This is a genomic window from Rhizobium hidalgonense, assembly GCF_005862185.2.
Taxonomy (GTDB): Bacteria; Pseudomonadota; Alphaproteobacteria; order Rhizobiales; family Rhizobiaceae; genus Rhizobium; species Rhizobium hidalgonense.
This window is the reverse complement of record NZ_CP054027.1, coordinates 737566-793682: the sequence shown is the minus strand read 5'-3', so window position 1 is coordinate 793682 and position 56117 is coordinate 737566. Positions and strand designations below refer to the sequence as shown.

At 61.4% G+C, this 56117-nt stretch carries 53 protein-coding genes, 1 tRNA gene, 1 other RNA gene and 1 pseudogene (2 of these 56 only partly in view); 30 read left to right on the top strand and 26 right to left on the bottom strand.

Annotated features, from left to right (window positions below):
• On the top strand, positions 1-222 hold the 3' end of the coding sequence (locus FFM81_RS03725) for a VCBS domain-containing protein (protein ID WP_003566271.1). The gene continues 612 nt to the left of window position 1, outside the view; only the last 222 of its 834 coding nucleotides appear in the window; the start codon falls outside the window, past its left edge; it ends in the stop codon at positions 220-222.
• A 550-nt stretch (positions 223-772) separates the two neighbouring features.
• On the opposite strand, the gene FFM81_RS03720 is transcribed toward FFM81_RS03725, so the two are convergent.
• Together FFM81_RS03720 and mnmA are read right to left on the bottom strand one after the other, a co-directional pair.
• Positions 773-849 (bottom strand) — tRNA-Met (locus tag FFM81_RS03720).
• Between the two features lie 135 nt (positions 850-984).
• A complete protein-coding gene (mnmA, locus tag FFM81_RS03715) occupies positions 985-2184 on the bottom strand; it encodes a tRNA 2-thiouridine(34) synthase MnmA (RefSeq protein ID WP_003566308.1) in 1200 nt (399 codons plus the stop codon).
• A 508-nt stretch (positions 2185-2692) separates the two neighbouring features.
• Between mnmA and FFM81_RS03710 the strand changes: the two genes are divergently transcribed.
• Entirely contained in the window at positions 2693-2956 is a 264-nt protein-coding gene (locus FFM81_RS03710) for a hypothetical protein (protein WP_003566311.1), read from the top strand.
• Between the two features lie 80 nt (positions 2957-3036).
• On the opposite strand, the gene serA is transcribed toward FFM81_RS03710, so the two are convergent.
• From serA to ybgC, 13 genes are all read right to left on the bottom strand, one after another.
• On the bottom strand, positions 3037-4632 hold the full coding sequence (gene serA, locus FFM81_RS03705; RefSeq protein WP_003566312.1) for a phosphoglycerate dehydrogenase: 1596 nt from the start codon (positions 4630-4632) through the stop codon (positions 3037-3039).
• A gap of 145 nt (positions 4633-4777) precedes the next feature.
• The gene (locus FFM81_RS03700) at positions 4778-5956 is read right to left on the bottom strand and encodes a phosphoserine transaminase (RefSeq protein WP_003566314.1); all 1179 of its coding nucleotides are present in this window, start codon (positions 5954-5956) and stop codon (positions 4778-4780) included.
• Positions 5957-6139: 183 nt separating this feature from the next.
• The gene (locus tag FFM81_RS03695) at positions 6140-6976 is read right to left on the bottom strand and encodes an outer membrane protein (RefSeq protein WP_003566316.1); all 837 of its coding nucleotides are present in this window, start codon (positions 6974-6976) and stop codon (positions 6140-6142) included.
• 264 nt (positions 6977-7240) lie between these two features.
• Positions 7241-8593, bottom strand: a complete 1353-nt coding sequence (glmM, locus tag FFM81_RS03690) for a phosphoglucosamine mutase (RefSeq protein ID WP_003566317.1) — start codon at positions 8591-8593, stop codon at positions 7241-7243.
• 244 nt (positions 8594-8837) lie between these two features.
• A complete protein-coding gene (gene ftsH, locus FFM81_RS03685; protein ID WP_003566319.1) occupies positions 8838-10769 on the bottom strand; it encodes an ATP-dependent zinc metalloprotease FtsH in 1932 nt (643 codons plus the stop codon).
• 97 nt (positions 10770-10866) lie between these two features.
• A complete protein-coding gene (gene tilS, locus FFM81_RS03680) occupies positions 10867-12249 on the bottom strand; it encodes a tRNA lysidine(34) synthetase TilS (protein WP_138385358.1) in 1383 nt (460 codons plus the stop codon).
• 11 nt (positions 12250-12260) lie between these two features.
• Positions 12261-13250: a tol-pal system protein YbgF gene (gene ybgF, locus FFM81_RS03675; protein ID WP_025416990.1), complete on the bottom strand. Its 990-nt coding sequence runs from the start codon at positions 13248-13250 to the stop codon at positions 12261-12263.
• 161 nt (positions 13251-13411) lie between these two features.
• A complete protein-coding gene (gene pal, locus FFM81_RS03670; protein ID WP_097533167.1) occupies positions 13412-13945 on the bottom strand; it encodes a peptidoglycan-associated lipoprotein Pal in 534 nt (177 codons plus the stop codon).
• 144 nt (positions 13946-14089) lie between these two features.
• The gene (gene tolB, locus FFM81_RS03665) at positions 14090-15397 is read right to left on the bottom strand and encodes a Tol-Pal system beta propeller repeat protein TolB (protein WP_003566328.1); all 1308 of its coding nucleotides are present in this window, start codon (positions 15395-15397) and stop codon (positions 14090-14092) included.
• A gap of 109 nt (positions 15398-15506) precedes the next feature.
• Entirely contained in the window at positions 15507-16652 is a 1146-nt protein-coding gene (locus FFM81_RS03660) for a hypothetical protein (RefSeq protein WP_003566330.1), read from the bottom strand.
• Between the two features lie 8 nt (positions 16653-16660).
• Entirely contained in the window at positions 16661-17116 is a 456-nt protein-coding gene (tolR, locus tag FFM81_RS03655; protein WP_003566333.1) for a protein TolR, read from the bottom strand.
• An 18-nt stretch (positions 17117-17134) separates the two neighbouring features.
• A complete protein-coding gene (gene tolQ, locus FFM81_RS03650) occupies positions 17135-17854 on the bottom strand; it encodes a protein TolQ (protein ID WP_003566335.1) in 720 nt (239 codons plus the stop codon).
• Between the two features lie 481 nt (positions 17855-18335).
• Positions 18336-18791 carry a tol-pal system-associated acyl-CoA thioesterase gene (gene ybgC / locus FFM81_RS03645; protein ID WP_012485098.1) on the bottom strand — a complete coding sequence of 152 codons (456 nt, stop codon included), beginning with the start codon at positions 18789-18791 and terminating at the stop codon, positions 18336-18338.
• Between the two features lie 164 nt (positions 18792-18955).
• Here ybgC and FFM81_RS03640 point away from each other — a divergent pair, with 164 nt between their 5' ends.
• From FFM81_RS03640 to FFM81_RS03610, 7 genes are all read left to right on the top strand, one after another.
• Entirely contained in the window at positions 18956-20176 is a 1221-nt protein-coding gene (locus tag FFM81_RS03640; protein ID WP_025416994.1) for an NAD-dependent epimerase/dehydratase family protein, read from the top strand.
• Positions 20177-20380: 204 nt separating this feature from the next.
• Positions 20381-21205, top strand: coding sequence for a glycosyltransferase (locus tag FFM81_RS03635; RefSeq protein ID WP_025416995.1), 825 nt, complete (start codon positions 20381-20383; stop codon positions 21203-21205).
• Positions 21202-22119, top strand: a complete 918-nt coding sequence (locus FFM81_RS03630; RefSeq protein WP_003566346.1) for an NAD-dependent epimerase/dehydratase family protein — start codon at positions 21202-21204, stop codon at positions 22117-22119. The genes FFM81_RS03635 and FFM81_RS03630 overlap by 4 nt, the downstream gene beginning before the upstream one ends.
• Before the next feature lie 54 nt (positions 22120-22173).
• Positions 22174-22875: a hypothetical protein gene (locus FFM81_RS03625; RefSeq protein ID WP_025416996.1), complete on the top strand. Its 702-nt coding sequence runs from the start codon at positions 22174-22176 to the stop codon at positions 22873-22875.
• Positions 22876-22993: 118 nt separating this feature from the next.
• Complete coding sequence (locus tag FFM81_RS03620) at positions 22994-23581, top strand: 5-formyltetrahydrofolate cyclo-ligase (protein ID WP_003566353.1); 588 nt, start codon at positions 22994-22996, stop codon at positions 23579-23581.
• A gap of 3 nt (positions 23582-23584) precedes the next feature.
• Entirely contained in the window at positions 23585-24409 is an 825-nt protein-coding gene (locus FFM81_RS03615) for a TIGR00282 family metallophosphoesterase (protein WP_138385357.1), read from the top strand.
• Positions 24410-24621: 212 nt separating this feature from the next.
• Complete coding sequence (locus FFM81_RS03610) at positions 24622-25467, top strand: MBL fold metallo-hydrolase (RefSeq protein ID WP_138385356.1); 846 nt, start codon at positions 24622-24624, stop codon at positions 25465-25467.
• 30 nt (positions 25468-25497) lie between these two features.
• Here FFM81_RS03610 and FFM81_RS03605 read toward each other — a convergent pair whose 3' ends face one another.
• Positions 25498-26001, bottom strand: a complete 504-nt coding sequence (locus FFM81_RS03605; protein ID WP_003566359.1) for a pyridoxamine 5'-phosphate oxidase family protein — start codon at positions 25999-26001, stop codon at positions 25498-25500.
• Positions 26002-26127: 126 nt separating this feature from the next.
• Here FFM81_RS03605 and FFM81_RS03600 point away from each other — a divergent pair, with 126 nt between their 5' ends.
• Positions 26128-26562: a DUF6636 domain-containing protein gene (locus FFM81_RS03600; protein ID WP_138385355.1), complete on the top strand. Its 435-nt coding sequence runs from the start codon at positions 26128-26130 to the stop codon at positions 26560-26562.
• 117 nt (positions 26563-26679) lie between these two features.
• Positions 26680-27426, top strand: coding sequence for a YebC/PmpR family DNA-binding transcriptional regulator (locus FFM81_RS03595; protein ID WP_003566361.1), 747 nt, complete (start codon positions 26680-26682; stop codon positions 27424-27426).
• 74 nt (positions 27427-27500) lie between these two features.
• Here the strand turns inward: FFM81_RS03595 and FFM81_RS03590 are convergent, their stop codons facing one another.
• Together FFM81_RS03590 and FFM81_RS03585 are read right to left on the bottom strand one after the other, a co-directional pair.
• A complete protein-coding gene (locus FFM81_RS03590) occupies positions 27501-28502 on the bottom strand; it encodes an LLM class flavin-dependent oxidoreductase (protein WP_003566362.1) in 1002 nt (333 codons plus the stop codon).
• 123 nt (positions 28503-28625) lie between these two features.
• Positions 28626-30941, bottom strand: coding sequence for a methyl-accepting chemotaxis protein (locus FFM81_RS03585; protein WP_138385354.1), 2316 nt, complete (start codon positions 30939-30941; stop codon positions 28626-28628).
• Between the two features lie 242 nt (positions 30942-31183).
• Here FFM81_RS03585 and ruvC point away from each other — a divergent pair, with 242 nt between their 5' ends.
• The 8 genes from ruvC (at position 31184) to FFM81_RS03545 (ending at position 36189) form a co-directional block, all read left to right on the top strand.
• Entirely contained in the window at positions 31184-31693 is a 510-nt protein-coding gene (ruvC, locus tag FFM81_RS03580) for a crossover junction endodeoxyribonuclease RuvC (RefSeq protein ID WP_003566364.1), read from the top strand.
• A 56-nt stretch (positions 31694-31749) separates the two neighbouring features.
• A complete protein-coding gene (locus FFM81_RS03575; RefSeq protein WP_003566365.1) occupies positions 31750-32001 on the top strand; it encodes an AbrB/MazE/SpoVT family DNA-binding domain-containing protein in 252 nt (83 codons plus the stop codon).
• Positions 32001-32414 carry a type II toxin-antitoxin system VapC family toxin gene (locus FFM81_RS03570; RefSeq protein ID WP_025416999.1) on the top strand — a complete coding sequence of 138 codons (414 nt, stop codon included), beginning with the start codon at positions 32001-32003 and terminating at the stop codon, positions 32412-32414. The genes FFM81_RS03575 and FFM81_RS03570 overlap by 1 nt, the downstream gene beginning before the upstream one ends.
• 13 nt (positions 32415-32427) lie before the next feature.
• Positions 32428-33042 (top strand): Holliday junction branch migration protein RuvA, encoded by a 615-nt coding sequence (gene ruvA / locus FFM81_RS03565; RefSeq protein WP_003566367.1) that lies wholly within the window; start codon positions 32428-32430, stop codon positions 33040-33042.
• A gap of 81 nt (positions 33043-33123) precedes the next feature.
• Positions 33124-34164: a Holliday junction branch migration DNA helicase RuvB gene (ruvB, locus tag FFM81_RS03560; protein WP_138385353.1), complete on the top strand. Its 1041-nt coding sequence runs from the start codon at positions 33124-33126 to the stop codon at positions 34162-34164.
• On the top strand, positions 34165-35067 hold the full coding sequence (locus tag FFM81_RS03555; RefSeq protein WP_138385352.1) for a metallophosphoesterase: 903 nt from the start codon (positions 34165-34167) through the stop codon (positions 35065-35067).
• 6 nt (positions 35068-35073) lie between these two features.
• Positions 35074-35586, top strand: a complete 513-nt coding sequence (locus FFM81_RS03550) for an NUDIX hydrolase (RefSeq protein ID WP_138385351.1) — start codon at positions 35074-35076, stop codon at positions 35584-35586.
• A 39-nt stretch (positions 35587-35625) separates the two neighbouring features.
• Positions 35626-36189, top strand: coding sequence for a DinB family protein (locus FFM81_RS03545; protein WP_025417003.1), 564 nt, complete (start codon positions 35626-35628; stop codon positions 36187-36189).
• Here FFM81_RS03545 and FFM81_RS03540 read toward each other — a convergent pair.
• Both FFM81_RS03540 and mprF read right to left on the bottom strand, forming a co-directional pair.
• Positions 36186-37568 (bottom strand): virulence factor family protein, encoded by a 1383-nt coding sequence (locus FFM81_RS03540; RefSeq protein WP_138385350.1) that lies wholly within the window; start codon positions 37566-37568, stop codon positions 36186-36188. The two genes, FFM81_RS03545 and FFM81_RS03540, sit on opposite strands and share 4 nt — an antisense overlap.
• Positions 37565-40168 carry a bifunctional lysylphosphatidylglycerol flippase/synthetase MprF gene (gene mprF / locus FFM81_RS03535; protein WP_003566373.1) on the bottom strand — a complete coding sequence of 868 codons (2604 nt, stop codon included), beginning with the start codon at positions 40166-40168 and terminating at the stop codon, positions 37565-37567. The genes FFM81_RS03540 and mprF overlap by 4 nt, the downstream gene beginning before the upstream one ends.
• 237 nt (positions 40169-40405) lie before the next feature.
• Between mprF and FFM81_RS03530 the strand changes: the two genes are divergently transcribed.
• Positions 40406-40783, top strand: coding sequence for a DoxX family protein (locus FFM81_RS03530; protein ID WP_138385368.1), 378 nt, complete (start codon positions 40406-40408; stop codon positions 40781-40783).
• A 5-nt stretch (positions 40784-40788) separates the two neighbouring features.
• Here the strand turns inward: FFM81_RS03530 and FFM81_RS03525 are convergent, their stop codons facing one another.
• From FFM81_RS03525 to FFM81_RS03515, 3 genes are all read right to left on the bottom strand, one after another.
• Complete coding sequence (locus FFM81_RS03525) at positions 40789-42903, bottom strand: mechanosensitive ion channel family protein (protein ID WP_003566376.1); 2115 nt, start codon at positions 42901-42903, stop codon at positions 40789-40791.
• Positions 42904-43073: 170 nt separating this feature from the next.
• Positions 43074-44105, bottom strand: a complete 1032-nt coding sequence (gnd, locus tag FFM81_RS03520) for a phosphogluconate dehydrogenase (NAD(+)-dependent, decarboxylating) (protein ID WP_003566378.1) — start codon at positions 44103-44105, stop codon at positions 43074-43076.
• A 138-nt stretch (positions 44106-44243) separates the two neighbouring features.
• Complete coding sequence (locus tag FFM81_RS03515; RefSeq protein ID WP_003566380.1) at positions 44244-44726, bottom strand: SRPBCC domain-containing protein; 483 nt, start codon at positions 44724-44726, stop codon at positions 44244-44246.
• Between the two features lie 55 nt (positions 44727-44781).
• Here FFM81_RS03515 and FFM81_RS03510 point away from each other — a divergent pair, with 55 nt between their 5' ends.
• The 3 genes and pseudogenes from FFM81_RS03510 (at position 44782) to FFM81_RS03500 (ending at position 46817) form a co-directional block, all read left to right on the top strand.
• Positions 44782-45114, top strand: a complete 333-nt coding sequence (locus FFM81_RS03510; RefSeq protein ID WP_003566382.1) for an ArsR/SmtB family transcription factor — start codon at positions 44782-44784, stop codon at positions 45112-45114.
• Positions 45115-45191: 77 nt separating this feature from the next.
• Positions 45192-45728 (top strand): helix-turn-helix transcriptional regulator, encoded by a 537-nt coding sequence (locus FFM81_RS03505; protein WP_138385349.1) that lies wholly within the window; start codon positions 45192-45194, stop codon positions 45726-45728.
• Between the two features lie 97 nt (positions 45729-45825).
• Positions 45826-46817 (top strand): annotated as a pseudogene (locus FFM81_RS03500) (NAD-dependent epimerase/dehydratase family protein).
• A gap of 88 nt (positions 46818-46905) precedes the next feature.
• On the opposite strand, the gene ssrS reads toward FFM81_RS03500, so the two are convergent.
• The 3 genes from ssrS to FFM81_RS03485 form a co-directional block, all read right to left on the bottom strand.
• Positions 46906-47064, bottom strand: a non-coding RNA gene (gene ssrS, locus FFM81_RS03495) — 6S RNA.
• 69 nt (positions 47065-47133) lie between these two features.
• The gene (locus FFM81_RS03490) at positions 47134-47511 is read right to left on the bottom strand and encodes a cell division protein ZapA (RefSeq protein ID WP_003566385.1); all 378 of its coding nucleotides are present in this window, start codon (positions 47509-47511) and stop codon (positions 47134-47136) included.
• A 129-nt stretch (positions 47512-47640) separates the two neighbouring features.
• Entirely contained in the window at positions 47641-47916 is a 276-nt protein-coding gene (locus tag FFM81_RS03485; RefSeq protein ID WP_037091544.1) for a DUF4164 domain-containing protein, read from the bottom strand.
• 333 nt (positions 47917-48249) lie between these two features.
• Between FFM81_RS03485 and tkt the strand changes: the two genes are divergently transcribed.
• The 7 genes from tkt to FFM81_RS03450 all read left to right on the top strand — a co-directional run.
• Positions 48250-50223 carry a transketolase gene (gene tkt, locus FFM81_RS03480; RefSeq protein WP_138385348.1) on the top strand — a complete coding sequence of 658 codons (1974 nt, stop codon included), beginning with the start codon at positions 48250-48252 and terminating at the stop codon, positions 50221-50223.
• 81 nt (positions 50224-50304) lie between these two features.
• Positions 50305-51315, top strand: a complete 1011-nt coding sequence (gene gap, locus FFM81_RS03475) for a type I glyceraldehyde-3-phosphate dehydrogenase (protein WP_097533215.1) — start codon at positions 50305-50307, stop codon at positions 51313-51315.
• Positions 51316-51556: 241 nt separating this feature from the next.
• Positions 51557-51871, top strand: coding sequence for a hypothetical protein (locus tag FFM81_RS03470; RefSeq protein ID WP_025417010.1), 315 nt, complete (start codon positions 51557-51559; stop codon positions 51869-51871).
• A 160-nt stretch (positions 51872-52031) separates the two neighbouring features.
• Entirely contained in the window at positions 52032-52211 is a 180-nt protein-coding gene (locus FFM81_RS03465) for a hypothetical protein (protein WP_003566395.1), read from the top strand.
• 293 nt (positions 52212-52504) lie between these two features.
• On the top strand, positions 52505-54379 hold the full coding sequence (locus FFM81_RS03460) for a potassium/proton antiporter (protein ID WP_025417011.1): 1875 nt from the start codon (positions 52505-52507) through the stop codon (positions 54377-54379).
• A gap of 69 nt (positions 54380-54448) precedes the next feature.
• The gene (locus FFM81_RS03455) at positions 54449-55651 is read left to right on the top strand and encodes a phosphoglycerate kinase (protein WP_003566398.1); all 1203 of its coding nucleotides are present in this window, start codon (positions 54449-54451) and stop codon (positions 55649-55651) included.
• 312 nt (positions 55652-55963) lie between these two features.
• Positions 55964-56117, top strand: the 5' portion of a protein-coding gene (locus FFM81_RS03450; RefSeq protein ID WP_138385347.1) for a class I fructose-bisphosphate aldolase. It continues 872 nt past the right edge of the window; only the first 154 of its 1026 coding nucleotides appear in the window; it begins with the start codon at positions 55964-55966; its stop codon lies off the right edge, out of view.

The following is a 56117-nucleotide window of genomic DNA, read 5'->3' as shown; positions in this document are numbered from 1 at the left end:
TATGACAATGTGCTGACGATCGAAGGTCAGCTGAACGGCAATATTGTCTTCTCCACAACAGTGACCATAACCGCCGACAGCATCCACGATCCCCAGCTGATCGATCTCAGCGCTTACGGCCCGATCGATTACCTCCTGCTCGATAGCGAACCGATCGTCACGGAAGATAGCGGCCCTGATTATTTCGGCGCGCAATACGACAATTTTCACTTCCTCGTTTGACCGAGGGAGTGAAAAGGGCGCCGTAACGCCGAAAACTCTGCATCTTTTCCGAGCGCATGGTTAGCAACTTCTATCGGGTACCAATTTCTTGCGATAGCTGAGCGACCTGCACCTTGCTATCATTGGATCGTCCGAGGAGGGACGATTTTGCTGGGATGGAGGAAATGATGGAGTCAGTCGGGATCAGGTTAGCGGCGGTCATGTTCTCGCTCGCCGTATGGGCTATTATCATCGCTGCCGCATCGCATCTTTGGTCGACGAAGATACCTGTCTTGCTTTTGGCGCTCTACAGATAGAACTGTCCTCGGCGTTAATGCATGCCGCCCGGAAGTGTGTCGCGGTACCAGGCGGCATGCATAAAACAAAGAGCTAAAGCGCGCCGCATGAATCCAGTTCAATGCGACGCGCATTGGCGGACATCCTGCAGATCAGAGCTGAACCGTTTGTCCCCTCGCCGCCGCACTTGGCGCTGCGGTCAATGTGCTACGGCGGCGGCCGGAACCGGCTCAAAATCGAGCCGCAAATATCGCTAATTCTGCATTTGAGGAGATGGTAGCGGAGGAGGGATTTGAACCCCCGACACAAGGATTATGATTCCTCTGCTCTGACCTACTGAGCTACTCCGCCACTGGTCAAACGATGCCTGCTCGCGAAGCGTGCCGGCCCGTGGGATGAGCGGCTTATAAGGTGCGCCTCGGCTTTGTGTCAAGCGCATGATGGAGAAAAACGCTGGGCTTTGATGCCTGCCCTCTCCTGTTGATTTCAGGCGGCGACGGGGCTGGACAAAAGAGCCTTCAACGAGGCTTCGGCTGAAGGTTCCCGCTCCGAACGCTCGATGAAGCCGCCGCCGAAGACGCGGGCGTTGTCGCCGGGTGCCGAATAAAGCGCGCAGGCCTGACCGGGGGCGATACCCGCCTCGCCAACCGTAAGGTCGACATAGGTGCCGGTGGCATCGACGTGCAGCACGGCGGGCGCCGGCGCCCGTGTCGAGCGGACCTTGGCGTAGCAGGCAAAGCCTTTGCCGGAGGCGGCTTCCGCCAGCGTCTCGTCGCCCAGCCAGTTGACATCACGCAGGTAGACGCGGTGCGTTTCCAGCGCTTCTTTCGGGCCGACGATGACGCGGCGCGAGCGGGCATCGAGAAAGACGACATAGAGCGGCTCGCCGGTGGCAATACCGATGCCGCGGCGCTGGCCGATCGTGAAATGCAGAATGCCTTCATGGGTGCCGAGCACCCGGCCGTCGAGATGGACGATCTCGCCGGCGAGCGCCGCATTCGGCTTCAGCTTGGTGATGACGTCGGAATATTTGCCCTGCGGCACGAAGCAGATGTCCTGGCTGTCGGCCTTCTTGGCGACGACGAGGCCCATCTCTTCGGCAAGTCTGCGCGTCTCGGCCTTCGGCAGACCGCCCAAGGGAAAGCGGAGATAATCGATCTGTTCCTGCGTCGTGGCGAACAGGAAATAGCTTTGGTCGCGATCGGCATCGGCCGGCCGGTAAAGCGCGCGGCGGCCGGGATGCTCCGGCGACGGGTTCGGCCGCGAGCGGATATAGTGGCCGGTCGCCAGCGCATCGGCGCCAAGCTCCTTGGCGGTCGCCAGCAGATCGGCAAACTTGACGGTCTGGTTACAGGACACACAAGGGATCGGCGTTTCGCCGGCCACATAGCTTTCGGCGAAGGGATTGATCACCGTCTCGCGAAAGCGCTTCTCGTAGTCCAGAACGTAGTGCGGAATGCCGAGCGTTTCGCAGACGCGGCGCGCATCGTCGATATCCTGGCCGGCGCAACAAGAGCCTGCACGGTGAACGGCAGCCCCATGGTCGTACAACTGCAGCGTGATGCCGAGCACATCGTAACCCTGCTGTTTGAGAAGGCCGGCGACGACAGATGAATCGACGCCGCCCGACATGGCGACGACGACACGGGTCTCTTCCGGCTGCTTGTCAAAATCCAGTGTGTTCAACGGTGGTGCCAAATTCTGCGTGGGTCACGATCCGCCCTTGCGCTGCAATTGCGGCGGATTTGCCGATATCAGGCGGGATCGGCCGCCATTTCTCGATGAGGAACCGATATAGAAAGGATTGCATCGGGACGCAAGGGGCGGCCTCGGATCGCGGATTTGGAATACCCGGCGAAAGCAAGGCGCGGCCTAAGCCACGCCTTGGAAGCGGGGGGTGCGGCTCAGGTGCCGATCAGCTTGTTGCAGGCGAATGCGATGCCCGGATTGGCGATGATAGCGGTCAAGAGCGCCAGTCCGATGATCGAGAATGAATAGCGCTTCATAAACATCCTCCTTTTCCAGCCCGTAGGAATTATGCCGGTTCGGCCCCAATTCTCAAAATAACGAATGCTTGAGCAGGACGGCTGAACCGAAAATCGATCGACACAATAATTCAACCGCCATGGAACATTTCCCTCCATCATGCGTTGCAGGTGATCAATGTCGCAATCGAATTTCTGCGGAGGGTTGCATGGCCAGGTTCGGAACGGCAGCGGATTACAGCAGGATCAGACACTGGATCGAGAAACGCGGTGGGCATCCCGCCCGTATCAAGGACGCCCGGGACAGCGAAACCGTCGGCATCGACTTCTCCTCGGAACCGATGGAGGAAATTTCCTGGGACGAATTCTTCCAAGGTTTTGACGACAGCCGGCTCGCTTTTCTTCATCGCACGAAGGCAGAGGACGATGCCGCACGTCTCGGCCGGATGGTCCGCCGACGCAAGCACCACTGACTTCTGCCATTCCCGATGCAGCAAAAACCCGGCGCCCTTCCGCGCCGGGTTTTCCGTGTCTTGCCTTGGGAGGGCGAAACTCAGTCGATGTTAAAGGTGAGCAGCTTTGCCTGGCGGATTGCCGGGTGGGCTGTCAGCTGACCGAGCACGGCGTCATCCACCTCGCCGTCGACATAGAGCAGCGCGATGGCGTCGCCGCCCTGCTTGTCGCGGCCGAGCTGGAAGTTGGCGATATTGACGCCCGCAGTACCAAGCGTCATGCCGATGAAGCCGATCATGCCGGGAACGTCGGTATTGGTGATGTAGATCATGTGCGATCCGACGTCGGCATCGAGATTGATGCCCTTGATCTGGATGAAGCGCGGCTTGCCATCCGAAAACACCGTGCCGGCGACGGAACGCGTCATGCTCTCGGTCGTCACCGTCAGCTTGATATAACCATCGAACACACCTGTCTTGTCGCGCTTGACCTCGGAAAGCACGACGCCCTTTTCCTTGACCATGATCGGCGCCGAAACCATGTTGACGTCGGCGACCTGCGGGCGGATGAGACCGGCGAGCACGGCACTCGTCAGCGCCCGCGTGTTCATGTTGGCGGTGATGCCGTCATAGAGGATTTCGATTTCCTTGATCGGCTCCTCGGTGACCTGGCCGACGAAGGCGCCGAGCACATCGGCAAGGCGGATGAAGGGCTTCAGGATCGGCGCTTCCTCCGCGGTGATCGACGGCATGTTGATGGCGTTGGAGACCGCACCCTTGACGAGGTAATCCGCCATCTGTTCGGCCACCTGGAGGGCGACGTTTTCCTGGGCCTCAGTCGTCGAGGCGCCGAGATGCGGCGTGCAGACAACATTCGGCAGGCCGAAGAGCGGGCTTTCCTTGGCCGGCTCGACCTCGAAAACGTCGAAGGCGGCACCGGCGACATGGCCGGACTTGATGGCTTCAGCAAGGGCTGCCTCATCGACCAGGCCGCCACGGGCGCAGTTGATGATCCGCACGCCCGGCTTGGTCTTCGCCAGCGCTTCCTTGTTGAGGATGCCACGCGTCTTGTCGGTCATCGGCACGTGCAGCGTGATGAAGTCGGCCCGGGCGAAAAGCTCGTCGAGCTCGACCTTGGTGACGCCCATCTCCTCGGCGCGCTCCTTGGAGAGGAACGGATCATAAGCGACGACGTGCATCTTCAAGCCGATAGCGCGGGCGCAGACGATCGAGCCGATATTGCCGGCGCCGATGACGCCGAGCGTCTTGCCGGTGATTTCGACGCCCATGAATTTCGACTTCTCCCATTTGCCGGCCTGCGTCGAGGTATCGGCTGCCGGAAGCTGGCGGGCGACGGCGAACATCAGCGCGATCGCATGTTCGGCCGTGGTGATCGAATTGCCGAAGGGCGTGTTCATGACGATGATGCCGCGGCGCGAGGCGGCCGGGATATCGACATTGTCGACACCGATGCCGGCGCGGCCGACAACCTTGAGGTTCGTCGCCCCTTGAATGATCTTTTCCGTCACCTTGGTGGCAGAGCGGATGGCCAGACCATCATACTTACCGATGACGTCGAGCAGACGGTCCTTATCCTTGCCGAGCTGCGGTTCGAAATCAACTTCGACGCCGCGGTCGCGGAAGATCTGGACGGCGGTTTCCGACAATTCGTCGGATACGAGAACGCGAGGTGCCATTGTGGCCTCCTTCAAAAGTGTTCAGCGATGAATGAATCAGGGATGCCAGAGCATGATGCCGAAAAGTGTGAGCGGTTTTCGGACGACATCATGCTCTAATTCTTTGAATCGACTCCGCCCTGCGGCGGAGCCGGATGCGATCACGTCAGGCGGCCGCCTGAGCGAGCTGCGCCTTCTGCGTTTCGAAGGCCCAGGAAAGCCAGGGCATCAGCTTCTGCATGTCGGATGCCTCGATCGTGGCGCCGGCCCAGATGCGCAGGCCCGATGGCGCGTCGCGGTAGTGGCCGACGTCATAGGCCACACCTTCCTTTTCCAGGAGGCCGACCAGCCCCTTGGCGAAAGCGGCCTGGCCGTCGTCGTCAAGCGCCGTGATGTCCTTGTCGACGATCTTCAGGCAGACGGAGGTGTTGGAGGCCGTTTCCGCCTTGACGGCGAGATTGGCGATCCAGTCGTTGGCCGCGACGAAATCGTGGATGACCTTGGCATTGGCATCGGCGCGGGCAATCAGCGCCTTAAGGCCGCCGAGGCCCTTGGCCCAGACCAGCGCATCGATATAGTCCTCGACGCAGAGCATCGACGGCGTATTGATCGTCTCGCCCTGGAAGATGCCTTCCGTCAACTTGCCGCCCGAGGTCATGCGGAAGATCTTCGGCAGCGGCCAGGCGGGCGTATAGGTGGTGAGACGCTCGACGGCGCGCGGCGAGAGGATGATGACGCCATGCGCGCCCTCGCCGCCCAGAACCTTCTGCCAGGAGAAGGTGACGACATCGAGCTTGGCGAAATCGAGTTCCTGCGCGAAAGCAGCCGAGGTGGCATCGCAGATCGTCAGGCCCTTGCGGTCGGCAGGGATGAAATCGGCGTTCGGCACGCGCACGCCCGACGTGGTGCCGTTCCAGGTGAAGACGACATCGCGATCGAAATCGACGGCGGCGAGATCGGGAAGCTCGCCGTAACCGGCTTCGAGCCTGCGCACATCCTTGAGCTTCAGCTGCTTGACGACATCGGTGACCCAGCCGGCGCCGAAGCTTTCCCAGGCGAGCATGTCGACGCCACGTTCGCCGAGCAGCGACCAGAGCGCCATTTCGACGGCGCCGGTATCGGACGCCGGAACGATACCGATGCGGTAATCCGCCGGCACGTCGAGAATTTCACGGGTAAGGTCGATGGCCTGCTTGAGCTTGGTCTTGCCGACCTTCGCGCGGTGCGAACGGCCAAGGGCCGCGTCGGAAAGGGCATCGAGCGACCAACCGGGGCGCTTCGAGCAGGGGCCAGAAGAAAAATGAGTATTGTGCGGACGGATGTCCGGCTTTGCGGTCTTCGCCATGATGCTATCCTCTCAGATAGAAAGCCCTTCGTTGGGGAAGGGTGTCCCGCCGCCGTGTGTATGGATAGCAGACGCCATAGTCAAGATCGAAGTGTCGCAGAGAGAGGATATTTTGACGCAGGCACGATTGACGCAGCAAAAAGCCGCCCGGGCGGGCGGCTTTCTGATGGAGAAGAATTGAGCTTACTTGTAGACCGCCGGCTGCAGCGGGATTTCCGGCGGCGGTTCGTAGCTCGCCTGGGCGCAGCCGCCGAACAGATAGCGGGCGCCGACGCGGGCTTCGTGGACGCTGAGACCCTTGTCGCGGCCAGGGCCGCCGTTTTCGGCGTATCCGAACATGTTGCCGCCGTCGATATGTAGATAGCGGTAGCCGACATCGGCCTTGACGTTGCAGGTGACGTCGATCGAGGCGCCGGCCATGAGGGCGTAAGTAAAGCGCCAGTTGCCCTTGCCGCCATGGGTGACCTGGTCATCGCAGAAGCTGCCGTCATCGGCGCAGGCGACGTTTCGCAGGTTCTTCCACTTGACGTAGGAACCACCGATACCGGCGCCGACGTAGGGCGTGACATAGCCGTAGGTGCCGAGATCGACGTAGGCGTTGGCAAGCAGCGTATAGGCGGTCAGCGAAGAGCGGTCGCTCGACGTGCAATCCACCAGGGGGAAGCCGCACTGTCCGACCGTCGAGCCTTTGAAATCAGCCTGCGTCAAATAGTCGAAGGTCAGATCGGTGCGCAGATAGCTGTTGATCTGATAACCGACACCGCCGCCGATCGTCCATGCGTCGTCGAGGTCTGCATCGTCAAAATCGACTTCGGTGGCGTTGCTGCCCTGGAAATAACGCGCTCCGCGCAGATCGGTGAAGGCATAACCGACATCGCCGCGCAGATACCAGCCGGTCGCTTCAGTGACCGTCACCTCGGGCGGCTGCTCCGGGATCGGCTCGGCAGGGGCGAGGTCCGCGGAATAGGCGTTTGTCGCGATCAACAATGCGGCGAAGATGCCGGACAAGCTTCTTTTCATGGATCCCACTCCAAAATCCGTTGGGTCGGCAGGCTGAAGTCGCTGCCAAACTGATACGCTTCGGATGGATAATGAAGGGGAAACGTTAAAAGCTGCTTAACCACGATTATTTACCGTATTTTGCAGATACTCCTGAAAGAAAACAGCGATCGCAGCGATAAGAATTCGGCCTTCAGCGACTATAGAATCTGGCTGAATCGAACTCGCATGACGAAAAAGCCGGCGCATGCGCACCGGCTTCTTCAGTAATCTATTGTCACAGGATCAGGCGGCGGTGCGCACGTTCGAGATCGTGCCGATCAGCTCGTTAACGATGCGCTCGATCTGGGCGCGGTCGTCACCCTCGGCCATGACGCGGATCAGCGGCTCGGTGCCTGAGGGGCGGATGACGAGGCGGCCGTTCTTGGCGAGCTCGGTTTCGGCATCGGCGATCGCCTTCTGCACCTGGAGATCCTCCAGCGGCTTGCCGCCGCTGATGCGGACATTGCGCAGGAGCTGCGGCACCGGCTCGAAGCGGCGGCAGACCTCGCTGACGGTCCGCCCGGTCCGCTTCACCGCAGCCAGGATCTGCAGCGCGGCGACCAGACCGTCGCCGGTCGTACCGTAGTCAGAAAGCACGATGTGGCCCGATTGCTCGCCGCCGACATTGTAGTTGTGCTGGCGCATATGCTCGACGACGTAGCGGTCGCCGACCCGCGTTCGGGCAAGCGCCATGCCGCGCTCGTCGAGGAAGCGCTCCAGGCCGAGATTGGACATCACGGTGGCGACAATGCCGTTGCCGCGCAGCTGCTGGTTCTCGGCCCAGCTCTCGGCGATGACGGCCATCAGCTGGTCGCCGTCGACGATCGAGCCGTTTTCGTCGACGATGATGACACGGTCCGCATCGCCATCGAGCGCAATGCCGATATCGGCACGCACCTCGTCGACCTTCTTCTGCAGCGCCACCGGGCTGGTGGAGCCGCAATTAAGATTGATGTTGGTGCCATTCGGCTCATTGCCGATGGTGACGACTTCGGCGCCGAGTTCCCAGAGCACGGCAGGCGCCACTTTGTAGGCAGCACCATTGGCGCAGTCGATCGCAATCCTCAGCCCCTGCAGCGTCACGTCGCGCGGCAAAGTCCGTTTGGCATGTTCGATATAGCGGTCATGCACGCCATCGACGCGCTTGGCGCGCCCGATATCGTCGGATTTGGCAAGCTGCGCGTTCAGGTCCTTTTCGAGCAGATCCTCGATCTCGGCTTCGAGATCGTCGGAAAGCTTGTAACCATCAGGGCCGAAGAGCTTGATGCCGTTATCCTCATAAGGATTGTGCGAAGCCGAGATCATCACGCCGATATCGCAGCGCAGCGAGCGCGTCAGCATGGCGACGGCAGGCGTCGGAATCGGGCCGAGAATAAAGGCATCCAGACCGGCAGCGGTGAAGCCTGCGACCATGGCGTTCTCAAGCATATAACCGGAGAGGCGCGTATCCTTGCCGATGACGACGCGGTGGCGGTGATTGCCGCGGCGGAAGATCGTACCGGCAGCAATGCCGACCCGCATGGCGAGATCCGGCGTCATCGGGAAGACGTTGGATTGGCCGCGTATGCCGTCCGTACCGAAATAGCGTCTCTTCATCTGCACTCCTGCGCTTTCCGCGCGCCATTCAAGGCAGCGCACCATTCCAAGCTAGTCCGGCTTCCATGGAATGTCGTCGATCCAGGAGCGTGAATCATGCTTGCCTCAATTCAGCGGAATGCCACAAAATGCGGCGATCGGCACGTAAATTAGCAAGAAAAATGATTATATCCCGTTACCAATAGAAAAGGCCGGACCTTCCGCTGGGGAAAATTCGGCCTTTGTTCAAGATCGTGCCAACCGCTCAATGCGGCTGCGGTTCGAGGCCGGCTTCGGGCTCATCACCCTTGGCGGCGGGCCTTGCGCCGGCTTTCGGAACCGCCGAGCCGCGGCTTGGCGGCGAATCATCGCCGAGATCGCGCGACGGCTTCTCACCGCGGATCAGCGCCTTGATCTCTTCACCGGTCAGCGTCTCGTATTCGAGCAGACCCTCGGCAAGGGCGACGAATTCGTCGTGCTTATCCGTCAGGATCGTGCGGGCCTGCGTATAGGCTTCGTCGATCAGGCGGCGCACTTCATTGTCGATCTTCTGCGCGGTTGCTTCCGAAACGTTCTTCGACTGCGAAACCGAATGCCCGAGGAAGACTTCCTGCTGGTTCTCGCCATAGGCGACCTGACCGAGCTCGTCGGAGAAGCCCCATTGCGTGACCATGGCGCGGGCAAGTTTGGTGGCCTGCTCGATGTCGGAGGAGGCACCCGAAGTGATGTTCTCCTTGCCAAAGGTGAGCTCTTCGGCGACGCGGCCACCCATCATGATGCACAGGCGCGACACCATCCACTTGTAGCTCATCGAGTAGCGGTCGCCCTCAGGAAGCTGCATGACCATGCCGAGCGCACGGCCGCGCGGAATGATCGTCGCCTTGTGCAGCGGATCGGCGACGGCGACGTTAAGCGCGGTGATGGCGTGACCGGCCTCATGGTAAGCGGTGAGCTTCTTTTCCGCCTCGGTCATGGCCGAGGAACGGCGCTCGGCGCCCATCATGATCTTGTCCTTGGCGTCTTCGAATTCCTGCATGGTGACGACGCGCTTGTTGCGGCGGGCGGCCATGAGAGCGGCTTCGTTGACGAGGTTCATCAGATCGGCGCCGGAGAAGCCGGGCGTGCCGCGGGCGAGAACCTTGAGATCGACATTCGGCGCCAGCGGAACGTTGCGCGCATGCACCTTGAGAATGCGCTCGCGGCCGACGATATCCGGGTTCGGCACCACGACCTGACGGTCGAAACGGCCGGGACGCAGCAGCGCCGGGTCAAGCACGTCGGGGCGGTTGGTGGCGGCAATCAGGATTACGCCTTCATTCGCCTCGAAGCCATCCATTTCCACAAGCAGCTGGTTCAGCGTCTGTTCGCGTTCGTCATTACCGCCGCCGAGACCGGCGCCGCGATGACGACCGACGGCATCGATTTCGTCGATGAAGATGATGCAGGGCGCATTCTTCTTCGCCTGCTCGAACATATCGCGCACGCGGCTGGCGCCGACGCCGACGAACATTTCGACGAAGTCAGACCCGGAAATGGTGAAGAAGGGCACGTTGGCTTCGCCGGCAACCGAGCGGGCAAGCAGCGTCTTGCCGGTGCCCGGAGGGCCGACGAGCAGCACGCCGCGCGGGATCTTGCCGCCGAGACGCTGGAACTTCTGCGGATCCCGCAGGAATTCGACGATTTCTTCGAGATCCTGCTTGGCTTCGTCGACACCGGCGACGTCTTCGAAGGTGACACGGCCATGCGCTTCGGTGAGCAGCTTGGCCTTCGACTTGCCGAAGCCCATCGCGCCGCGCGAGCCGCCCTGCATTTGCCGCATGAAGAACAGCCAGACGCCGAGGATGAGCAGCATCGGCAGCAGCGTCCCGAGGTAGCTCAGAAAGCCGGAGGAACCATCGGTCTCCGGACGCGCGGTGACGGCAACGTTTTTGGCCTGCAGGCGGTCGAGCAAGCTGTCGTCGATGACGGGCGAATAGGTCTGGAAGTTATTGTTATTCTCCAGATATGTTCCGCTCAGCCGATTGCCGGTGACCACGACATCCTTCACGCGGCCCGCATCGACCTCACGCAGAAACTGCGAATAAGGGATCTCCCGGGAGCCCGTCTGCGCCGGCGCCGTCTGGAACATACTGAAAAGGGCGATCAGCAGAAGCGCTATGATCGCCCACAAGGCGAAATTACGTAAGTTAGGGTTCATTGAACTCCCCAGCACTGGAACAGCCGCCTCATGGCGACCGTCTTATTCGTTTCTAACATAGGGTTGCGCCGTGCGATTGCCAAGGCGATCCCCCAGGTCAGATGGTTTTTCCGTCAATACTTCTTAAAGGCGGCCTCGCATAGGGCGCCGTCGCGAAAACCGCCGAAAGCCTGTTGGCAAAGATGAAATCAAATCGTGTCAAAAAGCGGTCGAAGGGTGCGAAATAGGGCGTGAGGCCGATTGCCCCGGCGGTTTCCGGAGATAATGGGGCTTTGTCGGCGGACAAGACCGGTGCCGAGGCCATGGCGCGTCTCCATGCTGCCTTGGGAAGCCCCCTACCCCACCCTTCCTCATTCCTCTCCTCGGGCTTGACCCGAGGATCAAGCCCGAGGAGAGGAATGAGGGAGGAGCGGCCGGCTTGCCCTTCTATTCTTGTGGCTATTGCCGACCCATTGCGCACACGAAACCTCCCATCCCACACCCCTGCCTCTCCCGGCTGCAATACCAGCGGCGTTGTCCCCCGGGTCTCGCGGGAAAAATAAAGCCCGTCACGCCTGAGATCGAACACCACCCGGCCGACCGTCATCCGGCCTGGGTCGCCGCCGCCGGCAAACCGGAGAAGGCGCTCCATCTGCGCCCTGCCCGGCACAAACGGCTGCCCGCCGAAAACGGCCGTCAGGCGGCCCAGTGCATAGTCGAGTACTGCCCGATCCTGCCTCAACCCGTCTGGCATCACCTGCCCGAGCAAACCGCCGTGAAGCCTGAAATGACGATCCAGCCATTCGGCGCCTCTGGACGAAAGAGCCAGCCGCTCCTCCCAGGCGGCACGAATGTCCTGCTCCGCAGATGCATCGGCCGAAAGCCGCTGGCGCGTCCGCACGCGCTCGTACCTCATATCCTCGTTGCTGGGATCGTCGATCCAGCGCGTACCTCGCTCCCTCAGGAAGGCCCGGATATCCGCCCGGGTGGAAAAGAGAAGCGGCCGCAAAATCCAGAAACGCCGGTCGAAAAGCACCGCATCGGCAATACCGGTCGAGATCTGCGCCGTTCGCATGCCGCGCATGGCAAGCGTTTCGCGCTGATCGTCGAATGTATGGCCGGTGACAATGAGATCGGCTGCGACGCTTTCTGCGGCATTGGCGAGCAGGCCGTAACGCGCCTCGCGGGCTGCGGCCATGATACCGGTCTTCGGCTTGTCGCCTTGCCAGGTCATGATGGTGTGGGCAATGCCGAGCGATGTGCAGAGGGCTGCGACTTCACGCGCCTCGTCTGCGGAGTCGGCGCGCAACGCATGATCGACGGTCGCAGCGCATAGGGAAATCTCGAGATGCGGCGCGGCCTTCACGACTTCATCGAGAAGGAGAAGCAGGCCGGTGGAATCGCTGCCGCCCGAGATCGCGACGAGAATGCGTGCGGGGCTTTGGAGCGAGTTAAGAAACTGGAGGATCGCCTCTCGAGGCGAAGGGGCTTCCGGAGACATGCCGGAAGACCTTAGCAGGCGAGGCGCTTCTGTTCGCTTCCAACCTTGCTTATGACGGCACGCGAAGCCTTCGGGTAACGCTTCGAGACTTCGCGCAGCGTCGCACAGGCCGTCTCCTTATTGTCGAGGGCGGCAAGCGACATGCCGAGCTTCAACAGCATCTCCGGCGCCTTTTCTGATGTGCCGTATTTCTGGTGCGCATTGAGGAAGGTTTTGGCCGCCTCATTGTACTTGCCCTGCGAATAGAGCGCCTCGCCAAGCCAGAAATTGGCGTCCGCCGCCCGCGCGCTGCTCGGGTAGCGGGTGATGTATTGGGTAAACTCCTGTTCGGCCGTGCTGTAATCGCCGGACAAGACATGACCATAGGCCGCCTTGTATTGGTCAGCCTCACCGCCGAGCGAGGCGGTTTGCTGCGGCGCGCCGGGATTGGCATCAGGGATAGGGCCGGAGCCGACAGTGGCGTTGTCGTCGACTGTCCCGCCGACCGCATTGCCGTTCTGATCGAAATCGATCGAGCCGAGCTCCTTCGGCGGTTGGCCGAGGCCACTATTGCTGGGCACGTTGGTGGAGGGAGCCGTTTCGGCTCCCTGTGGTGCCTGGATCACCCTGGCAACGTCATCGCCGCCGGACGCTGCCGGAGCGGCATCGGTCTCGCTCTTCTTGACGGGGGCTTTGGCGCCGCCACCACCGGCACCCGTCTTTTCCAACTGCTGGAAGCGGAATTCATTGTCTTCCTGCTGCTTGCGGATTGTCTCCTGCATCTGCAGCAGCTGGAAGCTCATTTCCTCGATCCGGCCGTTCAGCTGCCGCAATTGCTCCTCGAGCTGCTGCACGCGAATCTCGGCGTCGCCGCTCTGCACCTTGACAACAGGCGGCGCCGCTTGGTTTTCCGCGGATCGGCCGCCGAGATGCAGCCCAAAGAACGAGGCGGAATAGGCCGCCCGTTCGCTCCCGGTCACAGCCGCGAGGCACAGCATGCCTGCCACGACAAGTTTCTTCATATGTATCGTCCTGTCCCAGTGATTCTTCGCACCTCGATGGCACGAACAGGAGATTTTTCCAATTGCTTTCAAAAAGCAACGGAGTCTGGCCAAAGTGTGGTCAAAAAGAAAAGGCGGCCCCTGATGGGACCGCCCTTCGAAAGCGAACTGAAATCGGCACATTACATGCCGGCGCCGCCGAGAACCGTGACCGCGCGGCGGTTCTGCGACCAGCAGGAAATATCGTCGCAGACGGCGACCGGACGTTCCTTGCCGTAAGAAATCGTCTTCAGGCGCTGCGCCGGGACGCCGCGAGAAGCGAGATAATCCTTGGCGGCAGCCGCACGGCGGGCGCCGAGCGCGAGGTTGTACTCGCGCGTGCCGCGTTCGTCGGCATGGCCTTCCACGGTGATCTGGTAGTTCGGGTAGCGGCCAAGCCACTGGGCCTGACGGTCGAGCGTCTGCGAAGCATCGGCGCGGATCGACGAGGAGTCGGTATCGAAGAAGATGCGGTCGCCGACATTGACCGTGAAGTCCTGGGCCGAGCCCGGCGTTGCCGCACCGGCGCCGAGGCCGATATCGCCGGCGCTGTTCGGCATGCCGCCGTTCTTCTTGGCGCAGCTTGCGAGCGCGAGACCGGCGACCAGCGCGATCATGACGGGGTTGCGGGCGAAATTCTGCATGCGGCTCATTGCCGGGGTATGAATTCGGCTCATGGCCGGTCTCCTTGCGAGTTCATCAGGGTTTCCGGACAGTAACCGCACTCGGTTAACCGCCCCTCAAAGATTATGGTTAACGATTTACTGATTTGTCCCGTGGTCGCCCGGTTTTCATGATTCTGAGGCGACATGAAGGCAGCCCTACTCCATAAGCGGCGACCAAGCCGGGTCTGAACCGTAGGACGGTGTCTTGATGGCCTGTTCATTGTAGCCGGTCAGATCGATCGAATAGAGCTGCGGACCGCCCGAGCCCGCCGCCTGACGGAAGAACATGATGACACGGCCATTCGGCGCCCAGGTCGGGCCCTCGTTGTGGAAACCAGTCGTGAGGATACGCTCGCCCGAACCATCCGGCTTCATCACGCCGATCGAGAACTTGCCGCCTGACTGCTTGGTGAAGGCGATGAGATCGCCGCGTGGCGACCAGACCGGCGTAGAGTAACGGCCATCGCCGAAGGAGATGCGGGTCTGCCCGGACCCGTCGGCATTCATAACATAAATCTGTGACTGTCCGCCGCGGTCACTTTCGAAGGCGATGCGGTTGCCGTCAGGCGCATAGGAGGGCGAGGTGTCGATCGCAGCCGTCGAGGTCAGTCGCGTCGTCGTGCGCGAACGCAGGTCCATCGTATAGATGTTGGAATTGGCGTCCTGCTGCAGGCTCATGATCACCTTCTGACCATCCGGCGAAAAGCGCGGCGAGAATGTCATGCCCGGGAAATTGCCGACGACTTCGCGCTGCCCGGTTTCGAGCTGCAGCAGATAGACACGCGGTTGCTGGTTGGCAAAGGACATGTAGGTGACCTCCTGCCGGCTCGGCGAGAAGCGCGGCGTCAGCACGAGATCGCTGCCATCAGTCAGCATGCGCACGTTGAAGCCGTCCTGGTCCATGATCGCCAGCTGGCGCTTGCGCTGCTGCTTGGTGCCGGATTCGGAGACGAAGACCACGCGGGTGTCGAAATAGCCTTCCTCACCGGTGATCTGCTTGTAGATCGCATCGGCGATGATGTGAGCCACACGGCGCCAGTTCTCCGGCTGCGTATAGAACTGCTGACCGGTCATCTGCTGCCCGGCGAACGGGTCCCAGAGCCGGAATTCGGCGCGAAGACGGCCATCTGCTTCCTTGGTAACCCGGCCGGTGACCAGCGCCTGTGCATTGATGACCTTCCAGTCCTCGAAACGCGGCGAAGCGTCGGGATTAGAAATCTTCTCGATGAAGGCTGTCTTGTTGATGGGTGCAAAGAGACCGGAGCGCTGCAAGTCGGCAGCGATGACTTGCGAAACCTGCGCGCCCATGTCGCCCTGGAAGTCGGTCACCGCGATCGGAAGCGGTTGGACGTTACCCTTTCGAAGATCAAGGGTGAGCACCGCGTTCGCCGGAGTCGTAAAGGCTGCAACCCCAATCAGGCCTACAATGACCATCAGAGCGCGAATGAGGGAACACTTGACCATATCAAATAAGCCTTTCAGCACTTCATGAATTCAATTTGCCGGCAGCGGCGTTCAAGACAACTTGCTTCCAAGCATCGTACTTATCTTTCGAAGCTAGACTCCTCGACATCTAGATTCCCAAGCTGCTCGCATCGAAGTTGAGAACGACCTCATTCCAAGCATCATATTTGTCCATCGGAAGGGTCGAGGAAAAGGAAGGAGCGGATTTCATCACGGCACGGTAAGCAGCGCTTTCCAGCGCACGACGCGTCGAATCGCTGCTGCTTCCACCAGACGATTCGATGTCCGGCTGACCGATAATGGCGCCGTCTCTGCCCAACTTGAAATGCACCGTGATCACTAGGCCGGAAAGGCCTTCCATTCCGGGTGTGACAAGCCAGTTGCCTTCGATCAAGCTGCGCATCGCATCTTCTTCGCTCTGGCTGAGTTTCGAGCCACCATTGCTCTTTTTCGCACCGAGCGATGCCTCCTGCGTCGAGCGCTTGGCGCCCCCTGCGGAAGGATCGGTCTTGTTCAGCAAGGCCGAAATCTCGTCGGCATTGAAATCGCTCTTCATCGTCGAGGCCGATTTCGCCGTTTCCTGCTTCTTGTCCGCCTTCTTCTTGTCGGTCGGCGTATCGGCGGTCTTCGGCTGGTCCGGGGTCTTTTCCGGCGGCTTCTCGGCAGGCTTCTGTGGCTCCGGCGGTTTTACTTGCGGCTTGGCGACAGGGGTCGGCACATTGTCCGGCAATGCTTCCGCGTCCGGCTTCGGCGGTTCCTCGGGCTTGGCCTGCTCTTCCGGCGGCTTTTCCTCCGGCTTCGGCGGCGTCACTTCGACGGGCTTCGGCGGCGGAATGGAAGCGACCTCCTTCGGCTGCTCGACCTCCGTTTCCTCCTTGACGATGTCCTTGACATCATTCGGCTTCGGATCGGTCTTCGGCATCGGCTTTTCGCTCGAATTCGCCGCGGCAGCCTCGCTATTGCTCGGCTTGGCGTTCGGCACAGGCGGCGTCTTCAGGTCGACATTGTTGTCGCCGGCATTCTCCGCGGGCTGGGCGATCGGCGGCCGTGTCGTCGGCACCGGCGCAGACGTCTCCTTCTTCGGAGCCTTCTTGTCGCCCTGCTGCATCTGGGTGATGGATTCCACCGGCACCAGATCGACCGGCATCGCCTCGAAATCCTCCACCTTGAAGGATTCAGGCGCGCTGAGCGACACCATCGCCCAGGTAAGCACCAGACAGTGCAGAACAGCAGATGTGACGACGCTGGTCTTCATCTTGAACGTTACTGGTCCTTCTTCTGCTGCGTCACGAGACCGATATTCTTGAAGCCGGCGCCCTGGATACGGGCCATGACGTCGGCGATGACGCCGTAGGGCGCTGTCGCGTCGCCGCGCACGAAGATACGTTCGTTATAGCCGGTGGTAGCGATCGCCTCGAGCTTGGCTGCGATCTCGGCAGCCGGGATCGGGGTCTCCTGCAGAAACACTTCGCCGTCGTTCTTGACGGAGATGGTGATCGGCTGCGTCTCGGAATTCAGCGCCTTGGCCTGCGTTTCCGGCAGGTCGATCGGCACGCCGACAGTCATCATCGGTGCTGCGACCATGAAGATGATCAAAAGCACGAGCATGACGTCGACCAGCGGCGTCACGTTGATTTCGGAGATCACGGCCTTGTTCCGACCGCCGCGACGGCGGCGTCCGCCGCCCCCGCCGCCATTGCCTCCAACAGCCATACCCATGTTAGTATACTCCGTTGGTTACTGAGCGGCAGCGCGCGGCTGCAGTTTCTCGTCGATCTGGCGCGAAAGTATGGCGGAGAATTCATCCGCGAAACCTTCCATGCGACCCGAGAGCTTGCCGGCATCGGCAGAGAACTTGTTGTAGGCGATAACCGCCGGGATAGCGGCGACGAGGCCAATCGCGGTCGCAAGCAGCGCTTCGGCGATACCGGGCGCGACGACCGCAAGGTTGGTCGACTTCGAGCCGGCAATCGCCTGGAACGAGGTCATGATGCCGACGACCGTGCCGAAGAGACCGATGAACGGACCGGCTGAACCGATCGTTGCCAGTGATCCGAGACGGGCGCCGAGAAATTCCGATTCGCGTGACAGCGTCACGTCCATCGCCCGGTCGATACGCATCTGCAGGCCGATCGGCGAACGGGCGCCGCGCTCGAAAGATTTTTTCCATTCGCGCATGGCGGCCACGAAGATCGCCGCCAGTCCGGTATTGCTGCGTTCCGACAGTGAGCGGTAGAGTTCTTCCAGCGACTGACCCGACCAGAACACCTGCTCGAACTTGTCGAACTGGCGCCGTGCGCGGCCATAGGCCAGGTATTTGTCGATGACGATCGCCCAGGTCCACACCGAGGCTGCGATGAGCCCGAGCATGACGAGCTTGACGACGATGCCGGCCTGCATGAAAAGCGACCAGAGGCTGACGTCCGTCGTTGCTGCTGCCAATCCTATTTGTTCCATTGGTCCAAAATCCCCGAATCCAAACGCCCGGCGCTAGACCGGGCGGCACAAACTGATCTCGCAAGAAGTGTCCGGCGACCGCCGCCCAAAGCCCTGGTCAAACTTCCAAGCTCATCTTCCGCCTTCTTGCCGTCAAATTTGGTCAAAGGAAGGCGTGCACCGCACAAACTCCGACTTTCCCAGTAAGACACTATTATGGTTAATAGATCGTTAGTGCCGGACTGTGACAGTAAGCCTGCATCTGGAAGATTTCGTTCCACGGTTTACTTGACCGGAGCAAGATCCGGCTGCCGAAAAAGCACTCATCCTGCGGCACGGGAATTCCTTCACATAAAATTCAAGTTTTGACAAGCCTGAATTCCGGACGATTCGCAGCCCGATGCAGATGACTTTAGGCCGCCCGGCCTAAAGTCATCTGCATCTAAATCAAAAACAGAGCATGATGTCGTCCGAAAACCGCTCACACTTTTCGGCATCATGCTCAAAGCGGCGTGCTGCCTTCCAGGAATTTCGCCGCCAATGTTTCCGGCAGCCGCCGCGGCCGTCCCCTGGCGTTAATGACGGCGATGATCACCTTGGCGGCGATCAGCAGCGTCTCGCCCGAACGAATCTGCTGATTGAGCACCATCTTGGCGCCGCCGGCTTTTTCCGTATGAGTCAGGATCGTCAGCACATCGTCCATGCGCGCCGGGCTCTTGAAGTCGATCTCCATGCGGTGGACGACGAAGACGAGGCCCTCCTCATCGGCACTGACGAGCTCGCGCTGTTCGACACCGAGGCAGCGCAGATAATCGGTGCGGCCGCGCTCCAGGAAATGCAGGTAGCGGGCGTGATAGACCAGGCCGGAGAAATCCGTGTCTTCATAATAGACCCGCTGAACGAGGCGATGTCCGGCCTCCGTCAGCTCTCCCGAAATGGAAAAAGGGCGTTCTGTCATAATTTTCTCCAAACTTCGGTGCCCTCTTTGGCGCAACGCTTTCCGCCAGGCAAGCATTGAATGTCCGACCGGCAGGCATTGAATGCCCAGCCGGTAGGCGTTGAATGATTGTCATAATTCCTAACTATTCCCGATAGCGAACGAACCGATCAGGAGACGATGCGATGAAGATTGCGGTTATGGGCGGAGATGGTTTCATTGGCTGGCCGACATCGCTGCATCTCTCCGATGCCGGTCACGACGTCCATATCCTCGACAATCTCTCACGCCGCTGGATCGACACCGAACTCGGCGTTCAATCGCTGACACCGATGGATTCGATCCAGGAGCGGACCCGCATCTGGCATACCGAAACCGGACGCCGCATCCACTTCAATCTGATCGATCTCGCCAAGGACTACGAACTCCTGAAGAAATGGCTTTCCGAGCATCGCCCAGATGCGATCATCCACTTCGCCGAACAGCGGGCCGCACCCTATTCGATGAAGAGCGACCGCCACAAGAATTACACCGTCAACAACAATGTCAGCGCCACGCACAACCTCTTGAACGCGCTGACCGAACTCAATCTCGACGCCCATCTCATCCACCTCGGCACCATGGGGGTCTACGGCTATTCGACGGTCGGCGCAGCGATCCCCGAGGGCTACCTGCCGGTCGGCATCGAAACTCCAGCCGGCGAGACGGTCAGCCAGGAGATCCTCTATCCCTCCAATCCCGGCTCGATCTACCACATGACCAAGTGCCTGGATCAGCTTCTCTTCCAGTTCTACGCCAAGAACGACGGATTGAGGATCACCGACCTGCACCAGGGCATCGTCTGGGGCACGCATACCGCGCAGACGCGCCGCCATGCGCAGCTGATCAACCGTTTCGATTACGACGGCGATTACGGCACCGTGCTGAACCGCTTCCTCATCCAGGCGGCGATCGGCTATCCGCTGACCGTGCACGGCACCGGCGGCCAGACCCGCGCCTTCATCCATATCCAGGATTCGGTGCGCTGCATCGAGCTGGCGCTTGAGAATCCACCGGCCCGCGGCGCGCGTGTCGAGATCTTCAACCAGATGACTGAAACCCACCGGGTGCGCGACCTCGCGCAGATGATCGCGGGGATAAGCGGCGCCGACATCGCCTGGCTGCCCAACCCGCGCAAGGAAGCCGCCGAAAACGAGCTGATCGTTCAAAACGAGAAATTCCGAACTCTCGGCCTCGAACCGATCACGCTGGAAGCCGGCCTGCTCGGCGAGATCGTCGACGTCGCCAAGAAATTCGCCTATCGCGTCGACCGCTCGCGCGTGCCTGCTGTTTCCGCCTGGACCAAGGACATCGCCGCGACGATCAATCACGATCCGGAAGGCAAGCGGCTGAAGTCGGTGTCGTGAGCGAAGGCCTGATGTGTTGAAGCCCGGCCAGTCCAATAGTCTCCCCCTCATTCCCGTCCTCGGGTTTAGCCCGAGGGATGTCACAGGAATCCAGCGCGCCCAAGTCATTGGCCGCAGGAGAGTCATTCACGGCGCGGACGCGCCGTGGCTGGATTCCTTTGACCAGCACAGGAATGAGGGCGTGGGTGGAAGCGGCCGGCGCCAATGACATCTACCTCAAACTTTGCCTACGTCACCCTCGTCACCAATGCCGACTACGCCCTGGGCGCGACCGCCCTCGTCCACTCACTGAGGCGCACCGCCATCAGCGCCGACATCGTCGTCCTCCACACCGCCGGCGTCGATGCGGCCGCCCTCGCCCCGCTCAAGACCCTCGGCTGTCGCCTGATCGAGGTCGAGCATCTGCCGCTGTCTGCCGCCTTCAACGAACGCCATGCGCGCGGCCAGCTCCATTCCGCGGCCCCCTTCACCAAGGGCCGCAAGCCGGATTTCCATTCGCCGCTCGACAATTTCTGCAAGCTCAGGCTGTGGCAGCTCGTCGAATATGAGCGCTGCGTCTTCATCGATGCCGACGCCCTGGTGCTGAAGAACGTCGACAAGCTCTTCCTCTACCCGGAATTTTCCGCCGCCCCCAATGTCTATGAAAGCCTCGCCGACTTCCGCCGCATGAATTCCGGCGTCTTCGTCGCCACGCCCTCGCATGACACATTCCGGCACATGCTCGAAAGGCTCGACAGGCCAGACACCTTCTGGCGCCGCACCGACCAGACCTTTCTGGAGACCTTCTTCCCGGATTGGCACGGCCTGCCGGTTTATTTCAACATGCTGCAATATGTATGGTTCACCATGCCGGAGCTTTGGGACTGGAAGAGCATTTCGATCCTGCACTACCAGTATGAAAAACCGTGGGAAAAAGATCATCTCAAGGCAGCGCAGCTACAACCTTTGATCGATTTGTGGCACCATTTCCACCATAACAGCGATGTGCCCGAGATTACGGCGCTGGACAATCCGGAAGGGGCAATATGAAGGTACTGGTATCCGGCGGAACGGGTCTCGTCGGCCGCTATGTCGTCGAGGAGCTACTGACCGCCGGCTATCAGGTGATCGTCGGCGGACGCCGTGCGCCCCACCCGCGCCTCTTCTCGCGCCCGGTCGAGTTTGCAGCCCTTTCGCTCGATCCCGACAAGGACCAGATCGACGTCTTCGACGATGCCTATTTCTTCGTCCACGCCGCCTTCAGCCATGTTCCGGGCAAATACCGCGGCGGCGAGGGCGACGATCCGAAGACCTTTCACAGGCTCAATCTCGATGGCACCGTCCGTCTTTTCGAAGCTGCCAAACGCGCAGGCACGCGCCGTTGCATCTTCCTCTCCAGCCGCGCCGCCTATGGTCAACATCCTGAAGGAACCGAGCTCTGGGAAACGATGCTGGCCAAGCCAGAAACCCTCTACGGCCAGGTCAAGCTCGATGCCGAACGCGCACTTGCCCACCTCTCCACCCCAGGTTTTGCCGGCGTAAGCCTGAGGGCGACCGGCATCTACGGCGATCTCTCGCCGAACAAATGGGACGGTGTCATCGCCGATTACCTCGGCGGCCGACCGGTTGATTCACGTGTGGGAACGGAGCTTCACGGCCGCGACCTCGGGCGTGCGGTGCGGCTGATGCTGGAGACAGAGAGCAGCCGTATCTCCGGCGAGGTGTTCAACGTCTCGGACATATCGGTCGACACGCGCGATATCCTTTCACCCATCCGGCGCGAGACCGGCTGTCGGCACCTGCTGCCGCCCCCCGCCGACAAGGGGGCGCTCAATCCCATGAGCACCGCAAAAATCCGTGCGCTCGGCTGGATGCCGGGCGGGGCGCCGTTGTTTGAGGAGACGATGCAACAGCTCGCCGCCGCGCTGCCGGCTGCCCCACAACACAGGTCCACGCAAGTCTGACGTTGCAAGATGCGCCGAAAAGCAATCGAGGCCCCGAACTGTCGGGGATTGTCCATGCAGGTCGCAACCACGTCTGCCTCCGTCATCTTGCGCGCCACGTCTTCAGCAGCGGTCATATCTGCCGCGGGAAACGAGACTGATCAGGGGGTGCTGAAGCTGCAGCGCAGTACCCAGACGCTGCAGCAGATGCGGCAGACTTTGGCGAATTCCGGGGATGAAGCCAAGACGAAGGCGCAACGCAAGCTCGAAGAGGCAAAGCAGCAATTGGAGATGCTGCGCAGCTCCAATATGCCGCCCGAAGTGGTCGCCCGTCTGGCCGCCGAACTGGCGCGCAAGCTCGGCACCGCCGCCTCCGAATTCGCATCATCAGTCGCGACCGGCAGCTCGGCCGCCGTCGCGGTAGATGCGACCCCGGATGCAGCGGCGGCCGCAACGAGCGGCGCCGACGCTGCGCTGACAGATGCCTCGGGAGAAACCGAAACCGCGACCGGCTCCGAGGAACCGGACGCCGCCACCAGCGCCCGCAAGGCCTATCAGAGCGTCGCCGAGGATGCCCCGAAATTCTCGACCATTTCCGCCGATGATCGAGAAACGATGGAAGAGTTCAAGGCGGTGGTGGGCGAACTCAAGCAATTGCTCGAAAAGGCGATGCACGATCTGCGGCAGCACAACCGGCAGACCGGGGCGAATGCCGTTCCTGATATGGCAGCTTTCTCCACCGACACCGCGACAAGACCGACAAGCATCGTCGTCTGATCTTCGGCCGCATCCCGCGACAGGGCGTGAAATGGGCGCAGCGCCGTCGCATCCGGCATTTGCATCGGGCACCCAGCCGTCTATGCTCGCTCGAACCTTTCCATATCCGGCGGATCGAATGACCGTGAAAGAACTGAAAGCGCAGCTGCGCAACGAACGACTGTCGGCACGCGACGCCATTTCTCCCGAGAACCGCGCCTCCAAAAGTCTCGCAATGGCCGATCATGCCGGCGAGGCCGTGGGCTTTGCGCTGGGCACGATTGTCTCCGGCTTCCTGCCGATCCGTTCGGAAGCTGATCTCAGGCCGCTGATGGCGCGATTTGCCGTGCGCGGTGCACGGCTCTGCGTGCCGGCGATCCTCGATCGGCAGACCATCGTCTTTCGCGAACTGGCCGAGGGTGCGCCGCTTGTCGATACCGGTTTCGGCACGGTCGGCCCTGGGGCGGATGCCGCCATTCTCGATCCGGAAATCATGCTGGTGCCGCTTTCAGCCTTCGATATCAGAGGCCACCGCATCGGCTACGGCGCCGGCCATTACGACCGCGCCATCGACCGACTAAGGCAAAAAGGCCTGCATCCGAAGCTGATCGGCATTGCATTCGACTGCCAGGAAGTGGCACATGTGCCCGACGAGCCGCACGACATAAGCCTGGATGCCATCCTGACAGAAAGCGGCCTTCGCTTTTTTGCCTCTTGGATTGGATAGGGAATGCGGCTGCTTTTTCTGGGTGACATGGTCGGCAAGACGGGACGCACAGCGGTCTGGGACCGCCTTCCGGGCCTGATCTCCGACCTCAAGCTCGATTTCGTCGTCGTCAACGGCGAGAATGCCGCCGGCGGCTTCGGCATCACCGAAGACATCTTTCTGGAAACGATCAATGCCGGCGCCGATGTGGTGACGACGGGCAATCACGTCTGGGACCAGAAGGAAGCCGTGGCTTTTGCCGGGCGCCACGATCAATTCCTGCGGCCGGCCAACTATCCGCAAGGCACGCCCGGCCGCGGCTCCGGCCTGTTCTATGCCAGGAACGGTGCGCGTGTACTCGTTGCCAACGTCATGGGCCGGGTCTTCATGCACCCGGAGCTCGACGATCCCTTCAAATCGGCCGAGGTGATCCTGGACGCCTGCCCGCTGAAGGAGCAGGCCGATGCGATCATTTTTGATTTCCACGCTGAAGCGACCAGCGAAAAGCAGTGCTTCGGCCATTTCGTCGACGGCCGCGCCAGTTTCGTCGTGGGCACCCACACGCATGTGCCGACGGCCGACACGCAGATCCTGAACGGCGGAACCGCCTATATGTCGGATGCCGGCATGTGCGGCGATTACGATTCCTCCCTCGGCATGGACAAGGAGGAGCCGCTCAACCGCTTCATCTCCAAGATGCCAAAGGGCCGCATGGAAGCAGCAAACGGGCCCGCGACGATCTGCGGCGTCGGCGTGGAGATTTCCGATGCGACGGGACTGGCCGAAAAGATCGCGCCGCTCCGGCTCGGACCGCGGCTGGCCGAGACGGTGCCGGATTTCTGGCGCTAATTCCATGTCGCCCGGAAGGGCGCAGCGGTTCCGGGATGACGACATGCGTAAAAACAAAGAGCTGAAGCGTTGCATGAATCAAGTTTGATGCGGCGCGCTTCAGCCCCATCCCGCGCAACACGCGATCGTGAGCATCCCTAGTCTGGACCGCTGCGACCTCATGCCGCATCCTCGCGCCGCCAATTCAAAGTGATGGAGCGCCGGAGGGTGGCATGAAGCCGCAATATCTTGTCCTCGCTATCGCATGTCTTGCGGCCTTCGCTGCGCCAGTTCCCGCCGGAGCCCAGGAACAGCGAACGCCCGTCAGCCCGTGCCAGGCAATCGCGCAGAATATCCCCAAGGCAACCTTCGCAAGCTTTTCCGGCGCCGCCACCTTGACGCACGCCGTCTCCGAGGGCGGGGACGTCAAATTGACCTTCCGCGGCCATTCCACCTTCGAGATCGAAACTCCTGGCGGCATCGTCATCGCGACAGACTATAACGGCTGGTACAGGCCGGCGACGATGCCCGACGTCGTGACCATGAACAAGGCGCACACGAGCCATTTTACCTTGGCGCCCGATCCTGAAATCAAGCATGTGCTGCATGGCTGGAGCGATGTTCCGGGCGAGAAGGCCGAAATCAAACTCGTCATCGGCGACGCCTATATCCGCAATGTCGCGACGGATATCCGCTTCAGTTATGGCCTCGGCGGCTCGCGGGAGAACGGCAATTCCATCTTCATTTTCGAAATCGCCGGCCTCTGCATCGGCCATCTCGGCCATCTGCATTATGAACTGACAGATGCCCACTATACCGAGATCGGCCGCCTCGACGTCGTCATGGTCCCGGTCGATGGCGGCCTGACCATGGGCGCCGACAGCATGAGCCGCGTCATCAAGCGGCTGCGCTCGTCGTTGATTCTGCCGATGCACCGGCGCGGCGCGCCGGTCGAGGCCTTCGTCTCGATGTTCGGCAAGGATTTCGACGTCGCCAACGCACCCGATGATAGCATCACCGTCTCGATGCGCACGCTGCCGAAAAAGCCGTTGATCTACGTACTGAAGGGTGTGCAGTAAAAAGGCCCGGTTACATCAGGGCCTTGCGCATCAGGCAAACTGCAGATGACGCCTGATGCCGATATCCGGCGTCTTGTCATCATCGAGATTGGCCTTGGCGATCTCCCACCCGAATTTCAGGCTGTTGCCGGTGGAGACCCAGATCTCGGCATCGTCGACATGCAGGGAAAGCATGGTAAGTCTGGGATCCTTCTTGCCGCCGTCATACCAGGCAGCCACGATCGAATTCCAATATTCCTCGATCTTGGAAGGGTCAGGGCGCACTTCGATCACACCGGCAAGGCAGGCGTGATAGTCATGATCCTTGCCGACGAGGCAGAAATGCGCGCGGCTGCCGGGCTTTATGGCCCGCACGATCTCTGCATCGGTCTTGGTATAGAACCAGATCGTATTGGTTGTGGGGTCGGCATGCGGCGCCATCGGCTGCATGTGCATGTCCATCCCGGAAATTCCGAGCATGCCGGCATGAACATCGTTGACCTGATCCCAGAGCTGACGTGCTGGCTGTTCCTGCGCCTCGCTGAGACTTGCCATGACCGTTCCTTTCCGTTGGGTGGAGTTCCGTTGAAACGTCATCCTCCTGCCTTTGTTCCGTAGAGCCACGCCCGCTTTTCACAGCAGAGGAATATGCGATAGTGCGCCCGACCGGAGAGGATCACGATGCGAACGCGACATTCGATTCTTGCTTTGATATTTTGCGCAGCCTTTGCGCCCAGAGGCCTTGCGGCGGAAAAGACCTTCAAGCCCGACGAAAACGGCCAGGTCGTCTTCGTCGCGCCCACAAGAAATATAGGCTGCGTCTATACGCCAAAGGGCGGCGTCGAAATGTATGTTCCCGAAGACGGCGGGCCAGAGCTTGCCTGTGATCGTATCGAACCGCTCTACGTCCGCCTCATCCTGCCGGCGAGCGGCAAGGCCTATATCTTCAAGATGGTCGGCGACACCGCCTGCTGCAGCGACGAGCATGTGCTCGACTATGGCGAGAGCTGGAAGGGCGGGCCTTATTCCTGCACCTCCGGCACGGAAGGGATGCGGTGCCGACGCCAGGACGGACATGGTTTCTTCGCTAGCCGCAAGCGGCTGACGGTTGATTGAGACAGGCGGCAGAACCCGTGCATCATCAAGCAAATCCACCGCTTTTTCCTTGAACGGGTGCCGTTTCGCTCTTATAAGGCGGCCCATTCCGAACAATGAGACGTGGACAGGGATGCCATGGCTGGCCATTCACAGTTTAAAAACATCATGCACCGCAAAGGCCGTCAGGACGCGGTGCGGTCGAAAATGTTCTCCAAGCTTGCGCGCGAAATTACCGTAGCCGCCAAGGCCGGCTTGCCCGACCCGATGATGAATGCCCGTCTTCGCCTGGCGATCCAGAACGCCAAGGCCCAGTCCATGCCGAAGGACAACATCGACCGCGCTATCAAGAAGGCAGCCGGCGCCGATGGCGAAAACTACGACGAAGTCCGCTACGAGGGTTACGGCCCCGGCGGCACGGCGATCATCGTTGAAGCTCTGACCGACAACCGCAACCGCACCGCCTCCAACGTCCGCTCGATCTTCACCAAGGCCGGCGGCGCTCTCGGCGAAACCGGTTCCGTTTCCTTCTCCTTCGACCATGTCGGCGAAATCACCTACAAGCTTTCCGTTGGCGACGCCGACAAGGTGATGGAAGCCGCGATCGAAGCCGGCGCCGACGATGTTGAGACCGACGAAGAGGGCCATTACATCACCTGCGGCTTTGAGGCTCTCGGCGAAGTATCGAAAGCCCTGGAATCGAGCCTCGGCGAAGCCGAAACCGTCAAGGCCGTCTGGCGCGCCCAGAACAATGTGCCGGTGGACGAGGAAAAGGCCCAGTCGCTGATGAAGCTCATTGACAGCCTGGAAGACGATGACGACGTGCAGAACGTCTATTCGAACTTCGAGGTCTCGGAAGAAGTGCTGGCCAAGCTCTCGGCTTGATTCTCTTTAAACGATCGCCAATGGAAACCCGGCCGTGACGCCGGGTTTTTTGTGTCGAGCCGTGGCTTTTCGACCTATGCCGCCGCCCGCATGAAGCTTCCCAACCCGGCAAACAGTTCCACCGACCTCAGTCGTACCTCGATATCATGGATCGGCATCGAGATGATCACCTCGTCGGCCTGCGTTTCCTCGAGAAACGCAGTCAGTTTCGCCTCCGCCGTCTGCGGCGACCCGACCACGGCGTAACGCAGCGTATGTTCGACGTTCATCTTTTCCATCGGCGACCAGAAATTTTCCATATCGGCCACCGGGCGCGGGAACGGGCCGCGGACATTGCGGCGCAAGTTGACGAACTGCTGCTCGGCGGAGGTGAAATGATAGCGCGCGTCATCATCCGTCGCCGCCACCGCGCCCATGACCCCGACCATCACATAGGGCTTGTCGAGTGTCGCCGAGGGCTGGAAGCGGTCGCGGTAGATCGCAATCGCATCGAGCAGCATGTCGGGCGCGAAATGTGAGGCGAAGGCATAGGGAAGCCCAAGCATGGCGGCGAGCTGGGCACTGTAGAGGCTGGAGCCGAGCAGCCAGATCGGGATATGCGATGAATTGCCGGGAACCGCGAGGATTGCCTGGTTTTCGACCGGCGTATCGAGCAGTTGCTGCAATTCCACTACGTCGTTCGGAAAGCTGTTTGCACCAGCCTCGAGATTGCGCCGCAGCGCCTGTGCCGTGCGCATGTCCGTTCCCGGCGCCCGCCCGAGGCCGAGATCGACACGGCCGGGGAAGAGCGCCTCCAGCGTGCCGAACTGCTCGGCGATGACGAGCGGCGAATGATTGGGCAGCATGATACCCCCGGAGCCGATGCGGATGCGCGTTGTCGCGGCCCCGACATGGCCGATGACGACTGATGTGGCGGCACTGGCGATCCCCGGCATGCCGTGATGTTCGGCGAGCCAGAAGCGCTTGTAACCGAATTCCTCGGCCTTCTTGGCCATTCGCGCCGAACTCTCGAGCGACTGGCGCACGCTGCTGCCTTCGGCAACGGGGGAAAGGTCGAGTATGGAGAAGGGAACCATGGGAAACCTGCCGGCCAGTGAAAGATGCAGCCTATGTAGGTTCGCGCTCGCACCATTCCAAACCGAGCGCGCAAAGAAAAAGGGCCGCGCGAACGCGACCCCTTGCAATGCTACGGGCGGTGGCTACCGGTGACGGCGCATCACATGCACCTCGGCGCTCGGCTGGTGGTGGCCGGGGGGCAGCGTGAAATTGCCGAGCTGGCGGTCCATTTCCAGGGCTTCCGTCGCCAGCCGGTGGATCGCCGCCGTTGTCTCCTCGACCATCGAGGCATTCTGCTGCGTCATCGCGTCGAGCTCGGCGACGGCGCTGTTGATTTCGCGCAGTGTATTGGCTTCCTCACGGGTCGCACCCATGATGTCGTTGATCTGTCCGTTGATCGCCTCGACATGGGCGCCGATGCCGGTCAGCGCAACGCCGGCCCTTTCCACAAGCGACACGCCGCTTTCGACCTCATGCGTCGATTTCTGCAGCAGGCTGGAGATCTCCTTGGCCGCGCTCGACGAGCGCTGAGCGAGTTCGCGCACTTCCATCGCGACGACGGCGAAGCCCTTGCCCGATTCACCGGCGCGCGCCGCCTCGACGCCGGCATTGAGTGCCAGGAGGTTGGTCTGGAAGGCGATGTCGTCGATAACAGAGATGATCGTGTTGATCTGGCGCGAAGAGGTCTGGATCGCCTCCATCGCTGCGATCGTCTCGCGCATGATCTGGCCGGACCCGGTCGTCTCCTTCTTGGCGTCGCGGGCGATGCGCTCGGCCTGTTCGGCCCGCTCGATCTGCCGGCGGACGGACTGGGTGATGGCGCTGATCGCATTCGCCGTCTCGGTGATCGAGCCGGCCTGACGCTCGGTGCGGCCGGCAAGCTCGTCTGCGCCGGTGCGCATCTCCTCGGATCCGGCCCGCACCGCCATCGAGTTGCCGCCGATGGCCGTCATCGTTTCGCTCAGCGTCGCCAGCGCCTCGTTGAAATTGATGCGCAGGCTTTCCAGCTCGTTCGGGAAGCGCCTATCGATCTGGTAGGCGAGATCGCCGCTCGCCAGATGATGCAGGCCCTCATCGATCGCCTCGACCACCTGCTGCAATGTCTTCGCCTCGGCCTCGCGCTCGGCCAGATTCTGCTGGCGATCCTGCTCGGCCTGCAGGCGCGTCTCTTCGCTGACGGCTTCCAGTTCGCGGCTTTCGATCAGCGACTGCTTGAAGCGGGCAAGCGCATTCGCCATCGTGCCGATCTCGTCCTTGCGGTTCAGGCTGCCGATCTCGCTGTCGAGCTTGCCGCCGGCGACGTCGCGGGTGACCCCGGCGAGCCGCGCCAGCGGCGAGAACAGGAGATTGGTGACGAGGCCGGTGGCGACCGCCATGACGACGAGCACGCCGATGCCGATCATCGTCAGCAAAGTGGCGATCTCGATCGAGCCGGCATTGAGTTCGCTCAAGAGCACGCTCTCGACCACGAGGAAACGGTCGCCACGATAGTCGATGCCACGGACATAGGCGCGCGCCTGCCCATCCGCCCTGCCGAAATCGGCAACCGTCATCGCCGAACTGGCCAGCGCGTCCTTGATGAAGGCGAAAGGAGTCGCATCGAGCGTCGCAAGCCTGCCGTTCGCGTCGAGCCCGACAGCCGACCCATCGCCGGAAACAATCGCCGCCCGCGCCGTGCTGCCCTGGACGATGCCTTTCGCAAGGATGCTGGTGACGATGTCGTCGCGCACCTTGAAGAGAAAGATGCCCTTGGCTGCGCCGAGCTTGACGATCGGCACCGCATAGAAGATCGCCGACTTGCCGCTGGTGGCATCGACGCGAAGGCCGGAGAAACCTGTCGGTGCGGCGTCATCCGTCGCCTTGGCGGTATTCTCGACCGCTTTGGCGAAAGCGATACCGGCGCCGGTTGCCTTCCAGGTGTCCGTCTTTAGATTCTCGGCGAAGTCGTCCTGCTTCTTGTAGGAATAGAGGACGGTGCCGTCGAGATCGGCGATCAGCAGATCGCTGAAGGCGGTATCCGCGAGATCGCGGGCGACTTCCCCCTGCGTCTTCTCGTGGTTCGAATAATAAAAGCCGCTCGGCCCTTCCGGCTTCATCAGCTTCTCGCGCTGATCGGCCGGGTTGGGATTGCCGGAGATGAATACCTTCTTCAACTCGGCGCGGGCATCGCCGGAGGTCTTCTCGATCGTCTTCCAACCGCTTTTCAGGCTGGTGATCGACATCTGCAGCGCCTCTATGCGCGCAATCGACGTCGCCTGGTTTTCAAGCTGCGTCAGCTGATCCTGCAGCATGTCGCCGCGAAAAATCAGCACGCTCTCCTTGGCTTTCAGCGCCTGCTCGTCGGAAATCCGGCTGCTGGCGAAATAGGCAAGCACGTCGATCACCGCGATCGACAGCACAGTCAGCAGAATGAAAGTGGCAATGACCTTGAAGGACAGGGATTGAAATCTCTGTGCCATGTACGACTAACCCCTTCTGAACACGCCTGCCGGCGTGGGCACGCAGCGCATGCCTGATCGACCGATTTTAAACAGAACATCGGGGGCTTATCTCCTTACGACACGAGACCCCCTTCGTATTTGACACTAGAATTCAAGCATCTGTTTTAATTCGCGGTAAATGGCGCGACCTAAAACCAGGAGTGTTTTTGTTTTGTTCACATATCGATGGCAGTTATTTCGCAATCGCTATAGGTTGAACCATGCAAAATACGATTCGCATCGTCGGCATCGATCCCGGACTTCGCCGCACCGGCTGGGGAGTCATCGACACACTTGGCAATTCCCTGCGGTTTGTCGCCTCCGGCACCGTCACCTCCGATGGAGACATGGACCTTGCCTCCCGCCTCTGCCAACTGCATGATGGCCTGGCGGAGGTCGTCCACGCTTACAAGCCGGATGAAGCCGCCGTCGAACAGACCTTCGTCAACAAGGACGCAGTCGCGACCCTGAAGCTTGGCCAGGCCCGCGGCATCGCCATGCTGGTGCCGGCGCGCGCCGGACTGCGGGTCTCCGAATATGCCCCGAACGCCGTAAAAAAGGCCGTCATCGGCGTCGGCCACGGCGAAAAACACCAGATCCACATGATGTTGAAAATCCTGATGCCGAAGGTTGAATTCAAAGGCGACGACGCCGCCGACGCCCTGGCGATCGCCATTTGCCATGCGCATAATCGCGGCAGCAACCGGATGCGAGAGGCGCTGGCCGGCTAATCTGTTCTTGACTTGTTCCGATAGTAAGGATAATTCTTACTTCGAAGGAGCAGCAAATGCGCGTCACGTCCAAAGGCCAGGTCACCATTCCTCGCGATCTCAGAGAGCTTGCCGGCATCGAGGCCAACAGCGAGGTCATCTTCTCGATCGAGAACGGCAAGCTCGTTCTCTCGCCGAAGAACGGCAAGCAGGAGATCGAGGATCGGGGCCGGCTGGACCGCTTCCTACAGACGATCCGTCGTCTCGAAGGAACCGGCGATCAGGCGATCGATGCCGAAGACCTCATGTCGATGACCCGTGACCGCTGATGGCGACGCTTGTCGATACAAACATACTCGTCGATCTAGCTGTGACTGGTTCGGACTGGCATGGGTGGTCGCGTCGGAAAATGCTCGACGTCTTCAGAGATGGGCCAGTGCTGATAAACCCGATCATCTATTCCGAATTTTCCGTTCGCTACGACGATATGGACGAAGTTGACCAACTGCTTCCGCAGGATGAATTCCGCCGCGAGAACCTGCCTTGGCCGGCCGCCTTTGCCGCCGCTCAAGCCTTCCGGATTTATCGTCGCGCCGGCGGAGGACGCGAACGGATATTGCCCGACTTCCTCATCGGCGCCCATGCGGCGATCAGGGGCTACAAAATTTTGACCCGCGACCCCAGCGGCTACCGCTCTTATTTTCCCGCCGTTGAACTTATCACGCCCGAAACCCACCCTTGAGAGACCGCGCCCCATGATCGGCAAGCTGAAAGGCACCATAGATGAGATCGGCGAAGACTATGTGCTCGTCGATGTGCACGGCGTCTGCTACGTCGCCCATTGCTCGGCCCGCACCCTGTCCAAGCTCGGCTCGGCCGGGGAGGCCTGCGTGCTGTTCATCGAGACCTATGTGCGCGAGGACCAGCTGAAGCTCTTCGGCTTCATGACCGCACTCGAGCGGGAATGGTTCAACCTGTTGCAAAGCGTCCAGGGCGTCGGCGCCAAGGTGGCGCTTGCCGTGCTCTCGACATTGACGCCGGGCGAACTCGCCAATGCGATCGCCCTGCAGGACCGCACCGCCGTCTCCCGCGCGCCGGGCGTCGGCCCGAAAGTGGCAATGCGCCTGGTCACGGAACTGAAGAACCGGGCGCCGGCCTTTGCCGGGGAAGCGATCAATATCGCCCTCAAGCAGGAGCTCGGCGAAGGTGTCGCCGCTGCACCGGTTGCCGATGCGGTGTCCGCTCTGACCAACCTCGGCTATAGCAGAGATCAGGCGGCAAATGCCGTTGCCGCTGCGATGAAAACAGCCGGTGACGGTGCCGATAGCGCCAAGCTGATCCGCTTGGGATTGAAGGAGCTGGCGCGGTGAACGCCGGAAACCAATGTATGGATGTCGAGGCAGCCGACTTTTGGTGTATTGCTGTAACAGGTTTCAAAACGGAATGAGAGCATGAGCGAACCCGCCCGCCTGATATCGCCGGAAAAGCGGGGCGAAGATCTCGACATCACGCTGCGCCCGCAGTCGCTGGACGAGTTCACCGGCCAGGCGGAAGCGCGCGCCAATCTCAAGGTCTTCATCGAGGCGGCGAAAAACCGCGGCGAGGCGCTGGACCATGTGCTCTTCGTTGGGCCGCCCGGCCTCGGCAAGACGACGCTGGCACAGATCATGGCGAAGGAACTTGGCGTCAACTTCCGCTCGACGTCGGGCCCTGTGATCGCCAAGGCCGGCGATCTCGCCGCGCTGCTCACCAATCTCGAGGAGCGCGACGTGCTCTTCATCGACGAGATCCACCGCCTCAATCCGGCCGTCGAGGAAATCCTCTATCCGGCCATGGAAGATTTCCAGCTCGACCTGATCATCGGCGAAGGCCCTGCCGCGCGCTCGGTGAAAATCGATCTGTCGAAATTCACCCTGGTGGCGGCCACCACCCGCCTCGGCCTGCTGACGACGCCGCTGCGTGACCGCTTCGGCATCCCGGTGCGTCTGAGCTTCTATACCGTCGGGGAGCTGGAACTGATCGTGCGCCGCGGCGCCCGGCTGATGAACCTGCCGATAACCGAGGAGGGCGCCCGCGAGATCGCAAGACGCGCCCGCGGCACTCCGCGCATCGCCGGCCGGCTGTTGCGGCGCGTGCGCGATTTCGCCGAGGTGGCAAGGGCCGAGGCCGTCACCCGCGAGATCGCCGACGAGGCGCTGACCCGCTTGCTGGTCGACAATGTCGGCTTCGACCAGCTCGACAAACGTTATCTCAACATGATCGCCGTCAATTTCGGCGGCGGCCCGGTCGGCATCGAAACCATCGCCGCCGGCCTGTCCGAGCCGCGCGACGCGATCGAGGACATTATCGAGCCTTACATGATCCAGCAGGGTTTCATTCAGCGCACGCCGCGCGGCCGCGTTCTGACCGCAATCGCGTGGAAACATCTCGGAATGCAACCGCCCAAGGAGATGGAGGCGGCGCAGTTCCGGCTGTTCCAGGAGGACGACTGAGTGATCACCCGCCGCGGATTTTTCAAGGTTCTTGGCGGCGGTATCGCAGGTGTCATGGCGCTCGGCGGTTACGCCTTCGCCTATGAACCGCTGGCGCGGCTCGGTATCGCCCGATACCGGCTGACGCCGCCGGGATGGACACCAGGGTTAAAGCTCCGCATCGTCGCACTCGCCGATATCCATGCCTGCGAACCCTGGATGTCGGCCAGCCGCATTGCCTCGATCTGCCACAGGGCCAATGAACTCGAAGGCGATGTCACCGTCCTGCTTGGCGATTACGCCGCCGGCATGAACATGGTGACGCAATATGTGCATTCGAGCCAATGGTCGAAGGCGCTGGCCACCCTGCAGGCCCCGCTCGGCGTCCATGCGATCATGGGCAACCACGACTGGTGGGAAGACAGGACTGCCCAGAAGAACGGCGGAATGGAAACCTTCGGACACCGGGCGCTCGCCGACGTCGGAATCCCGGTCTATGGCAACCGCGCCGTTCGGCTCGAAAAGGATGGCCACGGCTTCTGGCTCGCAGGCCTCGAAGATCAGCTGGCGCTGCTGCCCGGCAGGAAGTGGGGCCGCACCCGCATGCTCGGCCTCGACGATCTCGATGGAACGCTGGCTCAGGTGACCGACGATGCACCCGTCATCCTGCTTGCCCATGAACCCGATATCTTTCCGCGCGTGCCCGAGCGCGTCTCGCTGACGCTGTCGGGCCACACCCATGGCGGACAGATCCGTTTCCTCGGCCGTTCGCCGATCGTCCCCTCGCGTTACGGCAATCGCTACGCCTATGGCCATATTGTCGAGGAGGGGCGTAACATCATCGTGTCCGGCGGGCTCGGCTGCTCCATCGCCCCGGTGCGCTTCGGCGTCCCGCCGGAAATCGTCGTGATCGATCTTGGATAGAATGACATGAGCAAGCGCACTCTCATCCGCCTGACTGCGGGCGCTGAGCGTTTCAACTATCGCATCGCCGGCCTCGGCTTTCGTGATGGCCACGTGCTCGTTCATCGCGCCGTGCATGAGCCCTTCTGGACCTTTCCGGGCGGCAGGGCGGAAATCGGCGAAACTTCGGAGGAGACGCTGAGACGAGAGATGGCCGAGGAACTGGGCGTCGAGGTCACCGTCTCCCGCCTGCTCTGGATCGTCGAGAACTTTTTCCATTACGAACAGCGCGACTGGCATGAACTCGGCCTGTATTACCTGATGGAAATCCCGCCGGAATTCCCCTTCGAGCCGGGCGAAATCATCCACCGCGTCGAAGACGGCGACAACCATCTCGAATTCAAATGGGTGCTCGCGACGCGCGAGGCCCTGACCGACCTCGACATCCCGCCCTATTTCATCGCCGGGGAGATCGAGACCCTGCCCGCAGCACCCCGTCATCTCGTCTGGCGGGACGGCAATCTCGACGACCAGGACTGACGCAACCATTCCAGCAGCGCGCGAAGAGGAGATACGCCGATGCCGACCTTCGATCCCGCCCGGCCATTCCGGAAGCTCGCTTATAACAACGCTCTTGCCAACCACCGTCTGCTTCAGGCTTGCGCGGCATTAAAGCCCGGCGAATTCGAAGCGCCGCGAACAAGCTTCTTCCCCTCGATCAAGGAAACCTTGAACCACATCATCACGGTCGACTGGTTCTATGTCGACGGCCTGGAAGGTGGCACGCTCGGCTTCCAGGCCTTCGAGATCGATGAACCGTTCGACGATGTTTTATCGCTGGCGCAAGCGCAGGCCAACGTCGATCGGCGCCTGACGGCGCTTTGCGAGGCGCTGACGCCGGAGAAACTCACCTCGACTGTCAGCCTCCATCGCGGTGCTCGCATCCAGCAGGAGCGAATGGACGACGTCCTTGCCCACCTCTTCCAGCACCAGACCCACCATCGCGGCCAGGTGCATGCAATGCTCGCCGGCACCAGCGTCGCCCCGCCGCAGCTGGACGAATTCATCGTTGCGGACGATGGCCGGTTTCGCGGCAGCGAACTCGCCGATCTCGGCTGGAGCGAAGAAACCCTGATGCATTAATCCTGCAGCCGCCTTTTCAGCCCGTCGATGATCGTCTTGGTGAGCAGATCATAATTCTCGTCGAAGTGATGGTCGCCGGGCAGTTGGACGACCTCGGCGCCGCTATCCTTCACCGCCGGACAGGCAACATCGTCATCGTCGTCCTTGCCGTAGATGCATTGCACGAGTTTCGGATCGATATTCTTCAGATCGGCGACGGGATCGCCTCCAGCCCCTTCCGTCTTCTGGCCAAGCCAGCCGAGAACGGAGATGACGTAATCGACCTGGTGCGAGAGCGACAGTAGCGACAATTGCGCCACCGCCGACTTTTCGGCCGGCTTGAGGAGCTGATAGGTGGCGGGCACGACGTCGGCGCCGAAGGAATATCCGACGAGCAGCACATGCTTCACCTTCCACTGCTTGCGGTAGAAATCGATGATCTTCGAAAGATCGGCGGCGGTCTCATCCGGCTTGCGCTCCGACCAGAAATAGTGAAGCGAATCAACGCCGACGACCGGAATGCCTTCCTTCTGCAACGTGGCACCGACCTCCTTGTCGATGTCGCGCCAGCCGCCATCGCCGGAATAGATCACCGCCATCGTATCGAGGGCGGGGGTCGCCTCCAGGATCGCCAGCGGCAGGCCGAGCGGATTGCCGAAGGCGCCGGAGGCGGTGACGAGATCATCGAGCGTGTCGCCAAACACCGTTTGCGCATCGTCGGTGGAATCGCGGATCTCGATCGTAGAATGGATCTTCTTTAGCGCTTCGGCATGCGCCCTGCCATCCTTGTCGGCCTTGGGCGTGAAGACGGTGACGATCGGATCCGGCAAAGCGCCGTCGCTGAGGCCGTACATGATGCGTTGACCGACCACCTTTTTGGCCGCCGGCGTGCAAAGCTCCTGCGCAAGCGGAATGCCGGCGACCGGATCGACGGCAAGCGTCTGGCCGATCGTCGCATCCGGCGTCTGGGCGGCGATCGCCAGTGCCAGGGCTCCGCCCTCGCCGATGCCGGCAACGATCGGCAGGTGATAGGCATTGTTGCCGGTCGCGCGCTGCACCTGCTGGCTCAGCGATTCGATGTCCGAAACCATATAGACGCAGCCGTCATTGAGGCTGACATCGTAGCGGCTGAGCGCCTGGATATAGGAGGGAAAGTCGACGCCGATGACGACGGCGCCTTCGGCGACCAGCCTGTCGGCTTCGGCTTTCTCAAAGTCACCCCAGCCGGCCGCATCCGAGATCAGCATCACGGTGCCCTTCACCTCCCCTTCCGGCAGGAAGATGTGCGGCGACGGGATAAGCCCGCTTTCGAAGGTCTGGATGGTTTCCTCGGCGGCATTAGCCGGTGCGACCGCAAGCATGCAGGCGCATGCCGTGGCAAGAAGGATTGTCTTGATCATTTTCTCACTACCCCTTTCAATCCGCCCCCGATCAGAAATGTCGCGTCCATCAACGCGATCATCGGATTGCCCCCTCCGGAGACCGCAAGATAACGCGGTTGCCAGTGCGGATGAAACTTGGATTTGAATGCCCGAAGGCCTTTGAAGTTGTAGAAGCGCTCGCCGTGTTCGAAGACGGTGCTGCCGATGCGGTCCCAGACGGGAGCCGCCTCGCGTTTCGACATGCCGGAGAGAGGCGCCATGCCGAGATTGAAGTGGGTGAAGCCCTGACCGCGCAGATACTCCATGATCTGCACGAAGAGAAAGTCCATCGAGCCTTTCGGCGCCTCCGGCGAGAAGCGCATGAGATCGATCGTGCCCTCCTCCCTGGACTCCGTGACCAGGATATTGGCGAAAGCGACGATTCTGCCATCCTTTTTCAGGATGCCGACCGGCTGGGAGCAGACGTAATCGGCATCGAAGGCGCCGAGCGAAAAGCCCTTTTCCTTGGCGTTGTGATGCTCGAGCCAGGCCGTGGAAACGGCGGCGAGATCATCGATGACCGAGGGCACTTGCTCCGGTTCGACGACGGCAAATTCCAGCCCGTCGCGCTGGGCGCGGCTCGCGGTCTGGCGAAGGTTCGCCCATTTGCCGCCCTTCATTTCGAAGGTTCTAAGATCGGTCACCGCCAGTTCGCCCAGCTTGAAGGCGCGGAGGCCGGCATCGGCGCAATGGGAAAGCAGCGACGGCGAGATCTGATAGAACACGGCCCGGCAGCCGGCAGCCCGCGCCGCTTCGACGAAACGCCAGACGAGCTCCTGCACGGCGCGATGTTCGCCGACCGGGTCGAACAGTGCGATCCAGGACCGGCCCTGCCGGCCGTACATGATGAAGGCGTCACCCTTTTCCGAGAACATGATGCTTTTGTCGCCCATGCGCACCAGATTGGCGTCGGCATTGCCCTGCTTGCCGACGATCTCGACGGCACGCGCCAGCGCCTCCTCCGTTGCCGGTTCCGGCCGGAAGGCGGCCGGCCGCAGCAGACTGAAGACGGCAATCGCCGACGAGATGATGGTAATTCCGAGCACGGCGCGTAAGCCTCGCGGCGCTTCGGCGGTGAACTCGAACTGCCACCAGAGTTGGTTGCTGTATTCGACATCGCGATAGACGAAGAGCAGGATGACGACGGCGCCGACGACGATGACAGCGATCGCCATCAGCCAGGACGCCGTCAGCGCCTGATTGAGCAGCGAGGCATGGCGGGTAAAGAGCCGCCGGCTGACGAAGAGCCCGAAGATGAGGAAGGCGAGAAAGGCGGCTTCGACGAGCGCGATCGCCTTCAACAGCGACAAGGTCAGCGCCGCGACGGCCGAGAACACCGCCACCCACCAGGCGCCGTCGAGCCGCTGGCCGAGGCCGCGCGCAGCGACAACCAGCGCGAGCCCAAGCAGGCTGGAAAGGAAATGCGCCCCTTCGACCATCGGCAGCGGCAGGTAGTTGGAGAGGAATTCGAGGTTCTGGTCCGGTGTCGGCGTGACGCTCGAAAAGATCAGCATGACGCCGAGCAGCAGGGCGAGAGCCGACAGCAGCTGCGGCATCAGCCTTCCGCCGATGCGCCGCACGCTGGAGGCGGCCGGATGGTCGACGAAACGGCGCAGCTCCGTCGCCGAGACGGCGAGCACGGCGAGCAGCAGCGGCAGCACATGGTAGATCAGCCGGTAGAGCACCAGTGATCCGAGCACGGCATCGATGTTCACCGCGCTGCCGAGCGAGGCGATGATCACGGTCTCGAACACGCCGAGCCCGGCCGGAACGTGGCTGAGCACGCCGAGACCGACGGCGATCGCATAGACGGCAAGGAAGACCGGCCAGCCGATTGCCGTCTGCGGCAGCAGCACGTAGAGCACGGACGCCGAGGCGGCGATATCGAAGGCGGTGACGAGGAACTGCCGCGACCACGTGCGCGAATCTGGCAGGCGGATTGCCACGGGGCCGAGATCGAGCACGCGCCCGTCACGGCCGATGATCATCACCGCACCCAGAATGGCGACGATTGAACCGGCGATCAACCGCAGCAGGAAGGCGCTGACGCCGATCAGCGGGCCGATCTCGTCGGCGATGATGATGAGGGCGATTGCCCCAACTCCCGCAAGCCCGAGACCGAAGGATAGTGTGACGAAGGCGATGATGCGGCCAATATCTTCCGGCGAGAGCCCGAGGCGCGTATAGGCGCGGTAGCGGATCGCACCGCCCGAAAGCGCCCCGAAGCCGGCGGTATTGCCGACAGCATAGGCGCTGAACGCCGTCAGCGCCACATGCGGAAAGGGCAGCTTCTTGCCGATATATTCTATGGCGTTGAGATCGTAGAAGACCAGCGAGAGGAAACTGAGTGCGGTGAAGAACAGCGCAAGCAGGATGGCGCTCGGCCTGGTCGCCGCCAGCGCATCGACAACATCGTCATAGCGCACTTCGTTGGTGAGCTGCATAATCGCATAACCGACGAGGCAGAAGATGACGAGTGTCACCGCGGCTGTCAGCGGTGTTCTGTAACGTCTGAATAACCCGCGAAACGAAAATCCGTCCGCGTCTTCCATTTCTTTCAAATTGTCGTGGCCCGACATCTCTTATCCTGCTGCAATTGCCAGCTCGGCGGGAATCATTTTTGAAAGACGTAACATGAGAGGCATGCAAGCTCTATGAAGACATGCCGCCGCAACCCCAGCCCGCCGCTTGGGCCTCCATCACCCTCAATTGGGGCGAATTTGCGCAGGCGAGCGTCACGGCGCATTGCATTTTCGTAAGCTTCGGACGAGCTTTGTCCGCGACGGCGATTCTGAGACGCAGGAGAGTGGTTGGATATGCAGGATGGTCCCGGCCTGATGATGATCGTCCTCGGCCGTCTTTTGCTGGGCGGTCTCTATGTCGCTGGCGGCTTTCATCATTTTTTCGTCATCGTGCCACTGACCGACGCAATCGAGGCCCGCGGGATCCCGTTGGCGAAATGGGTGCTGCTCTCCGGCAGCCTGTTCCAGATCCTTGCCGGCACGCTGCTGATGCTGGGGCTCTTCGTCACGGCAGCGGCATTCGGTCTCATCGTCTTCACCCTTGCCGCTACGGTCATGCTGCTGAATTTCTGGGATATGCAGGGAACGGCCCGCGAAAGCGCGATCAATACCTGGAAAACCAACATGGCGATTATCGGCGGCCTGCTGATAACAGCCGCCGGCCCGATGTGACCCGCCTATGCCGCCGGTTCGCCATTCGCCCGCGCATGGGCGGCGTAGCGCGCCACGGCCGCTTCGACCTCCGCGTCGCGATCACCCGCCACCTGCACCGTCGGCACAGCGAATTCGATGCCATTTTCCTTGAAGGCATTGCGGATCATCGCCAGCGCATTGCGGCGGATGACGAATTGTTCGCCGGGCTTCGTCATCATCGACAGCCGGATTTCGATGGCGAATTCGCCGAACTGCTCGACACCCTTCATCTTCAGCGTCTCGATGATATGAGGGCCGAATTCCGGATTATCGAGCAGCGTCTGGCCGATCTGCTTGATCACCTTCTTCGCCTTGACGAGATCGGTGTCGTATTTGACGTTGAGGCTGATCTTGTCGATCGTCCAGTCGCGGTTGAGGTTCTTCACCGCGCCGAGTTCGCCGAACGGCACCGTCGTCAGCGGCCCGCGATGATGCCTGAGCTTCACCGAGCGCAGGCTGAAAGCCTCGACCACACCCTTGTGGCTGCCGCTTTCGATATATTCGCCGATGCGGAAAGCATCATCCCAGAGATAGAACATGCCGCTGATGACGTCCTTGACGATCGTCTGCGCGCCGAAGCCGACCGCGACGCCGACGACACCGGCGCCGGCGATCAGCGGCCCGATCTCGATGCCGAGGCCGGAGAGCACCATCAAAACCGCGATGACGGCGATGACGACGGCCAGGATATTCCGGAAGATCGGAAGCAGCGTCTGTATCCGGGCGCGTTTCGCCTTCTCCTCATCCGTCGCGCCCCCATCGAGCGGCGAGTCGAGCAGCTTTCCGTCGATAAAGGCTCTGACGACGTGCCAAAGCAGATCTGCAGCAAGCAGGATGACGATGCCACCGATGACGCCGCGAGCGATCTTGTCGACCATCGTGTCGCCGGCAGCCATCGTATCGGCGCCGACGCCGAGCATACGCCCGAGCCAGACGGCGGCAACGGCAATGATCAACGCCCGCACGCCCCGGTCGAGCAGAACGGTCGCAATGCGGCGCGTCGCCAGGAAGCTCGCTTCGGTCTGCTGCAGTGATTTCACCGCCAGCGTCGAAACGGCAAGCACGCGCGGCAGGAGCAGCACATAGATGCCGAGCCAGAGAAGCCAGTTGAAGCCTGCGACCCAAAGGCTCCAGAGCAGCAGGAAATAAACGGTGAGTGCCCAGGAGATCCCGTGACCGCGCTTCTCATCCTTGTGCGGCCGCGACCAGACCGCTTCGATCGCGATCAGCAGCAAGCCGATACCGAGGATGTAGCCGACGAGGAGCCGCGCACTCGGGGAATAGGCGAGCGGCTCCATCGATTGGATCGCCGCCCAGCCAAGCATGAAATAGATGACGAAGGTCGCGCAGCGACGGTACCAGAAGAGCGCAACGGCACGCCCCGGCATGGTGGGAGCGGTTATGCCCTGCCGTTCTTCCTCGGTCCGCGCCAAGCCGATGAGATCGACCAGCACACCGCCGAGACAGATCGTGAAGCGTTGAACGACGAGCGCGACGACGCAGACGATCGCTATGCTCTGGCTGAGCGGTGGCCAGCCGAGGCTGAGCAGCGCAAGCACGGTTGCCGCCGCGAAGATCAAAGCCGGGATGACCCGCGGCGCCAGATGCATGCCGGCCATCGCAGCCAGCCGACGACGGCGGCGGCGGAAGGCATAGCGGGCAATGCTCTCGACAATCGCGCCGACCAGGAAGATCGCCAGGAATTGCGCCACCATGCGCGGCCAGCCATTGGCGGCGATTTCGCCGAAGAACAGCGATGACGCGTTGCCGACCTGAGAGGGTAAAGTCATCGCCGCATCGGAAACCATCGAGACATGTCGGCGGGCATGCTGCAGCAGACCTGACAGGACCGACATCTGGTCCGCACCGGCAGAAGCGCCGGCAGGTGTCGTCGCCATCTGCGTCGCCATCCACTGTTTGACTTCGGGCGTCTGCATGAGTTGCATCATCTCACGCACCTGCGCCGGCGGGGCGGCCGCGGTCGGCAACTGCGCCGGCGATGTCTGTGCAATGCTTGGCGAGGCCACCCCAAGCAGCACGACCAGTGCCAGTATTCCTGACATGGCGGCCTTCAACACCCCTGTCCCGCTACGCTCCATCACCGCCCTCCAATGGAGTGTCGGCCACTTGGACGAAGCAGCCCTGACATTTCCCGTTCGGCAATGGATACTCGCGACCGCTGCCGCCAGCAAGCGGTAGCAACCCCATACCGAGGGCTAGGAAGGTTGAGGCGCCTCCCTGTATGGAAGGCGCCGAAAGCCTCTGCCCGTCAGGATTTGGCAGCCGGCTTTTCCACGTGGCCGCCGAAGCCCGCGCGCATCGCCGACAGGACCTTATTGGCGAATTCGTCATTGTCGCGCGAGGAGAAGCGGCCGTAGAGCGCAGCACTCAGCACCGGCGTCGGCACGCTTTCGTCGATCGCCGCCATGATCGTCCAACGGCCTTCGCCGCTGTCGGAGACGCGGCCGGCATATTTCGACAGTGCCGGATCGGCATGCAGCGCATCAGCCGTGAGATCGAGCAGCCAGGAGGTGATGACGCTGCCGCGGCGCCAGACTTCGGAGACGTCCTGCAGATTGAAGTCGTATTGGAAATGTTCGGGATGGGCGAGCGGCGCGGTTTCCGCATCGGCCACATGCGAAGCAGCCCCGATATTGGCGTGTTTCAGGATATTGAGACCTTCGGCATAGGCGGCCATCAGGCCGTATTCGATACCGTTGTGCACCATCTTGACGAAATGGCCGGCACCATGTGGACCGCAATGCAGGTAACCCTGTTCGGCGGTGCTCGCCGCAGCGGCTTCCGCGCTGCGGTTCGGCGAAGCTTCCGTCGTGCCGACGCCGGGCGCCAGCGCCGCGAAAATCGGCGAAAGGTGCTGGACAGTGCCCTTCTCGCCGCCGATCATCAGGCAGTAGCCGCGCTCCAGGCCGAAGACCCCGCCGCTGGTGCCGACATCGACATAATGAATGCCCTTGGTGATCAGTTCTGCGCCGCGGCGGATATCGTCGTGGTAATAGGAGTTGCCGCCGTCGATGACGATATCGCCGTTTTCAAGCAGCGGCACCAGGCTCGCCAGCACCTTGTCGACGATTGCCGCCGGCAGCATCAACCAGATGGCTCTGGGATGGCTGAGCTTCGAGACGAATTCTTCGAGCGAAGCACTGCCGGTCGCGCCGAGGCCGGCGAGTTCGGCAACGCTTTCCGGCCTGGTGTCGTAGACGACGCACTCATGACCACCCCGCATCAAGCGCTGGACCATATAATTGCCCATGCGGCCCAAACCGACCATGCCAAGCTGCATAACGAAATCTCCTGAAATCCGAGATGAAGTATCGAATCCGGAAATTAGCACCCGCAGTGTGACAGGCAAGCGAAGTCTCGTCCCCATCGACACATGCGACGATTGCGCCGCCGATCTCCTTGATGCCTGACTTGCTGGTTAGGCATCCGGCGCGCTGGCCGGCTCTCCCTTCATTTCGCTGAGGAACATGCCCTCGCGCAGATTGATGCCGTATTCGACGAAGGCCTTCATGCTGCAAAGCATCTGCGTCCAGCCCTCGCAGTTGAGATAGGTGCCGCGCCGGCCGGCCTCATCCTCGCGCCAGCCGTTTTCGGCAATCGTCACCAGCGTGCCGCCATCTTCCAGCGGTTTGAAGTTCATCTCCACCAGCGTCTTGTATCTCGTCTTGTCCTCAGCCGTGCCGCCGTCCCAGCGGAGCACGATGCGGCTTTCCGGCACCAGCTCGACCACTTCGACCGGCGCGTCTTTCCACCAGGTCACCGTCGTGCCCTGGACGAGCGGCGCGCTCGCCCCGCCGATCGTGGTGAAATAGCTGCTGAGCTTCTTCGGGTTGACGACGGCATCGAACACTTCTGCGACGGGGCGGCCGATGCGGCCGGAAACACGGATTCCGAGAGACATGATACTTCTCCTCTTCTCCATTGCACCTGGGATCATTATGTTATAAAAACATAACATGTCAAGCGAATCGAGAGACGACCCCGTTTTCAAGGCACTGGCGCATCATCGCCGCCGCGAAATCCTCGACCTGCTCAAGGATGCCCCCCGCACGACAGGGGCGCTCTGCGATATGTTTCCGCAGATGGACCGCTGCACGGTGATGCAGCATCTGAAGGTGCTTGAAGACGCCGATCTGGTCGTCGCCAGGAAGGAGGGCCGCGAACGCTGGAACCACCTGAACAGCCTGCCGATCAAGCAAATCTACGATCGCTGGATCAGCGCCTATGCCGGCCATGCGCTGTCGATCCTCGACCGGCTGAGAAGCGATCTCGAAGGCCAGCCGGAATAAACATCCGTCTGCCGGACCGACTTGCCTGCTGGCTCGCCGAAACCCTATGCTGGCCGAAAAGATGGGATGCAGCGCAGATGACGATATTGGGGTCAGGCATTCGCCGCATGCGGCTGCTGCGTAGCATGAAGCAGCAGCATCTCGCCGAACTCCTCGGCGTCAACCAGGCGACTGTTTCGCGTTGGGAGCAGGATCAGCTCTCCCTCTCACCGCAGCAGGCCGTCAGGCTGGAGCGGATTTTTTCCTCGTCGCAACATGCCGCAGCCGATACAGCGCTCAAGCGGCTGGTCGAGGATTCCGTCCGGCCGGTGCATCTGATCTGCGACGTCAGCCACCGGCTGCTGTCCGCCTCCCGCCCGCGCCTGGCGGAATGGCGCGCACCGCTCGCCGCCTTTCTCGGCCGCTCGCTTTTCTCTTACGCATCCGCTGAAATCGCCGCCACCGAACAGTCTCTAGACGAGCGTGGCTGGCATGAAGGCAGGCTCCTGTCGCTGACGTTCGAAACCAGCGCCAATGACGATGCATCGATGCCGATCGCAGCCGGCCGGGTGACCTGGGAGCGGATCACCCTTTCCGACGGCAGCGCCGGCCGGCTCGTCACGACAATCGACTGAGCCTGCAGCTTTCCTGCATTGCCATGCATAATTTATGCGTTGTGCCCATACACCGGCCTTTATAGCGTCCACCGCCGAAGAGTGAGGAGAGGATGCGATGACGATACTGGTGACGGGAAGTGCGGGGCATCTCGGCGAGGCGCTGGTACGCACCTTGAGAGGCAGAGCCGCTGGGCGCGCGGTATCGATATCAAACCCTCGGCCTTCACCGACAGGATCGGATCGATCGGCGACCGCGACTTCGTCAGGCAGGCGATGTCAGGCATCAGCCACGTCATCCATGCCGCGACGCTGCACAAGCCGCATGTCGCGACGCACGGCAATCGCGATTTCCTCGACACCAATGTCGGCGGCACGATGAACTTGCTCGAAGAGGCCGCCGCCGCTGGCGTTTCAAGCTTCGTCTTCACCAGCACCACCAGCGCCTTCGGTGCAGCATTGACGCCGGCCGAAGGCGAACCCGCAGCATGGGTCACCGAGGACGTGCTTCCTATAGCGAGGAACATCTATGGCGTGACGAAACTCGCCGCCGAAGGCGTCTGCGAACTCTTCGCCCGCAAATCCCGTCTCCCCGTCGTCATCCTCAGGACCTCGCGTTTCTTTCCCGAAAGCGATGACGATCCCGGCATCCGCAACGGATACTCGGCCGAAAATGCGCAGGGCAACGAGCTGCTTCATCGCCGCGTCGATATCAGTGATGTGGTCGGCGCCCATTTGCTGGCGCTCGAAAGGGCGCCGGCCATCGGCTTCGGCCGCTACATCGTCTCGGCCACGACGCCCTTTTCGTCAGGCGATCTCGCAGCACTCCGGCGAGACGCCCCCGCAGTCGTCGAACGGCTCTTTCCGGGTGCCGGGGCTCTCTATGCCGGACGCGGCTGGAAGATGTTCCTCACGCTCGATCGCGTCTATGTCAACGAACGCGCAAGGCGCGAACTTGGCTGGCAGCCGCGGTATGATTTCCGCTTCCTGCTCGATTGCCTGCGTGAGAACCGTGAATGGCGAAGCCCGCTGGCGCTCGACGTCGGCGCCAAGGGTTATCACGAGGAAGTCTTTGCCGAAGGACCTTATCCAGTCGACCAACGTCAATAGATCCGTGAGGGTGGGAGGAACCAATCTAAGACACACGAGATCGCATCCGCCCGCCGATCGGCGTTATCGTTGGCTAGATGAGGGAAAGGTGCGATCCACGACCACCGATGGAGGTTTACGATCCTGGGTGCCTACAAACGTAGGTGGGCGCCGTGTGTCCAGGCCCACGGGCCTGACCAGGGACAGCTCCCTTTGGATCGAGTATGGCCCCAGGGATTGTGGTTCCTGTCGAGAGGCGCAGACCGCATCGCGATATATAAGGTCGTTTGCGCCGACACGCCAGTGGCCACTGCAAGTCGGGCTTATTTAATTGAGATTAGTTGAGTTCGGGGCCGGGCCGGCCGTTCAGCTTGTCAGTGATGCCGCGGATGCGGGTTGAAACCTCACTGAGCGCCGCCGCCAGATTTTCTTCGGTACGGGCGGTGGCCGCAAGCACCGTGTCGCGGTTGCCGCGCAAAGACTCCAGTTCGGATTCCAGCCCGGCGACGCGGCGCGTCAGTTCGGCAATCTCGTCCACAATCATGATACCGGCCATCACCGTGATCCTGAGATCGCCGATTTCCCCGAACTGCCCCTTGAGATGGCCGACATAGCGGTCGAAACGGGTGGCGAGATCGGTCAGGTGATCCTCCTGCCCTTCCTCGCAGGCCATGCGATACGCCTTGCCGTCGATCGTTACCGTCACCTGCGCCATAGCAAACTCTCTTTATGAGAGCATGATGCCGAAAAGTGTGCGCTGTTTTCGGACATCATCATGCTCAAACTCTTAAATTAGAACAGGATTTCTGATTTTGGGCCAACCTGGCCCAAAAATCATCCTGTCCTAGCGATCCAGAACCGCGCGGATCGTTTCCATGGCCGTCACCAGCCGCCGCGATACCTCGCGGTTGACTTCCTCAAGCCGGTTGGCGCGGAATTCGGCTTGGTCGAGCTCCTGCGCCAGCCGGGAGCGATCGGCGTGCACGCGCCGCACCTCGCCCTCGATCTCGCCCTGCTCGCGCTCCCGCTCGACGCGCACGTCGACGGCGTTTTCGAGGCTCGAAATCGCCTGTCTCAATTCGTTGAGCGCTGCTTCCATGGTTTTGCCTGTGGGCATCATGCTTTCCCGAGTCTCGCGCAGGATCCGCGAATCGGCACGCCGCGCCGATCCTGCGATTTCAAAAGGATATGCAGCTCGCCGACGGCCCGTCAATAAATCCTGTCACTTGCCCACCGGCCTATCTTGTGGATGAGCGTTTTAGATATCCTCGCCACACAAGATTTGTCTTTTGTACAATCGCGCGATCAAATGTCAAAAATCGCGGCGGCCGGCCCGGATTTGGCGTCCCATTTATTGACTTGCCAGCGCCAACTGCTATGTGTCTGCCGCTTTCACTCGATGGTCTTGGAGGCTCGAGGCCATCCCCCGACACCCGGAACTTGCGGAAAAGCCATGACCTCTCCCGAACAACATGACCGGATGGCGAATGCGATCCGTTTCCTCGCCATGGACGCCGTCGAAAAGGCGAACTCCGGTCACCCGGGCATGCCGATGGGCATGGCCGATGTGGCAACGGTCCTGTTCACCAAATATCTGAAGTTTGATCCGAAGAAGCCGCACTGGCCGAACCGCGATCGCTTCGTACTCTCGGCCGGCCATGGCTCGATGCTGCTCTATTCACTGCTCTATTTGACCGGTTATCCCGATATGACGGTCGAAGATCTGAAGCAGTTCCGTCAGCTCGGTTCGAAAACCGCCGGCCATCCGGAATATGGTCACGCCACCGGCATCGAGACGACGACCGGTCCGCTCGGCCAGGGCATTGCCAATTCCGTCGGCATGGCGATTGCCGAACGCAAGCTGCGCGAGGAGTTCGGCTCCGATCTTCAGGATCACTATACCTATGCGATCTGCGGCGACGGCTGCCTGATGGAGGGCATCAGCCATGAAGCCATCGCGCTCGCCGGCCACCTGAAGCTGAACAAGCTCATCCTGTTCTGGGACAACAACTCGATCACCATCGACGGCGCTGTGTCTCTCTCGGACTCGACCGATCAGATCGCCCGCTTCAAGGCCGTTCACTGGAACACGATCGAACTCGACGGTCACGATCAGGCTGCCATTGCCGCCGCTATCGAGGCTGCTCACAACTCCGACCGCCCCACCTTCATCGCCTGCAAGACGATCATCGGCTTCGGCGCGCCGAACAAGCAGGGCACGCACAAGGTCCATGGCAACCCGCTCGGCGCCGAGGAAATCGCCGCCACCCGCAAGGCGCTGAACTGGGAATACGAACCATTCGTCGTCCCGTCGGATGTCTTGGACAGCTGGCGCGCCGCCGGAGCCCGCTCCGTCGATCTCGTCAAGGCATGGGAAGATGGCCTCGCCAACGCCCCCGCCAAGGCTGAGTTTAGCCGCCGCATGGCAGGCCAACTGCCGGAAGGTTTCGACGCCGCGATCAGCGCCTATAAGAAGAAGCTCGCCGAGACCAAGCCGACTGTTGCCACCCGCAAGGCTTCGGAAGACGCGCTTGAGGTCATCAACGGCTTCCTGCCGGAAACGCTCGGCGGCTCCGCCGACCTGACGCCGTCAAACAACACCAAGACCAGCCAGATGCACTCGATCACGCCGACGGATTTCGCCGGCCGGTACATGCATTGGGGTATCCGTGAGCACGGAATGGCCTCTGCCATGAACGGCATCGCGCTGCATGGCGGCCTCATTCCCTATAGCGGCGGCTTCCTGATCTTCTCGGATTATTGCCGGCCGCCGATCCGCCTCGCTTCGCTGATGGGCATCCGCGTCATCCACGTCCTGACGCATGACTCGATCGGCGTCGGCGAAGACGGCCCGACGCACCAGCCGGTCGAACAGCTCGCCGGTCTGCGCGCCATCCCGAACCTGATGGTCTTCCGCCCGGCCGACGCCACGGAAACGGCGGAATGCTGGCAGATCGCCGTCAAGACGCACAACCGTCCGTCCGGCCTTGCCTTGACGCGCCAGAACCTCACGGCAACCCGCACCGAATACAGCGAAAAGAACCTCTGCGAACAGGGTGCTTATACGCTGGCCGGCGATGCCGACGCCAAGGTGACGATCTTCGCCTCCGGCTCGGAAGTCGAAATCGCCGTTGCCGCCCGCGCAGCCCTCGAAGCCAAGGGTGTCACGGTGCGCGTCGTATCGGTTCCCTGCACGGAACTGTTCTTCGAGCAGCCGGACGCCTACCGCAAGGAAATCCTTGGCAACTCGTCGGTCAAGATCGCCGTCGAAGCCGCCGTCCGCGAAGGCTGGGATGCTTTCATCGGACCGGAAGGCACTTTCATCGGCATGAAGGGCTTCGGCGCTTCCGGCCCGGTGAAGGATGTTTACAAGCATTTCGGCATCACTGCCGACGCCGTCGTTGCGGCCGCGGAAGCAAAGCTTTAATGAGGGCGCCTTGAGGCGCTCTCCATCTCCTCAATTCCAGGCCCTTTCTATCGGGCTCTATTCTATCGGGAGTGAATGAACATGACAGTCAAGGTTGCCATCAACGGTTTCGGCCGCATCGGCCGCAACGTCCTGCGCGCTATCGTCGAATCCGGCCGTACCGACATCGAAGTCGTCGCCATCAACGACCTCGGCCCGGTCGAAACCAACGCCCACCTGCTGCGCTACGACTCCATCCACGGTCGTTTCCCGGCAACCGTGAAGGTCGAGGGTGACACGATCATCGTCGGCAACTCCAAGCCGATCAAGGTCACGGCGATCAAGGATCCGGCAACGCTGCCGCACCGCGAGCTCGGCGTCGACATCGCGATGGAATGCACGGGCATCTTCACGGCACGTGACAAGGCCGCCGCTCACCTGACAGCCGGCGCCAAGCGGGTCATCGTTTCGGCGCCTGCAGACGGGGCCGACCTCACGGTCGTCTTCGGCGTTAATCATGACCAGCTCACCAAGGAGCACATGGTCATTTCCAACGCGTCCTGCACCACCAACTGCCTGGTGCCTGTTGTGAAGGTTCTCGACGACGCCGTCGGCATCGACCACGGCTTCATGACGACCATCCACTCCTACACCGGCGACCAGCCGACGCTCGACACGATGCACAAGGACCTGTATCGCGCCCGCGCCGCCGCCCTCTCGATGATTCCGACCTCGACGGGCGCTGCCAAGGCCGTCGGCCTCGTTCTGCCGCATCTGAAGGGCAAGCTCGACGGCACCTCGATCCGCGTTCCGACCCCGAACGTTTCCGTCGTCGACTTCAAGTTCGTCGCCAAGAAGGCGACCAGCATCGGCGAAATCAACGAAGCCATCCAGGCAGCTGCAAACGGCAAGCTGAAGGGCATCCTCGGCTACACCGACGAGCCGCTTGTCTCGCGCGACTTCAACCACGACAGCCACTCCTCGATCTTCGCAACGGATCAGACCAAGGTCATGGAAGGCAACTTCGTGCGCGTTCTGTCCTGGTACGACAACGAGTGGGGCTTCTCCAGCCGCATGTCCGACACAGCAGTCGCTTTCGCCAAGCTCATCTGAGTGCTCTCACAGCATCGACAGACAAGCGGCCCGGGAAACCGGGCCGCTTTTTTTGGCATGCGCAAACGAAGCCGCTCCTTCCCCGGACTGCTATCTTTTCGTCCATTGCCGGGATGAGATCTGTTAGGATAACTCGACTGGGCATTCGAAAATGCCCAGTTTCCTCGCGCCGCATCGGGCCACCGGCCAGGCGCGGAACGCCAATACCGTGCGGCAGCTGTCGCCAATATGAGAGAGATGGATGGATTACTTTACCGTAGAAATCGCCGGCCGCGCCGTTGCCAGCTTTCGCTCCGAAAATCATGAGGATGCGACGCATTTCTTCGAGGCGGAAGACTTCCGCGACGACCTGACCATCCTGGAGTCCGAGGGTAAGCCCCTGTGGGACCGCAAGGCCGCGCTCAGCCTGCGCAAGGCGACCGCCGAAGAAGCAAGCGAAGTCGAACATGCCTATGAATTCGACGACGACCCCGAACGGACCATCGAGGACGAGTTCGTCGTTTTCCTCGTGCCGGTCGCGGATCTGACCGACGAGGGCGAGGACACCGAAGACTGATTCCGGCTTTGAAAGCCACACCGAAGCGACGGGTTCGGTGTGGCGTTGCCGCTCGCAGGCAGGGCTGGATGACGGGTTGGCAATCCGCTGACCAAGCGTGATAGATTGAGGATATGCGCAACGCTGCACAATGGTTGAAATGAATTAAGTGAGGCGATAAATGGCAGAGGCACAAAAACGCTTGTCCCACTCCACCCTCAAGCGGCGGCAGCGGTTTCACCGCAAGCGGGACGTCAGACCTGCCGTACTGGCAAAGGCTAATCGTCTGGTCATTTGGGTTGCCGCCTTCATCGGTCTTTCGTTCCTCGCCATCGTTACGCTCCAGGCAGTGTTGGGATAGCAGAGCGGCGGACCGGCAGGAAAAATCCGTGCCTGTCTCTTTTGCCCTGCTCTCGCCTGATTTTCCTATACATTCTTTATAGAGATTTTCTCCCGTAGCATTCCGTGTCGGCTGGCCCTCCGGCAGCCGTTCAGCAGCATGATGCAGCATCGCGACGAGGTTAAGCCGCAAGGCCTACCCTTCTCTGACGTTTTGCCGTTTACTGATGGACCGCCGCGCGTGAGGAGAAGTTGGATGAAGGCGGATCGGCCGGCTGGCCGCATACGTGAAGCAGTCGATGGAAAGGGGTGGGCATGGAAGCGTTCTACATCGTGGTGCTGGTCTCGACGGCGCTCGTGCTTCTTGCCGCTTTTTCAAGCCTGCTCGCCTTCCGCTTCGGCGCCCCGCTGCTACTGCTTTTCCTGATGATCGGCCTTGCCGCCGGCGTCGACGGCCTTGGCATCGAGTTCAGCAACAATTACCTCGCCTATATTCTCGGCTCCATCGCGCTGGCCGTCATCCTGTTTGATTCCGGCTTCGGCACGCCGATGCAGGCTTTTCGGCTGGCGGCCGTGCCCTCGCTGGCTCTCGCCTCGGTCGGGGTGCTGATCACCGCCTCGCTCTTTGCCGTCGCCGCCATGTGGCTTTTGAATTTCACCTGGCTGGAAGGCCTGCTGCTCGGTTCGATCGTCGCATCGACCGATGCCGCCGCCGTCTTCTTCCTGCTGCGCATCGGCGGCATCAACATCCGCGATAAGGTGCGATCGACGCTGGAGGTCGAATCCGGCACCAACGATCCCATGGCAATCTTCCTGACCATCGCCCTTGTCGAGGTGCTGGCAAGCGGCGAGGGTTACGCCGGTATCAATATCGGCATGCTCGCCATGTTCGTCCAGCAGATGGGGCTCGGCGTCATTCTCGGCCTGCTCGGCGGCATGATGATCGTGCTGATCGTCAGCAAGCTCGACACGGACCGCGGCCTGACGCCGATCTTCGTGCTGGCGCTCGCCCTGCTCGTCTTTTCCTTCACGGGTGCTGTCGGCGGCAGCGGCTTCCTCGCCGTCTATGTCGCCGGCATTTATGCCGGAAACCGCAAGATGCAGGCGATCGGCACCATCAAGCGCTTCCAGGACGGCATGACCTGGCTGGCGCAGATCATCATGTTCCTGGTGCTCGGCCTGCTCGCCACGCCGTCGCAATTCCCTGTGATCATCGTGCCGGCCATTCTGCTTGCCCTATTCCTGATCTTCATCGCCCGACCGCTGGCGATCTGGCTGTCGCTGCTTCCCTTCGATTATACGCAGCAGGAAATCGGCTTTGTCGCCTGGGTCGGCTTGCGCGGAGCGGTCTCCATCCTGCTTGCCATCATGCCGATCCTCGGCGGCCTGGAAAACGGCCAGATCTATTTCAACACGGCCTTCATCATCGTGCTGGTCTCCCTGCTCCTGCAGGGCTGGACGATCAAGCCCGTCGCCAAGAAACTCGGCCTGATCATTCCGCCCCGCATCGGCGCCGTCGACAAGGTCGAGGTCGACCTGCCGGGCGCTGCCAACCACGAACTGCTCTCCTACCGCGTCATCAAGGACAGCCCGGTGCTGCGCGGCGAGCGCATTCCGCGCTGGGCTTCCCCATCGCTGGTCATCCGCGACGGCAAGTCGATGCGCTACCAATATGCCGGGCGGCTGCGCGAGAACGATCTCGTCTATCTCTTCATCGTGCCGAGCTATTCGCGTCTGCTCGACCGGCTCTTCGCCAGCCGTGCGCCGGTCGATGAGGACGATGCCGAATTCTTCGGGGCCTTCGCGCTCTCTCCGGCCCGTCCCGCCGCTGATCTCGACGCCGCCTACGGTCCCGGCCTGCTCAACGAATCCGAAAAAGGCCTGACGATTGCCGAACTCATGCGCCAGCGTCTCGGCGGCAAGGCCGATTATGCCGACCGCGTCCGCCTCGGATCGATCATTCTCATTGTCCGCGATCTCGATGAGCACGACCACATTACCTCGGTCGGCATGTCGCTCGAGGCGGTCGAACCGGCGATCACGCTGCCGATCTTCATCAATCTCAAGGACATTACAGAGCGGGTCCGCGAACGGCTGAAGGGGCGCCAGAGGCGGGAGGCGGCGACCTCCGAAGCCGCTCCGAAAGCAGCGGCCGGACGCACCGAAGGCACACACGAAAACGGTCGCTGAACGCCTTGCGTCTCGAATGATCCTTGCTATGGTCGGCGCAATTTCCGCCAACCAAGACTGGATCTCCCCATGCCTTCCTTCAAGACCCTCGACGATCTCACTGACATCCGCGGCAAGCGCGTTCTCGTCCGCGTCGACCTCAACGTCCCGGTCAAGGATGGCAAGGTCACCGACACGACACGCATCGAGCGTGTGGCGCCGACGATCCTCGAACTGTCCGAGAAGGGTGCCAAGGTCATCCTTCTGGCCCATTTCGGCCGACCGAAGGAAGGCCCTTCGCCGGATCTGTCGCTGTCGCTGATCGCCCCTTCCGTCGAGGAAGTATTGGACCATGCCGTGTCGACGGCCTCCGACTGCATCGGCGATGCCGCCGCCTCCGCCGTCGCCGCGATGAATGACGGCGATATCCTGCTTCTGGAAAACACCCGCTTCCACAAGGGCGAGGAAAAGAACGACGCCGACTTCACCAAGGCGCTTGCCGCCAACGGCGACATCTATGTCAATGACGCCTTCTCCGCCGCCCACCGCGCCCATGCCTCGACCGAGGGTCTCGCCCACCATCTGCCGGCCTATGCCGGCCGCACGATGCAGGCCGAGCTGGAGGCGCTGGAAAAGGGCCTCGGCGATCCCGCCCGCCCAGTCGTCGCGATCGTCGGCGGCGCCAAGGTCTCGACCAAGATCGACCTCCTGATGAATCTCGTGAAGAAGGTCGATGCGCTCGTCATCGGCGGCGGCATGGCCAATACCTTCATCGCCGCCCGCGGCACCAATGTCGGCAAGTCGCTCTGCGAGCATGATCTCGCCGAAACCGCCAAGCAGATCATGATCGAGGCCGCAACCGCCGGCTGCGCGATCATCCTGCCGGAAGACGGCGTGATTGCCCGCGAGTTCAAGGCGGGCGCCGCCAACGAGACGGTCGATATCGACGCTATTCCCGCCGATGCCATGGTGCTCGACGTGGGACCGAAATCGGTCGAAGCCATCAACGCGTGGATCGAGCGCGCTTCGACTCTCGTCTGGAACGGCCCACTCGGCGCCTTCGAGATCGAGCCTTTTGATGCAGCAACCGTCGCTGCCGCGAAATACGCCGCTGAGCGCACTGCGGCCGGCAAGCTCACCTCCGTTGCCGGCGGCGGCGACACGGTGTCTGCGCTGAACCATGCCGGCGTTGCCGGCGATTTCACCTATGTCTCCACAGCCGGCGGCGCTTTCCTCGAATGGATGGAAGGCAAGGAGCTTCCCGGCGTCGCCGTCCTCAACGCCGCTCGGTAACGAGCCTGTGCATCGGCCTGACAATCGGGCCGATGCGTCCGTGTTGAAATGTTGCAGCGTCGTTGGTGCTTCAAAAAGGCGCGCGGCGCTGAAAGCCGATTTGACAGGTTTTACATGTGGATAGACCGCGTGAGCCAAAGCGCTTCCGCGGTCTTTTGCTCACGCGGCGGAAAAAATCCCATTTTTTCAAACGATTGAATTGATTTCAATCGTTTCAGTGACTTAGCCTTCCATTTTCCTCTCTATAAACTTCTGTTATCGCCGTCCTATATTCTTAAACTGCCGATGTTTAATGCTGTGGAGAGAACGAGAATGAGCGAACGACTGGAAGACATTGCCGTGCAGATGGTTGCGGGCGGCCGGGGACTGCTTGCGGCAGATGAATCGACCTCCACCATCAAGAAGCGTTTCGACACGATCGACCTGGAATCGACCGAGACCAGCCGCCGCGATTACCGCGAGATGC

What these genes read in the sequence shown, in the direction of transcription:
- FFM81_RS03710 (WP_003566311.1), top strand. Translation starts at nt 2,693, where the DNA reads ATGGCCAGGTTCGGAACGGCAGCGGATTACAGCAGGATCAGACACTGG.
- serA (WP_003566312.1), bottom strand. Translation starts at nt 4,632, where the DNA reads ATGGCACCTCGCGTTCTCGTATCCGACGAATTGTCGGAAACCGCCGTC.
- FFM81_RS03700 (WP_003566314.1), bottom strand. Translation starts at nt 5,956, where the DNA reads ATGGCGAAGACCGCAAAGCCGGACATCCGTCCGCACAATACTCATTTT.
- FFM81_RS03695 (WP_003566316.1), bottom strand. Translation starts at nt 6,976, where the DNA reads ATGAAAAGAAGCTTGTCCGGCATCTTCGCCGCATTGTTGATCGCGACA.
- glmM (WP_003566317.1), bottom strand. Translation starts at nt 8,593, where the DNA reads ATGAAGAGACGCTATTTCGGTACGGACGGCATACGCGGCCAATCCAAC.
- ftsH (WP_003566319.1), bottom strand. Translation starts at nt 10,769, where the DNA reads ATGAACCCTAACTTACGTAATTTCGCCTTGTGGGCGATCATAGCGCTT.
- tilS (WP_138385358.1), bottom strand. Translation starts at nt 12,249, where the DNA reads ATGTCTCCGGAAGCCCCTTCGCCTCGAGAGGCGATCCTCCAGTTTCTT.
- ybgF (WP_025416990.1), bottom strand. Translation starts at nt 13,250, where the DNA reads ATGAAGAAACTTGTCGTGGCAGGCATGCTGTGCCTCGCGGCTGTGACC.
- pal (WP_097533167.1), bottom strand. Translation starts at nt 13,945, where the DNA reads ATGAGCCGAATTCATACCCCGGCAATGAGCCGCATGCAGAATTTCGCC.
- tolB (WP_003566328.1), bottom strand. Translation starts at nt 15,397, where the DNA reads ATGGTCAAGTGTTCCCTCATTCGCGCTCTGATGGTCATTGTAGGCCTG.
- FFM81_RS03660 (WP_003566330.1), bottom strand. Translation starts at nt 16,652, where the DNA reads ATGAAGACCAGCGTCGTCACATCTGCTGTTCTGCACTGTCTGGTGCTT.
- tolR (WP_003566333.1), bottom strand. Translation starts at nt 17,116, where the DNA reads ATGGGTATGGCTGTTGGAGGCAATGGCGGCGGGGGCGGCGGACGCCGC.
- tolQ (WP_003566335.1), bottom strand. Translation starts at nt 17,854, where the DNA reads ATGGAACAAATAGGATTGGCAGCAGCAACGACGGACGTCAGCCTCTGG.
- ybgC (WP_012485098.1), bottom strand. Translation starts at nt 18,791, where the DNA reads ATGACAGAACGCCCTTTTTCCATTTCGGGAGAGCTGACGGAGGCCGGA.
- FFM81_RS03640 (WP_025416994.1), top strand. Translation starts at nt 18,956, where the DNA reads ATGAAGATTGCGGTTATGGGCGGAGATGGTTTCATTGGCTGGCCGACA.
- FFM81_RS03635 (WP_025416995.1), top strand. Translation starts at nt 20,381, where the DNA reads ATGACATCTACCTCAAACTTTGCCTACGTCACCCTCGTCACCAATGCC.
- FFM81_RS03630 (WP_003566346.1), top strand. Translation starts at nt 21,202, where the DNA reads ATGAAGGTACTGGTATCCGGCGGAACGGGTCTCGTCGGCCGCTATGTC.
- FFM81_RS03625 (WP_025416996.1), top strand. Translation starts at nt 22,174, where the DNA reads ATGCAGGTCGCAACCACGTCTGCCTCCGTCATCTTGCGCGCCACGTCT.
- FFM81_RS03620 (WP_003566353.1), top strand. Translation starts at nt 22,994, where the DNA reads ATGACCGTGAAAGAACTGAAAGCGCAGCTGCGCAACGAACGACTGTCG.
- FFM81_RS03615 (WP_138385357.1), top strand. Translation starts at nt 23,585, where the DNA reads ATGCGGCTGCTTTTTCTGGGTGACATGGTCGGCAAGACGGGACGCACA.
- FFM81_RS03610 (WP_138385356.1), top strand. Translation starts at nt 24,622, where the DNA reads ATGAAGCCGCAATATCTTGTCCTCGCTATCGCATGTCTTGCGGCCTTC.
- FFM81_RS03605 (WP_003566359.1), bottom strand. Translation starts at nt 26,001, where the DNA reads ATGGCAAGTCTCAGCGAGGCGCAGGAACAGCCAGCACGTCAGCTCTGG.
- FFM81_RS03600 (WP_138385355.1), top strand. Translation starts at nt 26,128, where the DNA reads ATGCGAACGCGACATTCGATTCTTGCTTTGATATTTTGCGCAGCCTTT.
- FFM81_RS03595 (WP_003566361.1), top strand. Translation starts at nt 26,680, where the DNA reads ATGGCTGGCCATTCACAGTTTAAAAACATCATGCACCGCAAAGGCCGT.
- FFM81_RS03590 (WP_003566362.1), bottom strand. Translation starts at nt 28,502, where the DNA reads ATGGTTCCCTTCTCCATACTCGACCTTTCCCCCGTTGCCGAAGGCAGC.
- FFM81_RS03585 (WP_138385354.1), bottom strand. Translation starts at nt 30,941, where the DNA reads ATGGCACAGAGATTTCAATCCCTGTCCTTCAAGGTCATTGCCACTTTC.
- ruvC (WP_003566364.1), top strand. Translation starts at nt 31,184, where the DNA reads ATGCAAAATACGATTCGCATCGTCGGCATCGATCCCGGACTTCGCCGC.
- FFM81_RS03575 (WP_003566365.1), top strand. Translation starts at nt 31,750, where the DNA reads ATGCGCGTCACGTCCAAAGGCCAGGTCACCATTCCTCGCGATCTCAGA.
- FFM81_RS03570 (WP_025416999.1), top strand. Translation starts at nt 32,001, where the DNA reads ATGGCGACGCTTGTCGATACAAACATACTCGTCGATCTAGCTGTGACT.
- ruvA (WP_003566367.1), top strand. Translation starts at nt 32,428, where the DNA reads ATGATCGGCAAGCTGAAAGGCACCATAGATGAGATCGGCGAAGACTAT.
- ruvB (WP_138385353.1), top strand. Translation starts at nt 33,124, where the DNA reads ATGAGCGAACCCGCCCGCCTGATATCGCCGGAAAAGCGGGGCGAAGAT.
- FFM81_RS03550 (WP_138385351.1), top strand. Translation starts at nt 35,074, where the DNA reads ATGAGCAAGCGCACTCTCATCCGCCTGACTGCGGGCGCTGAGCGTTTC.
- FFM81_RS03545 (WP_025417003.1), top strand. Translation starts at nt 35,626, where the DNA reads ATGCCGACCTTCGATCCCGCCCGGCCATTCCGGAAGCTCGCTTATAAC.
- FFM81_RS03540 (WP_138385350.1), bottom strand. Translation starts at nt 37,568, where the DNA reads ATGATCAAGACAATCCTTCTTGCCACGGCATGCGCCTGCATGCTTGCG.
- mprF (WP_003566373.1), bottom strand. Translation starts at nt 40,168, where the DNA reads ATGTCGGGCCACGACAATTTGAAAGAAATGGAAGACGCGGACGGATTT.
- FFM81_RS03530 (WP_138385368.1), top strand. Translation starts at nt 40,406, where the DNA reads ATGCAGGATGGTCCCGGCCTGATGATGATCGTCCTCGGCCGTCTTTTG.
- FFM81_RS03525 (WP_003566376.1), bottom strand. Translation starts at nt 42,903, where the DNA reads ATGGAGCGTAGCGGGACAGGGGTGTTGAAGGCCGCCATGTCAGGAATA.
- gnd (WP_003566378.1), bottom strand. Translation starts at nt 44,105, where the DNA reads ATGCAGCTTGGCATGGTCGGTTTGGGCCGCATGGGCAATTATATGGTC.
- FFM81_RS03515 (WP_003566380.1), bottom strand. Translation starts at nt 44,726, where the DNA reads ATGTCTCTCGGAATCCGTGTTTCCGGCCGCATCGGCCGCCCCGTCGCA.
- FFM81_RS03510 (WP_003566382.1), top strand. Translation starts at nt 44,782, where the DNA reads ATGTCAAGCGAATCGAGAGACGACCCCGTTTTCAAGGCACTGGCGCAT.
- FFM81_RS03505 (WP_138385349.1), top strand. Translation starts at nt 45,192, where the DNA reads ATGACGATATTGGGGTCAGGCATTCGCCGCATGCGGCTGCTGCGTAGC.
- FFM81_RS03490 (WP_003566385.1), bottom strand. Translation starts at nt 47,511, where the DNA reads ATGGCGCAGGTGACGGTAACGATCGACGGCAAGGCGTATCGCATGGCC.
- FFM81_RS03485 (WP_037091544.1), bottom strand. Translation starts at nt 47,916, where the DNA reads ATGATGCCCACAGGCAAAACCATGGAAGCAGCGCTCAACGAATTGAGA.
- tkt (WP_138385348.1), top strand. Translation starts at nt 48,250, where the DNA reads ATGACCTCTCCCGAACAACATGACCGGATGGCGAATGCGATCCGTTTC.
- gap (WP_097533215.1), top strand. Translation starts at nt 50,305, where the DNA reads ATGACAGTCAAGGTTGCCATCAACGGTTTCGGCCGCATCGGCCGCAAC.
- FFM81_RS03470 (WP_025417010.1), top strand. Translation starts at nt 51,557, where the DNA reads ATGGATTACTTTACCGTAGAAATCGCCGGCCGCGCCGTTGCCAGCTTT.
- FFM81_RS03465 (WP_003566395.1), top strand. Translation starts at nt 52,032, where the DNA reads ATGGCAGAGGCACAAAAACGCTTGTCCCACTCCACCCTCAAGCGGCGG.
- FFM81_RS03460 (WP_025417011.1), top strand. Translation starts at nt 52,505, where the DNA reads ATGGAAGCGTTCTACATCGTGGTGCTGGTCTCGACGGCGCTCGTGCTT.
- FFM81_RS03455 (WP_003566398.1), top strand. Translation starts at nt 54,449, where the DNA reads ATGCCTTCCTTCAAGACCCTCGACGATCTCACTGACATCCGCGGCAAG.